At 42.2% G+C, this 57,465-nt stretch carries 56 protein-coding genes (2 of these 56 running past the window's edge); 36 read left to right on the top strand and 20 right to left on the bottom strand.

The annotated features are described in order from the left end of the window. The 5 genes from hppD to uvrC all read right to left on the bottom strand — a co-directional run. Positions 1–389 carry the start of a 4-hydroxyphenylpyruvate dioxygenase gene (gene hppD, locus ACX0HA_RS04815; protein ID WP_458844134.1) on the bottom strand. The gene continues 769 nt to the left of window position 1, outside the view, so the window shows 389 of its 1,158 coding nt (coding positions 1–389); it begins with the start codon at positions 387–389; its stop codon lies off the left edge, out of view. A gap of 148 nt (positions 390–537) precedes the next feature. Beyond that, positions 538–1,695 carry a homogentisate 1,2-dioxygenase gene (locus ACX0HA_RS04810; RefSeq protein ID WP_458844133.1) on the bottom strand — a complete coding sequence of 386 codons (1,158 nt, stop codon included), beginning with the start codon at positions 1,693–1,695 and terminating at the stop codon, positions 538–540. Positions 1,696–2,138: 443 nt separating this feature from the next. Continuing rightward, complete coding sequence (locus ACX0HA_RS04805; protein WP_458844132.1) at positions 2,139–3,614, bottom strand: APC family permease; 1,476 nt, start codon at positions 3,612–3,614, stop codon at positions 2,139–2,141. A 191-nt stretch (positions 3,615–3,805) separates the two neighbouring features. Next, on the bottom strand, positions 3,806–5,998 hold the full coding sequence (locus ACX0HA_RS04800) for a patatin-like phospholipase family protein (RefSeq protein WP_458844131.1): 2,193 nt from the start codon (positions 5,996–5,998) through the stop codon (positions 3,806–3,808). Positions 5,999–6,001: 3 nt separating this feature from the next. Further along, entirely contained in the window at positions 6,002–7,798 is a 1,797-nt protein-coding gene (uvrC, locus tag ACX0HA_RS04795; protein WP_458844130.1) for an excinuclease ABC subunit UvrC, read from the bottom strand. 492 nt (positions 7,799–8,290) lie between these two features. Between uvrC and ACX0HA_RS04790 the strand changes: the two genes are divergently transcribed. After that, entirely contained in the window at positions 8,291–9,259 is a 969-nt protein-coding gene (locus ACX0HA_RS04790) for a succinylglutamate desuccinylase/aspartoacylase family protein (protein WP_458844129.1), read from the top strand. 61 nt (positions 9,260–9,320) lie between these two features. Here the strand turns inward: ACX0HA_RS04790 and ACX0HA_RS04785 are convergent, their stop codons facing one another. From ACX0HA_RS04785 to ACX0HA_RS04775, 3 genes are all read right to left on the bottom strand, one after another. After that, positions 9,321–10,664, bottom strand: coding sequence for a Fic family protein (locus ACX0HA_RS04785; RefSeq protein ID WP_458844128.1), 1,344 nt, complete (start codon positions 10,662–10,664; stop codon positions 9,321–9,323). 142 nt (positions 10,665–10,806) lie between these two features. Then, positions 10,807–12,399: a PAS domain S-box protein gene (locus ACX0HA_RS04780; RefSeq protein ID WP_458844127.1), complete on the bottom strand. Its 1,593-nt coding sequence runs from the start codon at positions 12,397–12,399 to the stop codon at positions 10,807–10,809. An 85-nt stretch (positions 12,400–12,484) separates the two neighbouring features. After that, positions 12,485–12,901, bottom strand: coding sequence for a response regulator (locus ACX0HA_RS04775; protein WP_458844126.1), 417 nt, complete (start codon positions 12,899–12,901; stop codon positions 12,485–12,487). Positions 12,902–13,081: 180 nt separating this feature from the next. Between ACX0HA_RS04775 and ACX0HA_RS04770 the strand changes: the two genes are divergently transcribed. After that, on the top strand, positions 13,082–13,606 hold the full coding sequence (locus ACX0HA_RS04770) for a hypothetical protein (RefSeq protein WP_458844125.1): 525 nt from the start codon (positions 13,082–13,084) through the stop codon (positions 13,604–13,606). Positions 13,607–13,747: 141 nt separating this feature from the next. After that, on the top strand, positions 13,748–16,303 hold the full coding sequence (locus tag ACX0HA_RS04765; protein ID WP_458844124.1) for a hypothetical protein: 2,556 nt from the start codon (positions 13,748–13,750) through the stop codon (positions 16,301–16,303). Between the two features lie 78 nt (positions 16,304–16,381). Here ACX0HA_RS04765 and ACX0HA_RS04760 read toward each other — a convergent pair whose 3' ends face one another. Beyond that, entirely contained in the window at positions 16,382–17,524 is a 1,143-nt protein-coding gene (locus ACX0HA_RS04760) for a hypothetical protein (protein WP_458844123.1), read from the bottom strand. A gap of 116 nt (positions 17,525–17,640) precedes the next feature. Here ACX0HA_RS04760 and ACX0HA_RS04755 point away from each other — a divergent pair, with 116 nt between their 5' ends. Then, positions 17,641–18,177: a hypothetical protein gene (locus ACX0HA_RS04755; protein WP_458844122.1), complete on the top strand. Its 537-nt coding sequence runs from the start codon at positions 17,641–17,643 to the stop codon at positions 18,175–18,177. A 122-nt stretch (positions 18,178–18,299) separates the two neighbouring features. Here the strand turns inward: ACX0HA_RS04755 and ACX0HA_RS04750 are convergent, their stop codons facing one another. Then, positions 18,300–18,785: a GNAT family N-acetyltransferase gene (locus ACX0HA_RS04750; protein ID WP_458844121.1), complete on the bottom strand. Its 486-nt coding sequence runs from the start codon at positions 18,783–18,785 to the stop codon at positions 18,300–18,302. Positions 18,786–19,159: 374 nt separating this feature from the next. Continuing rightward, positions 19,160–20,680: a T9SS type A sorting domain-containing protein gene (locus ACX0HA_RS04745; protein WP_458844120.1), complete on the bottom strand. Its 1,521-nt coding sequence runs from the start codon at positions 20,678–20,680 to the stop codon at positions 19,160–19,162. 256 nt (positions 20,681–20,936) lie between these two features. Between ACX0HA_RS04745 and ileS the strand changes: the two genes are divergently transcribed. Together ileS and ACX0HA_RS04735 are read left to right on the top strand one after the other, a co-directional pair. Beyond that, entirely contained in the window at positions 20,937–24,419 is a 3,483-nt protein-coding gene (ileS, locus tag ACX0HA_RS04740; RefSeq protein ID WP_458844119.1) for an isoleucine--tRNA ligase, read from the top strand. Positions 24,420–24,426: 7 nt separating this feature from the next. After that, positions 24,427–24,807: a TraR/DksA family transcriptional regulator gene (locus ACX0HA_RS04735; RefSeq protein ID WP_252810358.1), complete on the top strand. Its 381-nt coding sequence runs from the start codon at positions 24,427–24,429 to the stop codon at positions 24,805–24,807. Between the two features lie 248 nt (positions 24,808–25,055). Here the strand turns inward: ACX0HA_RS04735 and ACX0HA_RS04730 are convergent, their stop codons facing one another. Then, positions 25,056–25,496 (bottom strand): response regulator, encoded by a 441-nt coding sequence (locus ACX0HA_RS04730; protein WP_458844118.1) that lies wholly within the window; start codon positions 25,494–25,496, stop codon positions 25,056–25,058. Between the two features lie 265 nt (positions 25,497–25,761). Between ACX0HA_RS04730 and ACX0HA_RS04725 the strand changes: the two genes are divergently transcribed. The 3 genes from ACX0HA_RS04725 (at position 25,762) to ACX0HA_RS04715 (ending at position 27,511) form a co-directional block, all read left to right on the top strand. After that, entirely contained in the window at positions 25,762–26,364 is a 603-nt protein-coding gene (locus ACX0HA_RS04725) for a hypothetical protein (protein WP_458844117.1), read from the top strand. A 63-nt stretch (positions 26,365–26,427) separates the two neighbouring features. Beyond that, positions 26,428–26,826: a hypothetical protein gene (locus ACX0HA_RS04720; protein WP_458844116.1), complete on the top strand. Its 399-nt coding sequence runs from the start codon at positions 26,428–26,430 to the stop codon at positions 26,824–26,826. Positions 26,827–26,917: 91 nt separating this feature from the next. Further along, on the top strand, positions 26,918–27,511 hold the full coding sequence (locus tag ACX0HA_RS04715) for a lipoprotein signal peptidase (RefSeq protein WP_458844115.1): 594 nt from the start codon (positions 26,918–26,920) through the stop codon (positions 27,509–27,511). Positions 27,512–27,798: 287 nt separating this feature from the next. Here the strand turns inward: ACX0HA_RS04715 and ACX0HA_RS04710 are convergent, their stop codons facing one another. Beyond that, a complete protein-coding gene (locus tag ACX0HA_RS04710) occupies positions 27,799–28,362 on the bottom strand; it encodes a 5-formyltetrahydrofolate cyclo-ligase (RefSeq protein WP_458844114.1) in 564 nt (187 codons plus the stop codon). A gap of 294 nt (positions 28,363–28,656) precedes the next feature. Here ACX0HA_RS04710 and ACX0HA_RS04705 point away from each other — a divergent pair, with 294 nt between their 5' ends. Together ACX0HA_RS04705 and ACX0HA_RS04700 are read left to right on the top strand one after the other, a co-directional pair. Next, a complete protein-coding gene (locus ACX0HA_RS04705) occupies positions 28,657–28,980 on the top strand; it encodes a hypothetical protein (RefSeq protein ID WP_458844113.1) in 324 nt (107 codons plus the stop codon). A gap of 193 nt (positions 28,981–29,173) precedes the next feature. Further along, positions 29,174–30,043, top strand: a complete 870-nt coding sequence (locus tag ACX0HA_RS04700; RefSeq protein ID WP_458844112.1) for a hypothetical protein — start codon at positions 29,174–29,176, stop codon at positions 30,041–30,043. Positions 30,044–30,144: 101 nt separating this feature from the next. Here ACX0HA_RS04700 and ACX0HA_RS04695 read toward each other — a convergent pair whose 3' ends face one another. Next, entirely contained in the window at positions 30,145–30,513 is a 369-nt protein-coding gene (locus tag ACX0HA_RS04695; RefSeq protein WP_458844111.1) for a lipocalin family protein, read from the bottom strand. A gap of 303 nt (positions 30,514–30,816) precedes the next feature. Between ACX0HA_RS04695 and ACX0HA_RS04690 the strand changes: the two genes are divergently transcribed. Next, positions 30,817–31,452, top strand: a complete 636-nt coding sequence (locus ACX0HA_RS04690) for a DsbA family oxidoreductase (RefSeq protein ID WP_458844110.1) — start codon at positions 30,817–30,819, stop codon at positions 31,450–31,452. Between the two features lie 223 nt (positions 31,453–31,675). Here the strand turns inward: ACX0HA_RS04690 and ACX0HA_RS04685 are convergent, their stop codons facing one another. From ACX0HA_RS04685 to ACX0HA_RS04675, 3 genes are all read right to left on the bottom strand, one after another. Beyond that, the gene (locus tag ACX0HA_RS04685) at positions 31,676–32,725 is read right to left on the bottom strand and encodes a hypothetical protein (protein WP_458844109.1); all 1,050 of its coding nucleotides are present in this window, start codon (positions 32,723–32,725) and stop codon (positions 31,676–31,678) included. A 28-nt stretch (positions 32,726–32,753) separates the two neighbouring features. Continuing rightward, positions 32,754–33,788, bottom strand: coding sequence for a hypothetical protein (locus tag ACX0HA_RS04680; RefSeq protein ID WP_458844108.1), 1,035 nt, complete (start codon positions 33,786–33,788; stop codon positions 32,754–32,756). Between the two features lie 605 nt (positions 33,789–34,393). After that, complete coding sequence (locus ACX0HA_RS04675) at positions 34,394–35,128, bottom strand: helix-turn-helix domain-containing protein (RefSeq protein ID WP_458844107.1); 735 nt, start codon at positions 35,126–35,128, stop codon at positions 34,394–34,396. Between the two features lie 127 nt (positions 35,129–35,255). Between ACX0HA_RS04675 and ACX0HA_RS04670 the strand changes: the two genes are divergently transcribed. From ACX0HA_RS04670 to ACX0HA_RS04600, 15 genes are all read left to right on the top strand, one after another. Continuing rightward, positions 35,256–35,579 carry a hypothetical protein gene (locus tag ACX0HA_RS04670; protein ID WP_458844106.1) on the top strand — a complete coding sequence of 108 codons (324 nt, stop codon included), beginning with the start codon at positions 35,256–35,258 and terminating at the stop codon, positions 35,577–35,579. Positions 35,580–35,768: 189 nt separating this feature from the next. Next, a complete protein-coding gene (locus ACX0HA_RS04665) occupies positions 35,769–35,996 on the top strand; it encodes a hypothetical protein (protein WP_458844105.1) in 228 nt (75 codons plus the stop codon). Positions 35,997–36,122: 126 nt separating this feature from the next. Next, positions 36,123–36,371 carry a hypothetical protein gene (locus ACX0HA_RS04660; RefSeq protein WP_458844104.1) on the top strand — a complete coding sequence of 83 codons (249 nt, stop codon included), beginning with the start codon at positions 36,123–36,125 and terminating at the stop codon, positions 36,369–36,371. Positions 36,372–36,405: 34 nt separating this feature from the next. Further along, the gene (locus ACX0HA_RS04655) at positions 36,406–36,840 is read left to right on the top strand and encodes a hypothetical protein (protein ID WP_458844103.1); all 435 of its coding nucleotides are present in this window, start codon (positions 36,406–36,408) and stop codon (positions 36,838–36,840) included. Between the two features lie 218 nt (positions 36,841–37,058). Next, positions 37,059–37,304 carry a hypothetical protein gene (locus tag ACX0HA_RS04650; protein WP_458844102.1) on the top strand — a complete coding sequence of 82 codons (246 nt, stop codon included), beginning with the start codon at positions 37,059–37,061 and terminating at the stop codon, positions 37,302–37,304. Next, complete coding sequence (locus ACX0HA_RS04645; protein WP_458844101.1) at positions 37,304–37,438, top strand: hypothetical protein; 135 nt, start codon at positions 37,304–37,306, stop codon at positions 37,436–37,438. The genes ACX0HA_RS04650 and ACX0HA_RS04645 overlap by 1 nt, the downstream gene beginning before the upstream one ends. After that, positions 37,438–38,307: a DUF1376 domain-containing protein gene (locus ACX0HA_RS04640; protein WP_458844100.1), complete on the top strand. Its 870-nt coding sequence runs from the start codon at positions 37,438–37,440 to the stop codon at positions 38,305–38,307. The genes ACX0HA_RS04645 and ACX0HA_RS04640 overlap by 1 nt, the downstream gene beginning before the upstream one ends. A gap of 4 nt (positions 38,308–38,311) precedes the next feature. Further along, positions 38,312–38,767: a hypothetical protein gene (locus tag ACX0HA_RS04635; RefSeq protein ID WP_458844099.1), complete on the top strand. Its 456-nt coding sequence runs from the start codon at positions 38,312–38,314 to the stop codon at positions 38,765–38,767. Positions 38,768–39,225: 458 nt separating this feature from the next. Next, complete coding sequence (locus tag ACX0HA_RS04630) at positions 39,226–39,528, top strand: hypothetical protein (protein ID WP_458844098.1); 303 nt, start codon at positions 39,226–39,228, stop codon at positions 39,526–39,528. Positions 39,529–39,540: 12 nt separating this feature from the next. Beyond that, positions 39,541–40,794: a hypothetical protein gene (locus ACX0HA_RS04625; protein WP_458844097.1), complete on the top strand. Its 1,254-nt coding sequence runs from the start codon at positions 39,541–39,543 to the stop codon at positions 40,792–40,794. Positions 40,795–41,161: 367 nt separating this feature from the next. After that, on the top strand, positions 41,162–41,959 hold the full coding sequence (locus ACX0HA_RS04620) for a HipA family kinase (protein WP_458844214.1): 798 nt from the start codon (positions 41,162–41,164) through the stop codon (positions 41,957–41,959). After that, complete coding sequence (locus tag ACX0HA_RS04615; RefSeq protein ID WP_458844096.1) at positions 41,956–42,828, top strand: DUF3037 domain-containing protein; 873 nt, start codon at positions 41,956–41,958, stop codon at positions 42,826–42,828. The genes ACX0HA_RS04620 and ACX0HA_RS04615 overlap by 4 nt, the downstream gene beginning before the upstream one ends. 58 nt (positions 42,829–42,886) lie before the next feature. Next, positions 42,887–43,420 carry a hypothetical protein gene (locus ACX0HA_RS04610; protein ID WP_458844095.1) on the top strand — a complete coding sequence of 178 codons (534 nt, stop codon included), beginning with the start codon at positions 42,887–42,889 and terminating at the stop codon, positions 43,418–43,420. Further along, complete coding sequence (locus tag ACX0HA_RS04605; RefSeq protein ID WP_458844094.1) at positions 43,404–44,729, top strand: phage terminase large subunit; 1,326 nt, start codon at positions 43,404–43,406, stop codon at positions 44,727–44,729. Before ACX0HA_RS04610 ends, ACX0HA_RS04605 begins: the two co-directional genes overlap by 17 nt. A 301-nt stretch (positions 44,730–45,030) precedes the next feature. After that, positions 45,031–45,570 carry a hypothetical protein gene (locus tag ACX0HA_RS04600; RefSeq protein ID WP_458844093.1) on the top strand — a complete coding sequence of 180 codons (540 nt, stop codon included), beginning with the start codon at positions 45,031–45,033 and terminating at the stop codon, positions 45,568–45,570. A 103-nt stretch (positions 45,571–45,673) separates the two neighbouring features. Here the strand turns inward: ACX0HA_RS04600 and ACX0HA_RS04595 are convergent, their stop codons facing one another. Together ACX0HA_RS04595 and ACX0HA_RS04590 are read right to left on the bottom strand one after the other, a co-directional pair. Beyond that, entirely contained in the window at positions 45,674–46,105 is a 432-nt protein-coding gene (locus ACX0HA_RS04595) for a hypothetical protein (protein WP_458844092.1), read from the bottom strand. Positions 46,106–46,334: 229 nt separating this feature from the next. Further along, positions 46,335–47,414: a hypothetical protein gene (locus ACX0HA_RS04590; RefSeq protein WP_458844091.1), complete on the bottom strand. Its 1,080-nt coding sequence runs from the start codon at positions 47,412–47,414 to the stop codon at positions 46,335–46,337. Between the two features lie 174 nt (positions 47,415–47,588). Here ACX0HA_RS04590 and ACX0HA_RS04585 point away from each other — a divergent pair, with 174 nt between their 5' ends. The 8 genes from ACX0HA_RS04585 (at position 47,589) to ACX0HA_RS04550 (ending at position 56,034) form a co-directional block, all read left to right on the top strand. Next, positions 47,589–48,038 carry a hypothetical protein gene (locus ACX0HA_RS04585; RefSeq protein WP_458844090.1) on the top strand — a complete coding sequence of 150 codons (450 nt, stop codon included), beginning with the start codon at positions 47,589–47,591 and terminating at the stop codon, positions 48,036–48,038. Next, on the top strand, positions 48,031–48,501 hold the full coding sequence (locus ACX0HA_RS04580; RefSeq protein WP_458844089.1) for a hypothetical protein: 471 nt from the start codon (positions 48,031–48,033) through the stop codon (positions 48,499–48,501). Before ACX0HA_RS04585 ends, ACX0HA_RS04580 begins: the two co-directional genes overlap by 8 nt. Beyond that, positions 48,498–49,682, top strand: a complete 1,185-nt coding sequence (locus tag ACX0HA_RS04575) for a hypothetical protein (protein WP_458844088.1) — start codon at positions 48,498–48,500, stop codon at positions 49,680–49,682. The genes ACX0HA_RS04580 and ACX0HA_RS04575 overlap by 4 nt, the downstream gene beginning before the upstream one ends. A 131-nt stretch (positions 49,683–49,813) precedes the next feature. Then, on the top strand, positions 49,814–50,260 hold the full coding sequence (locus ACX0HA_RS04570; protein ID WP_458844087.1) for a Panacea domain-containing protein: 447 nt from the start codon (positions 49,814–49,816) through the stop codon (positions 50,258–50,260). Beyond that, on the top strand, positions 50,260–50,664 hold the full coding sequence (locus ACX0HA_RS04565; protein ID WP_458844086.1) for a hypothetical protein: 405 nt from the start codon (positions 50,260–50,262) through the stop codon (positions 50,662–50,664). Before ACX0HA_RS04570 ends, ACX0HA_RS04565 begins: the two co-directional genes overlap by 1 nt. Positions 50,665–51,041: 377 nt before the next feature. Beyond that, a complete protein-coding gene (locus tag ACX0HA_RS04560; RefSeq protein ID WP_458844085.1) occupies positions 51,042–53,273 on the top strand; it encodes a hypothetical protein in 2,232 nt (743 codons plus the stop codon). Further along, a complete protein-coding gene (locus ACX0HA_RS04555) occupies positions 53,270–53,557 on the top strand; it encodes a hypothetical protein (RefSeq protein ID WP_458844084.1) in 288 nt (95 codons plus the stop codon). The genes ACX0HA_RS04560 and ACX0HA_RS04555 overlap by 4 nt, the downstream gene beginning before the upstream one ends. Next, positions 53,557–56,034 carry a hypothetical protein gene (locus tag ACX0HA_RS04550; protein WP_458844083.1) on the top strand — a complete coding sequence of 826 codons (2,478 nt, stop codon included), beginning with the start codon at positions 53,557–53,559 and terminating at the stop codon, positions 56,032–56,034. Before ACX0HA_RS04555 ends, ACX0HA_RS04550 begins: the two co-directional genes overlap by 1 nt. Positions 56,035–56,072: 38 nt before the next feature. Here ACX0HA_RS04550 and ACX0HA_RS04545 read toward each other — a convergent pair whose 3' ends face one another. Continuing rightward, a complete protein-coding gene (locus ACX0HA_RS04545) occupies positions 56,073–57,344 on the bottom strand; it encodes a hypothetical protein (protein ID WP_458844082.1) in 1,272 nt (423 codons plus the stop codon). A 99-nt stretch (positions 57,345–57,443) separates the two neighbouring features. Here ACX0HA_RS04545 and ACX0HA_RS04540 point away from each other — a divergent pair, with 99 nt between their 5' ends. After that, positions 57,444–57,465 carry the 5' portion of a hypothetical protein gene (locus tag ACX0HA_RS04540; RefSeq protein ID WP_458844081.1) on the top strand. Its footprint extends 239 nt past the window's final position, so only the first 22 of its 261 coding nucleotides appear in the window; it begins with the start codon at positions 57,444–57,446; its stop codon lies beyond the right edge, outside the window.

The raw sequence follows: 57,465 nt of genomic DNA, 5'->3' as shown, positions 1-57,465 counted from the left end.
ACTGTTGGCTCCATAAATGGCTTAGCACCACGCTTTGTCGTTTCCTCAAAAGATTTACGGGCATCTTCTACCCAAAGAGCAGCTACCCTTACGCCGTCACCATGTGTTGCCAGGTGATCGTTAAGAGGAGATTCTGCCGTAAGCGGAGAAGTTAACACAAGACGAATCTTATCCTGAACAAGAACGTAAGACGTTCTGTCTCTTAACCCCGTTTCAAGTCCGGCATACGCCAAAGACTGGAAACCGAAAGCTGTTTTATAAAAATGAGCCGCCTGTTTAGCGTTACCCACTATAAGCTCTACATAGTCAGTACCCAATAGCGGAAGAAAATCCTGTGCTCCTTCAAATATTTTTTCCAGTCCGTATTCTACGTTTTTTATTTCACTCATGATATTCTGTATTTTGATTCTGCGGTAAGGCAGAATGATATTAGTTTTTGTTTTTATTTTTTTTCACTCATGTTTTCAGCAGAGTGAAGCTGTTCCCTCTCCTTTGGAGAGTCCCGATAGCTATCGGGAGGGGGTGAGGTCTCTCGGTTTACTCAACCCACGATTTATAGTACTTGCCATCATCAAGACCCATAGCTATCTCGGTAACCATAAGCGGACGGAAGGTGTCTACCATTACCGCAAGTTCCTGAGTTTCTTTGTGGCCTATGCTTCGCTCCATAGCACCGGGTGCAGGCCCGTGAGGAATTCCTTTAGGGTGCAGCGTGATATGTCCCTGCTCTATGTTGTTACGGCTCATAAAGTCACCGTCTACATAATACAATACCTCATCACTGTCAATGTTGCTGTGGTTGTATGGTGCAGGAATAGCTTTCGGGTGGTAATCGTACAGCCTTGGACAGAAAGAGCATACTACGAATGTAGAAGTCTCAAACGTCTGGTGTATCGGCGGCGGAAGGTGAACCCTTCCGGTGATAGGCTCAAAGTTATGGATGCTGAATGCATAAGGGAAGTTATAGCCATCCCACCCAATTACGTCAAACGGATGCGTAGCATATACCATCTCATGGATCATGTTCTCTTTTTTGACCTTGATAAGGAAGTCACCTTTCTCATCATAGGTCTCTATCGTTTCAGGAAGTTTAAAATCCCTCTCGCAGAATGGCGAATGCTCCAGATGCTGTCCGCTTTCGTTCTTGTAACGTTTTGGCGTATAGAATGGTGCATGCGACTCTACATAGAAAAGACGATTATCTTCTGTTTCGAAATCGATCTGATAGATCATGCCACGAGGAATGATAAGGTAATCGCCATATTCAAACGGGATGTTACCCATAAAAGTGCGAAGCGTTCCTTTTCCTCTGTGGATGAAGATCATCTCATCGGCATCAGCATTTTTGTAAAAGTACTCACGAAGCGATTTGCGTGGTGCAGCAAGACCGATAACACAGTCACTGTTTACCAGCATTGGCTTACGGCTGTCAAGAAAATCATCTTCCGGCTTCAGTTCAAAACCTTTGAACAAAAGCGATTTGATATTCTTGTCTATTGCGATCTTTGGCGCTACAGAGTATGATTTTATGATCTCTTTTACCTGCGTAGGCCTGTGTACATGATACAGTAATGAAGAGTGCCCGTGGAAACCCTCTGTACCAAACAGCTGCTCATAATAAAAGCCGCCATTCGGTTTCTCGTACTGCGTATGTCTTTTTTGAGGAAAGTCCCCCAATTTATGATATATAGGCATAATAGTTAATGTTTTATTTATGAATGATTTTACTCCAATGCATAACGCCTCATTCAGGATTTCTCTTGATGAGGAACTTCAGATAACTTAGCAATCCCTGCCACTGTACATTCATAGCAACAAATATCGGAAAAATTTAATTTTACGGGTGAGTTTTTGCGAAAAAATGAATTATTGAGAAGAAGTGTTCAGTATTCAGTCGCAGTTTGCTGTTAATGAATCGTAAATCTTAACCGCAACGATAGATTTCCCCTCCTTTGGAGGGGTGGCTGAAAGCCGGGGTGGTTTTAAAATTATACTTTTTAACTTATTAACCACCCCGCCCTACGGGCACCCCTCCAAAGGAGGGGAAACCACTCAAACCCAACTCACGGTTTTACCAAAAAAAATCCCCGCACCGAAGTACAGGGATCTTAAGAAATGTATTTGTGTTTGTTTGGTCTCTATTGTTCAGTATTGGCAGCTGTACCGTTAAGTTTACTGTTACGCTTGCCATAAAAGAAATATACTAATATTCCCAAAGCCAGCCATCCTAAAGAAAGCCTTTGTGCATCCCAGCTAAGGTTAATCATAAGATAAGTATTGATAGCAATACCGCATACAGCAATTACAGGCAGCGCAGGCACTTTGAATGTACGTTCTAAATGAGGCTGTTTTACCCTAAGTATCCATACTGCGATACAAACCATTGTAAAGGCAAACAGGGTTCCGAAACTTGTCATATCGGCCAGTTTACTAATTGGCGTAAACGCAGCAACGATAGAGATAAAGCCCCCAAGGATCATAAGGTTCCTTTTTGGAGTACCTGAAATTGGATTAATTTTTGAGAATACTGGTGGGATAAGCCCGTCTTTAGACATTCCAAGGAAAATCCTTGACTGCCCCATGATCATTACCATCAATACAGAGATAAGACCTACTGTAGCAGCAATTGTAATAATATATCCAGCCCATGCCTGTCCTGCGATATCAAACGCATAAGCCACAGGAGCCTTGATAGCATCAGGATATTGTCCAAGCGGATTAAAATCTTTATAGTTCATCATACCTGTTAGCACCAGTGACACTAATATATATAGAACTGTACACACTAATAGGGACGCGATGATCGCAAAAGGAACATCTTTTTTAGGATTGATAGCCTCACCCGCCTGGGTAGAAACCGCATCGAAACCTACATAAGCAAAGAAGATTGCCGCTGCTCCCGAAACGATACCCGCAAAACCGTAAGCTTCATGTGTATGCTCTTTTTCAATGATCTGCACTGCATCCGGAATAAAAGGAGACCAGTTAGCTGTATTAATAAAGAATAAACCTGCAACAATTACGAAAATAACCGCAGATACTTTTAATACTACGATAAAGTTGTTTGCTTTAGCAGCACCCGATGTCCCTCTTACAAGGATTGAGATTACAAAAAGTACGATCAGCATTGCCGGCAGGTTCATAGAGAAGCCTTCTCCGGTGTAGCTTGCAGGATCTGTAGTAAGATATTCGGGCAATTGTATATGAAACATCTTGAGGAGCTTATTAAAATACCCCGACCAGGATACCGCCACCGTCATAGATCCCATGGCATACTCAAGAATTAATCCCCAACCTATGATCCAGGCAAAAATTTCGCCAATGGTTCCATAAGCATAAGCATAAGCAGAGCCTTCTACAGGAAGGATAGATGAGAACTCAGAATAACACAGCGCTGCAAATACGCAGGCAATACCGGCTATGATGAAGGAAACTGCCAATGCAGGCCCTGCGTGGTAATATGCTCCTGTTCCCGTAAGTACAAAGATTCCACCACCAATAATAGCTCCGATACCTATAGCTGTTAAGCTCCATTTACCTAAAACTCGTTTTAGCTCACTTTTTTTCATATCTGCCTCAAAAGCAGACACGGGTTTAACTCTCCAGATTGACATAGGCTTGTTTTATTTTTTACAAGGCCAAATATACTCTTTTTATAAAAATTATGAACTTTTTAACGAAAAATGTCTTTTTAATGTGGATTTGGGCATGTGTTGATATGTTTATTTGTGGGAAGTATCCGTAAAACCTAATGTTATTTTTCGCTACAAATCAACAAATAACCGAATCAACAAATAAAAAATATTTAAAACCAGAATCCCACGCTCACCCAGGTATAGTGATCGGTGGTTTCCGGGCTCCAGCTGTGTTTAATCTCAATTGGGCCAATAATGGTTTCCATACCAACACCCACAGCATAGCCACTGTATTTAGGGAGCGAGAACATATCTCCTTCATCGAGCAGGTTTTGGCCTACATTAGCAAAATTGGCTGTAGTGTTTAAGTGATACCTTTTATAGAATTCCCAGTCAAGGGTAACTGCTCCCTTAATATAGCTATTGCCCGAAATGCTCAGGAAATCGTAACCATAAAAATGACGGAAGTTATTGGTCATGGCATACCCGTATCCTCCAAGCAGAAAGTTAAAAGTAGGAACGCTTTCGTCTCCAAGGGCAAAACCCATCTCACTCTGCAATACTACAGTAAGCCCCCTGTAAAGCTTTTGTGCAGTAGAAAGCTCTCCTTTTATAATGCTATAACGGTTAAAACCTCCTGTATAATCCGAAGACACCAGATATGATTTTCCTTCCCCCGAAAAGTAGTACCCTTCAGTAGGGAAATATTTGTCATCGTAGGAGTCAAATTTAATGTAACCAAAGGCCGACAGATAATCACTGTTGTCAAAAACCGGCTCGATATCTGTAGTTTCCGATTTAACCTTAATATGCTTGTACTCAAGTCCGCCTCCTATCAGGAACCGGTGTGCAAATATGGTTTGCAGGTAGGCTTGGTTGGACCAGTCGGTAAAATCTATATTTATAGCCTCTGCACCGGGTAATATAAAACCTCCTTCACCCACCTGACTGATGTTTCGGTTAAAGGTGCTCAGGTAAGAATGAAGTCCATAACTCAAATGGAAACCATTATCTATATAATAATCAAAATTATACCTGAAGTTATCTCCCAGTATTGCATCTACCGATACAACATCGTTTCGCACTAAAAGGCTTTTATGCGTGTAATTAATCAATACTGCACTTTTATACAGCCCATCATAATGCAGTCCAAATTTTATATAGCTGCTCACGGGGTTTTCTGTAACCGAAAGTCTGAACGATTCGCCATCTTCGCCTTCCTGGAAATTATAAGAAATAGAAGTAAAGTTCTGGGTAGCATTAAGGCTGGTAATGCCTTTATTCAGGTCTTTATAGCTTATGCGGCTTTCAGGCTTAAAATTAAGCTTACCCAACACATAAGAACGGGTATACTTATGCAGTCCGCTGATTTTGATCTGGTCTATGCATACCGAGTCTTTTGCTTCGGGTGCTTTTCGTTCTATCGGGTGTCCCACACCAAGCACCTTTAGCGTATCTATTATTTTTCGTGCGGCCTCTTCTCCTTTTGCAATGATCCCGCGTCCCTCATCAAAAGAGATTACCGTAAAGCCTGAAATGTCGGGTTTTATATAAATATCGGTTTCCTTACTTTTGGTTTCCATCTTCTGGATCATCTGGTAGTTGTTTATCTGCAGCAACACACCAGTAGCCCCATTTATTTTGTCACGGGTCTTTAATGGGTCCTGCACATCTACCCCAATAATTATATCGGCACCCATGGCCTTAACCTCTTCTATAGGATAATTATTGGTCACACCTCCGTCTATAAGCAGCCTGTCGCCTATCTCAACCGGGGTGTATAGCGACGGAAAAGCCGCGCTGGCCAGCATGGCATCGGGCAGTACACCATTGCGCAGCACTACTTCCTTACCGGTTTCTATATCGGTAGCAATACATACAAAAGGAATCGGGAGATTATTGAAATCGCGTATATGCCTCACATTATCGGTTAGGCGGTTTATGGTATTATAGTTATAAAGCCCTTTAGAAAACGCTTTAGGAAAACCTATCTTAAATTTATTAAAAGGCAGCGTGAGCGCATAGATCTCATCGTTGCGCTTTTCAAAAAAGTTCTTGGAACCCCTTGGCGTAAAATCGCCTAGCATGGCATCGGCATCAAGGGTAGTAAAAATAGAATCAAGCTGTTTTGCCGAATAGCCCGCTGCATAAAGTCCTCCAACTATCGCACCCATACTGGTACCCCCAATATAAGATACCTCAATACCGGCTTCTTCAAGCACCTTAAGCACCCCAATATGCGCAAGGCCTTTTGCCCCGCCGCCACTAAGCACTACACCTACTTTAGGCTTATGCTTTTTCTCCTGTGCCAAAGCAGTACCGAAGACCGATAGCGATAATAACAGGAGAGCCAGTTTTTTCATGGGTTATTTATTCTTTTCTTTATAAAATTCAGTGATCTTTTTGGCCTTTGCCGGACCCACTACTTTAGCGATCTCTTCTTCGGGAGCGGCGGTCATCCGCTTAACCGATTTAAAATGCTTTATCAGTGTTACCATTGTCTTCTCGCCAATGCCCGGTATGGTTTCCACCGATGTTTGCAGCGCGCTCTTACTGCGCTTATCACGGTGAAACGTAATACCAAAACGGTGAGCCTCATTTCGCAATTGCTGGATGATCTTCAGCGTTTCCGATTTTTTATCCAGATACAGCGGCACCGAGTCGCCCGGATAGAAAATTTCTTCCAGCCTTTTTGCAATGCCCAATATAGTAATTTTACCCCGTAACCCCAAGGCATCCAGACTTTTTAATGCTGATGACAGCTGCCCCTTACCCCCATCAATAATGATGAGCTGCGGCAACGGTTCGTTTTCGTCAAGAAGCCTGCGATAACGTCGGAAAACAACTTCCTCCATCGAAGCAAAATCATCGGGCCCTACTACTGTTCTTATATTGAAATGGCGGTAGTCTTTTTTGCTTGCCTTACCATCCTTAAACACCACACAGGCCGAGACCGGATTGGTTCCCTGAATGTTCGAGTTATCAAAACACTCAATATGGCGCGGCTCTACAGGTAGTCGAAGGTCTTTCTGCATCTGTGCCATGATGCGGTTGGTATGGCGGTCAGGGTCAACAATTTTTATTTGCTTCAGCTGGTCCATCCTAAAGAAACGCGCGTTGCGTTCGCTCAAATCCAGTATTTGCTTTTTGTCACCCAGCTTAGGCACGGTAACCGTAATGTTCTCACCCATGCTGATGGGGAACGGCACCAGTATTTCTTTCGACATCAGGCGGAAACGCTCGCGCAACTCTACCACGGCAAGTTCCAGTATCTCTTCATCGGGTTCATCAAGCTTTTTCTTGATCTCCATAGTATGGCTGCGGATGATGGCACCATGCGACACCTGAATAAAGTTCACATAGGCCATACTCTCGTCAGAAATTATGGTAAACACGTCGAGGTTGGATATCTTCGGATTGAAAACCGTACTGCGTGCCTGGTAATTTTCCAGCACCTCTATCTTTTCTTTTATCTTTTGGGCTTCTTCAAAGCGCATGTCCATTGCCAGCTCCTGCATCAGCTTGCGGAAATCCTTTAGCGACTCCTTGAAGTTGCCTTTTAGTATCTGCCGGATGGCATCTACATGTTCCTGGTAAACATCCAGCGGTTCATGGCCTTCGCATGGCCCTTTACAGTTGCCAAGGTGGTATTCAAGACACACTTTGTATTTCCCGGAACGGATATTGGCTTCGCTAAGGTCGTAATTGCAGGTGCGCAGCGGGTACAGCTCCTTGATAAGATCAAGCAGTGTATGCACCGTCTTAAAGCTGGTGTATGGTCCGAAATATTCTGAGCCATCCTTTATTACCTTCCGGGTAGAAAAAACACGGGCAAAAGGTTCGCGTTTAATGCATATCCATGGATAGGTCTTATCGTCTTTAAGCAGAATGTTGTAGCGTGGCTGCAGCTTCTTGATAAGGTTATTCTCCAACAGCAGCGCCTCGCTTTCGGTAGGCACAACGATGTGCTTAACCGACACAATCTTTTTCACCATCACGTTGGTACGTCCGGTGTCGTGTACTTTATTAAAGTAAGACATTACCCTCTTTTTGAGGTTTTTGGCCTTGCCCACATAAAGCAGCTTGTCGTCTTTGTCAAAATACTGGTATACCCCCGGATTGTCGGGAAGGGTTTGTATCTGAAGTTCAAGAGGCGTGCGCATACTGCAAAGTTAACAACAAATGAGTGATTTTTAACGTAGGAATTGAATGAGGAAAATGTTAATTATTGAAAGCTGAAGGCCGGATGTCCTAGGTCGGATGTAAGCCTGACCCCTCTGCACACGAGCGATAGCGAACTGGCGAAGGAAAGGAGAGAGGAAATAGTTTCACTCGGGCAGGAGTGAGCGCATTTGAGTGAAGCTAAGGCCTTAAACTTTGTGGCGTAAAGCAAATTAGCCGAAGCAGCGTTAAAAAAGATTTCGTGTTTGAGCGAAGCGAGTTTAAATCTTTTAGCTGATGAGGGTAATTTGTAGCCTAAGAAGTTCAGCCTTGAATTTTTGGTTCTTTTGTTTCAAGACAAAAGAACAGAAAAACCACCCCACCCTACGGGCACCCCTCCAAAGGAGGGGAAACCACTGTGTTCTTTTCACTCAGATGAGAAAGCTGAAAACTGAAAACTAATTTTCCCTACTTTTATACTTTCCAAAATACCTATGGCAATAAATAAGACAATCACGATACTGGGCGAAGAAGTGCTGCCCGGCGAAAGCAGAACCATAACCATGGAAATTGCCCGCCTGCATACCATGACTAAACTCAAAATTCCCATAATCGTAGAGCGTTCTAAAATTCCGGGGCCTACGGTACTTTTCAGTGCCGGACTTCATGGCGACGAGATAAACGGTATCGAGATCGTACGCCAGATCATTGTCAGGAAGATCAACAAGCCCAAACGCGGCACCATCATCTGCATACCGGTCATCAATATATTCGGATTTGTGAACCAAAGCCGCGAATTCCCCGACGGGCGCGACCTCAACAGGGTATTCCCCGGAAGCAAAAAAGGTTCGCTTGCCAGCCGATTTGCTTATTACCTGCTTAAAGAGGTGATCCCGAATGTGGATTACTGCATCGATTTTCATGCAGGTGGCGCAAGACGTTTCAATGCGGCACAGATACGCATTGTACCTAACAATCCTGAACTTAAAGAGCTATCCGATGTTTTTAACGCTCCGTTTACGCTTTATTCCAAAAACATACCGGGTTCTTTCCGTAATGCCTGCGACAAAATGGGCGTAAAAATGCTTTTGTTTGAAGGAGGAAAATCACTCGACATTAACCATACCATCACCCATGAGGGCATACAGGGCGCTAAACGTTTCCTTCAGCACTTCGACATGCTTAATCCTTCCAAAAAAGGGCCTGTAGTGAATAACGAAACTATTTACATCGAAAAATCAGGATGGATACGTGCCCGCCATTCGGGGCTTTTCCAGCATAAAGCCCTCGCAGGCGACTTTGTGCATAAAGGCGATGTAATCGCTGTAATAACCGACCCGTTTGGCAAATTTGAGCAAAAAGTAAAAGCCCCTAACGGTGGCTACATTATAAATGCTAATGATGCTGCGATAGTGTACCAGGGTGATGCGATCTTCCACATCTCGCAGAGCTATCAGTTTTAATCAGGCGGTGATTTGGTGATTTGTTATTGGCATGAGTGTCATTCTGACGAAGGAAGAATCTCTATTTACCGCTCTCTTTTTCGATTATTTTTTGTTCGATAAAGTCTTTGTGAAATTTTACTTCCGTAATAATAATTTTATCTATTTCAGAGTCAGTTAATCCAATCCCATATGGTTTTTCATAGATTTTCTGTTTAGTGTTATAAACAGAATACCCTATATCTGAAAATACAAAATTTATACCACTGTAATATTTAAACTCTCCAAATCCTATACTGTTGAAATTGATAAACTCTGTGCTAATACTTATTTCTAAAAGATCATATATAATATCAATCTTAACCGCTGTAAAATCGGAATACCTATTTGTCTCCCTAACTTTGTTATAATTTCCTAAATAATCTTCTTCCATTGCATCTTTAGCGGTGAAAAAAGTAAAATCTACATCAATATAGAATCTTTCAAATTTTAACGATTCCTCAATAAATTTGGCAGAAAGTCTAAAAAAACTATCATTGTAAAATTCGAGTAATGATTCTTCTGATTTACCTTTTTTTGATTTCTCTCCCAACCCTATCAGCCTCTTCTCAAGCAGCGCAATCTCTTTATCAATATCATCCGGTTCCTCAATGCTTTCACCTTGTGCCCCGGCAATCATAATTTCAAGCGAACGGTTCAGATTTTTGGCAATGTATTCTATAAATGCAGTAATATTCCCGGCATCGGCTAATCGCAATGCTGCAAAATAGTTGACTTTATCTTCGGTCTTTATAACAACAGGCGGATAACCAAATTTCATCAATATGAAATTCATCAGAATACGGGCTGTACGCCCATTCCCGTCTTCAAATGGGTGAATGATAATAAACTTATGATGAAACTCTGCTGCGAGAAGAATAGGGTTTACATTCTCCTCTTCAATCTTTTCATTGTACCATGTCATCAGATCCCCCATTTTAGCCGGGGTTTCCTCAGGTGTAGCAAAATAGAAGGTTTCTCCGGTTTCTGTAATTACATGGTTTGATGTGGTTTTATAAGCTTCTAATTTTATGCCTTTTTTTAACTTCTCATCATAAAGGTCATTCAGTAATAGCCTGTGAAGTTCACGTATAAAGCTTTCTGTAAGCGGCCTGTTTCCTTTTACAACTTCAATTACCCAATCAATAGCCTCATTGTGGCCTTTTATCTCAGAATGGTCTTTTAAAGGTTTCCCCTGAGCGGTAATACCAAACATAAGTAATGCTTTGGTCTCGCCATAGGTTAATGAGTTACCTTCAAGGTTATTGGAGTGGTAATTCCAGTCCAAACGGAATTTTTGCATTATCCTGGCTTCCTGCTCTTTGTCAATAGGGCGAAGGCTGTCCAGTAAATTTTTAAGTTCTAATGCTTTTGCTATTTCTTCCATTTGGCTCTATTGAATTGAAATGTAAATATACAAAAATGGTTGTTGTAGAGAAACACACCCCTAACCCCTAACCCCTTCCGCGGCGGCGAAGGGAAACCAGCTTCACTCAACCCGCAGCCCAATAACACGACAACCGTGCAACCTAAATCAGCGGCAGGAAAATATTGAATTCGCTGCCTTCGCCCGGCTGGCTTTTAGCGTTGATGCCTCCGTTATGGTTCTCGACTATCTTTTTGCAAAGCGCGAGGCCTATTCCCGTTCCCGGTGTATTGTCAAGGCGCTTAAACATTTTGAATACCATATCGGCATATTCCTGTTCAAAGCCCTGCCCGTTATCTTTAAAGATTATTTTTATATACGGCACTCCGCTTTTAAAATAGACGGTGTCCAGCACATCGTTTATAGAAACCGGTTCGGCAGTAATACTGATCTCAGGGTTTTTACTTCCAAATTTTATAGCATTGCTAAGAAGATTAGAAAACAATTGGTGCAGCTGAATGGGTATTCCTTTTAGTACAGGCAGCGTTCCTATGGTAAGTTTGATTTTTTTCTGCTCAATAAGCAAATCAAAATCTTCGAGTACATTTTCGAGTATGGCATTTAGGTTAACTACTTCAAACAGTTCATCGGTACTGGAGAGCTGAGAGTACTTGAGAACATCTTTTATCAGGGTTGTCATCCGGCCTGCACTGGCAGTGATCTTATCTATATAGCGCGTTACGGCCTCTTTATCGTCAATGCTGTCCATGAGCATTTCGCTGAAAACCTGTATCTTCCTTAGCGGCTCCTGAAGGTCGTGCGATGCTATATAAGCATATTCTTCGAGCTGCTTATTGCGAAACTCGATGTCGCGGGCATTGTTGCGCAGGCGGTCTTCGGCAAATTTGCGTTCGGTAAGATCGCGGGTTACTTTAGAAAAGCCTATAACATTATAGTTATCATCGTGAAGCGCTGTAATAATAACAGAGCTCCAAAATTTTGTCCCGTCTTTTCTAAGCCTCCAGCCTTCATGTTCGGCCCGTCCGTTAGAGCGGGCATTCTTCAACAGGGCATCCGGCAGATTTTTTTCGCGGTCTTCAAGCAGATAGAATATCCTGAAGTTCTGCCCCAGTACTTCCTCTTCCGTATATCCTTTTATTTTTTGCGCGCCCTTGTTCCAGTTGAGTATGTTACCTTCGGCATCCAGCATAATGATGGCATAATCCTGCACCTCATCAATCATTTTATGATAGCGCTCTTCACTTTGCTTAAGGGTCGCGCTGTTCTCTTCAATCTTTTTGGCAAGGCTAAGCTGAAGGGCCGTTTCTTTTTTCCGCTTTTCGGTAATATCTACCAGCATATTTGCAGCTCCGGCTATTGCTCCGTTGGCATCATAGATCAACGATAAATGAGGCATAACGTGTACAGTAGAACCATCGGGTCGTTCAATAATCAATTCTTCAGCCTCAGGGGCCTTGCCTTCGGCAATCATCGTTGCGAGAGGATGATAGTCCTTTGACAATATATCCCCACTTGCCGAGTATAGTTTCATGGCACCCGTCCATTTTTCAATACCCACATCAGGTTCGCGACCCCAAAGTTCGGCAGCAGCAAGATTGTAAAAAGTAATAGTACCGTCTATGCCACAAGTATACATAGCCACGGGCATGTTTTCGAGTACGGTTCTGTCAAAACCTATACGGCAATAATTGTTTTGGGAAAAAGTGCCTGCACCTGAAGAAAAGGAGTCCTGCATGCTGTCTATGATGTAGTGATAATTTTGGTAAGATAAAGGTAATCAAATTCCTAAAACCCTAAACAAACTAAGGAAAATTTAGCATTTAACTATTTACATCAATAAAAAAAGGCAGCGAACTTTTAGATAATATACTTTCAAGAACAGTAACCAGCCCCGAAAAGCTTGTAGGCTTTACAAGATAATGCGTAGCACCAAGATGCTGAATTTCGTTTACATCTTTAGTAAGCGACGAAGTAGTATATACAATAATAGGAACATCTTTAAGGCGCCTTATTTTTTTAAAGGCTTCCACACATTCCCGCCCCGAAATAAGCGGCATGTTCAGGTCTACGAAAATATAGGACGGCACTACATCGCAGCTATGAACCGCCTCAATAGCTTCACGTCCATTTTTGGCAAAATCGCATACGTAGCCCGCATTGGCTTTTTTTAGAGCCATCGCAAAAATTTCGCGGTCATCCTGGTCATCGTCGATAAGAAAACAAGAGCGGTCGCTCATAGTTGGGGGTTTCGGGGGTTATTGTTGTTGGTTACACGTGACTATAAATTTAAATGAAACAATTGCAACGACCACCTAATCCGTTAAAAAGTTGTTTTTTATCGATAAAATACAGTCTTTCATAGTTGAAAGCTTATGTAAATCGCTTTAATTTGTAAGAATAACCAAACGAAATCAATTATGCTTAACCAATTCTTATTTATAGTCGTCTTATTTTTCATTACAACCATAGGCTACAGTCAAAAGAAAAAAGACACGGTACCTTACACTGTAAGATATACTAAACTCAAGGATTTATACATCAAGGAATTAGATTCTAAAACCCATAGAACTGCCGACAGCCTTTTCCAGGTATTTGCCTATAAGATGACGCCTTATATGTCGATAAATGAGATAGATGAAGAAAACGACTCTTACCCTGACTGGGCAAAAGCAAATATTTATAAAACCGAATTTAAAAATGCAACCGAAGTCCAAAAATTATGGGACGAATATGACGCAGCCAATAATGCAGCCGTTGAAGAAAACAAAGAATACTTTGATTGCCTGCTTGAAACCATACAGTTAGAAGGAGGTGTAGATATGCACATGGCTATTATAAATGAAGTGAGGGAAAAATATCCCCTAAAATATAAGCGTATAAAATTACCTGACCGCAAAAAAAAGGATTTCAATCCTCCACTCCCGTCTTTTCCTAAAAATTAGTCCTTAAGCTTTAAGAGCCTTATAATTAATACATAATTCTTGATGCATTTTACAATTTGCAACGCATTTGCTACTTGTAAATTATAAAATAAAAAACCATTGCCTGTACTTTGTAAGATACAACCACCTAATAGTATCATTATGAAAAACAGCAAATTACTTGCTCTTATTTTATGCGCCACAATCCTGTTTTCGTGTAAAAAAGATAAAGATGAAAACGACACAAAACAAGAACTTGCCGATGTCCTGACAGACCAGGGGTGGCCACGTATTGTTGAAAAAGAAGGGGCAAAACTAGTGTATTACCAACCACAAATAGACGAATGGAAAGATTTTACCCTGTTGAAAGGCCAGCTGGCTTTCTCGATTACCAAAGGTAAGAGAGAAGTACTCGGCATCATGTCGGTCGAGGCCAACACCCTCGTGGATAAAGACAAGCGCCAGGTATATCTTAAGGACAGGAACATTACCGATCTAAGGTTTCCTAGCCTTGCTGCCGACTCAGTTGCCTACTACAGCTCCCTTGTAAAAGATTTATTCCCAAAAAACGGAAACCCAATATCAGTAGACAGACTACTGGCCGAAGTTCAAAAAAACAATCCCGGCACTGCTACCGTAAATGTAAAGAACGACCCTCCGGTAATATTCTTCAGTACATCGCCGGCTGTAATGCTCCTGGTTCCGGGGCAGCCCGCCCTTGCACCCGTAGAAGGTACAAAAATGCAATATGTTGTAAACTCTAACTGGGACCTGTTTCTTGATACTGCCAAAAAAGACTATTACCTGCTGGCAGGAGATATGTGGCTTACAACAAAAAACCTTTCCGGCAGCTGGACGCCTACTTCTTCTTTACCTGCCGACATGAAAAAACTACCTACAGGACAGGGTTTTGATGATGTGCTAAAAGCCGTGCCTGCCCCGGCCATAAAACACGCTGCCCCAAAAGTATTTTACAGCAATAAACCTGCCGAGCTTTTGCTGACGCAGGGCACTCCTAAATATAAATCCATAGCCGGAACGGGATTATCGTATATTGAAAATACCGAAAATGATGTTTTTAAAGAAGATGCTACCAATATAAACTACATACTGCTGTCCGGTCGATGGTTTGAAGCCAAAACGCTTGATGGGCCATGGGCCTATGCCGGAAACAGCCTACCCGAAGGATTTGCAAAAATCCCCGAAAAATCGGCGATGGGACATGTATTGTCTTCGGTACCGGGAACACAACAGGCTACCGATGCTGTTTTACTTGCCCAGGTGCCTACTACCGCAATCGTAAAAAAAGCCGAAGTAGAAAAAAAAGTAAAAGTGCATTATGACGGCGATCCTCAATTTAAGCCTATTGAAAAAACCAACCTTCAATATGCTACTAATACACAGGAAAAAGTAATAAAAGTGGGCGATTTATACTACCTGTGCTTTCAGGGAGTATGGTTTATGTCTACCAAAGCCGATGGCCCCTGGAAAACCGCAACATCTGTTCCTAACGAGATCTATAACATACCCCCAAGTTCACCGGTGTATAACGTAACCTATGTTACCCAAACCGTTGTAGATGAAGACACCGTAGAGAGTAATGCCGCGGCAGGCTATTTCGGGATGTTTGTTGTTGGGGCAACCATGGGTGCAATGCTTTGTTATGGCACCGGCTTTTATTATCCTCCTTATATGTATTGGGGGCCAATGTATCCCTACCCGGTGTACAGGCCGTGGCCCATGACCTATGGTGCCGGCGCTATCTATAACCCTTACACGGGCGGTTTTGCCGCAGGACGCAGGGTATATGGCCCTTATGGTGCAGCGGGAACATCGGCGTGGTACAATCCTTCGACAGGCAGGTATGGCCGTTCGGCAAGCGTCCAGGGCTGGTATGGCGGCAGGACATCGGCAAGTGCCTATAACCCATGGACAGGCGGCTATGCACATACCAATCAGGGGCATAATGCCTACTCCCAATGGGGCAGCTCAGTAGCATCAAGAGGAAATGACTGGGTAAAGACCGGGCATATAGCTACCGGTAACGGAGGCGCATTTGCTTACCAGACTTCAGGCGGAAAAGAAGGGGTAATAACACGGGGGCCGGGCGGAAACACAAGAATTCATACCAACAACGGTGTATATGCAGGCCATGACGGCAATGTTTATAAGAAAGACAATTCCGGCCAATGGAGCAAATACAACAATGGCAGTTGGGATAATGTCGCCCACAACAAACCGTCGGCAACGCCACACAAAGACAACCTGAGCGGAGCAACCCGAAATAACGGTGTTGCCAACAGGCAGGCATCAGGCGCAGCAGCAAACAGGCCATCGGCAGCGATAAAGCAAAACCCGGCACATGCAGGAGAAACACGCCAATTGCCCGAAAGAGCAGCAGGACAAAACCTGGGAGGAGAGACACGTAAACTACCGGATCGTGACCTGGGCAATGCTTCACGCCAAATGCCGGACAGGAATTTGGGTGGCGCTACAAACAACATGGGCGACAGGACCATGCCCGATAGAAACCAAACGAACCATAGCGACGTAATGAACAACCTTGAACGATCTGATGCGGCAAGGCAAAGGGGCGAACAGCAAACCCAGCGCTTTGACAATTTTGAGCATAACAGAGGCAGCAACAGCGGTTTCGGCGGTGGCATGCACGGTGGTGGTGGTTTCCGCGGCGGCGGTGGCTTCAGGGGCAGGCATTAAATATTCTTCAATAACCTATACTAAAAAAGGCCTCTGCTAGTAAGCAGAGGCCTTTTGTTCTTCATAGTAATTATAGTGTTAATCCATACTGCAGTTAGTGCCATTGGCAATAGCTGCTGCCGAAGGATTGTGTAGATTGTTTGAAATGACAACATCACTCCAAAAAGTTCCGTTAGCCATTACAGGCTGAATGGCGCAGAGATTTGAAAGTGCAACATTATCTTTAATTAATACCTCTCCCTTAAACGAAATGATATTCTCAAGCCCGGCAAGAGATTTCAAAGCATCATTCTTAATAATAGCGAGATTATATATAGGCATCGAATAAGCCTCATCATCAATAATCTGTGTAATACCACTTAGGTGCTGTAAGGTCGTAAGTGCAGGATTATCGTTTATAGTAATACTTTTTACCGAAGTCAGATTTTGCAATCCGTTAAGTGATGGTAATAATGGATTGCCAAGTATCGTAAGACCATTTAGTTTTGTTACTCCTTCAAGCCCATGCAAAGATGTAAGGCCAAGGTTATACATAGAAGAAAAACCGGAAAGCTCATTAACATTGCTCAGTGCCTGTATATCTGTAAGTGCAAAATTGCCCGAAACATCTATTCCGCCCGCTTTGGTAAGATTGTTTAAGCCCTCAAGTGAAACCAGATTGTAATTATATTCAATATCAATACTTCCTGCAGATGTAAGGTTCTCAAGCCCCTTCAGATTAAGAAGGCCGTCATTTCTAAATATTTCAAAGGCTTTTACATAAACAAGGCTTTGAAGGCCGGACATATCTTTCAGCCCATGGCAGTAGCTTATACGCAAAGCCCCGTTTATATCCTTCAGCCCTGAAATACCTTGAAGACTTGTAAGCTGTTGATTTTCATACAGCTCTACATCTCCCCCTACCGTTTTTATATTCTCAAGCCCGTGCAGACTTGTTAATCCAACATTGTCACGAATTCGCAAAAAACTCGCGACCTCGGTAATAGTAGAGAGTCCCGAAAGATTTGTTATATCCTTACCGTCTATAATGCTAAGAGAAGCAGCAAGTTTTTTATAACCTAAAGCAGCAAAAGAATCTACCTCGGCCTGATTGTGTAGAAACACAACATCAGGGCAGGTGTCAGCATCAAATTGCTGGCCATTGTAATTGTTGTTTGAATCATCATCGCTGCAGGCAAAAGACAAAGCACCACAGCAAATAAGGAGTAGTAATTTTTTCATTGGTTTTAGATTGTTGGTTTTTATAAAGATACACAATCTTTATGCCAAAAAACAGAAAAGATTTACATTCGTTTTTTCAAAAACAGTACATTTATCAATTCACAAACCAAACTAAAATGACTAAAACATTACTACTGCTACTGGCATTACTGGCTTTCTCAATCAATGGTTTTAGCCAGGGCGGGGAGAAAAAAGAAAAGCCTAAAGGCCGTGTACCAAGTGAAGAGCGTTACAAAAAAATGAAAGCACTCTACATACAACAGTTGGATTCTGAGACTCACAAGGCAGCCGACAGCCTGTTTCAGCTATTTGCATATAAAACAACTCCGGAAGTTAAGCTAAAGGACATTACTACTAATGGAACGGATTACCTCACGTGGATAAAAGAAAACCTGTCTAAAACAGAGTTTAAAGATTTTGACGAAGCCAAAAAGCTTTGGGACAATTATACACTGGCACAGTTTCGGGATATAGAGGCAAACAAAGAATATGATAACTATCGCAAAGAACTATTGAGGTCAGACGTGGGAGTCGATATCTACATCAAAGCTCTGGATGATGTAAGAGACGAACATCCCGAAAAGTTTAAACAGTTAAAGCTTCCCAAACGCAAGAAAAAGAGCGATTTTTATCCTAAACTGCCCGGTCAATAAAGTACGCTTTGTTATCCTGACAAGAATCTAAAATTGTATCAACATCAGATTCTTCACTCCGCTGCGCTGCGTTCAGAATGACACGTAGCACTTTGTCATCCTGAGGAACGAAGGATCTAAACTTACACTGATTTCTTAAACAATAGGGCATCGCCACGTTTGGCGGTTTCCCTAAAGCCAAGTTCTTTATAAAAATTTTGCAAAGCAGTATCGGCAGGCTTCACCTCAGCCCAAATACTGTCATGCTTGCGTTGTGCCGCAATCTCAAGGGCGCGGTTAAGCAGTTTTTGGTTCCCTTCTTCGTTGGCCGATGGTATGGTACGTTCGATATACAAAGGTTTTCCGCCTTCAGCTTCTACCGGGATATTAGCCGAAACCAAAACTATCAGTGCCAAATGTTCTTCTACCCTGTCCTCATCTTCACCCGTTACGTCAAAGCTCATCAGCCACTCGCGGGTAAACGAGTTGGCTTTGTTCAAAAATGCCGAAACGGTATTCTCCTTATCGGTATCCTGTTGTTTTGAGATGGTATAGTAGGCGTTGGCCATTTCGGCTACTTTGTAAGCGTTCTCTTCGTTGGCAACTATGAATTTGGCTATGATGGGCATATGTTTGGTAATGAGATGTTAGATATTAGTAGTGAGATCGCAGATAGAAGTTCTTTCGTCTCAATTCTCAATAACAAAAGTAGCAAATTATTATGGCTTATGGTTGTACTATAGTCCCATTTACCTGTACATATCACGCATTTTGGCATATTAAAAAAGCCCACCGGCACTACCGGTAGGCTTATTGTAATTAACTTAGCACAAAATCATTTTTTGATTATTATTGCACGATTTCTCCCCAAAGAAATACCTGCGATAGTATATTAATCAGTAATGTAAAAGTTCTAATTCTTGGCAAAGATACATAATATGTAAGAATTAATCTATACGCTGTTTATGTAAAATGAAGAAAACGCTTCATGTACCCAATCTATTTACTCTTTTATAAACTTTAAATTCTGGATTCCCTCTTTAGACGAAACCGTTAAAAAATACATACCCTGCGGTAGTTTCTCTACATTAAGCTGCGCGTTATTATCCTTTTGCAAAAGCACTACTTTGCCTGTCATATCAGTAACCGTAAGGCTTTCTATATTTAGGTTCTCGGCATTCGCCAAATTCAGCGTGCTTGATGTCGGGTTAGGGTAAAGTGATATTTGAGTAAGGGTGTTGTTGTTGAGGCTTGCGGTAGTATTGCTGCCTAAATAGCGTAACAGTAAAAAATTATATTCTTCGCTCGTAGGTAGCAGTACCATACCGGCAACAATAATTTTACCATCGGGCTGTACAGTAACATCATTAACCTGATGATAATAGCTTCCTAAAGAGGTCTTTGCAACTCCGTTAACGCCAAAACTCATATCCTGCATACCAGTACTGTTAAACCGTACTACATTAAAATTATTACTGCTGTTGTCCTGCCCTGCACCTACTATCATACCATCAGAATGTACAGTGATTTTGAATATCTCTTCTCCCCCTGGGTTAAACGGAATTACTGTTCCGCTTAATCCAAAAGTAAGATCGGGAGTGCCATCATAGTTTAACCGGGTTATTGCAAATTCTGCCCCTGTTGTCTCTGAAGTTGACGACCCTCCGCCGGCTACAATTTTTCCATCGGCCTGGAGCACCATGTCACGAATGGCATAATCCAATTCGCCGTTTGTCAATTGTACAATTCCGCCCTGACCAAAGGTAGGATCTAACACCCCTGTCTCGTCAAATCGCTTTAATGTCGTAAATGTGCCTATGAACGAAGTAGCGGTAGTAAATATAGCAAACACCGTTTTACCGTCAGGATAACAAACAGACGATGACGGATATTGACTTGCAGCTTCGCCAACATAACCCTCGTATCCATAGGTGGTATCTACTATGCCATCAGCATTGAATTTTACCGCAAATATTCCCCAAGTGTTTTCGGCACCCGCAATAAGCCCAGTAACTATAATTTTTCCATCGGTCAATACCGTTGCGCAGTGTGGAATAAGAGGTATTGTACCCGAAGCTGCACCCGGATAAAAATAAACGGCTCCATTGGTCCCAAAGTCGACATCTATTGTACCGTTTGCAGTAAAACGTGCTAAAAATACATTTTTTGCGTTGGTATGTCCGCATACCAGTATTTTGCCATCGGGCTGTATCGTGATATTTGTTGGGTTATGATGAGGATATCCAATAGCGTTAGAAACTTCTCCCTGACCCCCAAATGTAGCATCCAATGTACCGTCACTATTATAGCGCTTTACACACGCCCTGCCCAACCTTTCTCCGGCAGCGAGTATTTTTCCGTTGTCCAGGACGGTTACGGCTCTGGCAACTTCCCCTATTCCCGAGGTGCCGGGAACATTTGAGATGCCATTTGCTCCAAAGGAAGCATCAAGTGTACCTGCCTGAGCAAATAATCCATTTGTATGGCAACACAACAGTAGTACTAAAAGTAGAAGTTTTTTCATAATATCGTTTTACTATTTAAACAGTAAAATTAAATACACGCACGATCAGGAAGGCTAGGTATAAAGTGGTAATTGAAGATTATAACCCTATAGGGTTATAACTACTTATAAAGAATTCAAACATTACTTTAAAAATTTATCAAAAATCCCCTTACAAAATTCACAATCCCGCTATTCTATTAGGTTATTCATCTCTTTTGTCGGTCGCATAAAAAAAATCGTTACTTTCGCAAATCGATTTTTTAGACGTATTGTAATGAGTAAGAAGTTTACTGAATATAAGGGACTTGACCTGCCAACAGTAGCGGGAGAGGTACTTAATTTCTGGAAGGAAGAGAAGATTTTTGATAAGAGCGTAACGACCCGTGAGGGCAAACCGCAATATGTATTTTTTGAAGGGCCTCCTTCGGCAAATGGCCTTCCGGGCATTCACCACGTGATGGCACGTGCCATTAAGGATATTTTTTGCCGTTACCAAACCCAAAAAGGCTACCAGGTAAAACGTAAAGCAGGATGGGATACCCACGGCCTTCCGGTAGAGCTTGGAACCGAAAAAGAATTGGGGATTACTAAAGAAGACATCGGTACTAAAATTACCGTAGAAGAATATAACGAAGCCTGTAAGCGCACTGTAATGCGCTACACCGACGTATGGAATGACCTTACCGAAAAAATGGGGTACTGGGTAGACATGAACGATCCTTATGTTACCTACAAGCCAAAATACATGGAATCGGTTTGGTGGTTATTAAAGCAGATTTACGACAAAGGCCTTCTATACAAAGGCTACACCATACAGCCGTATTCGCCTAAAGCGGGTACAGGACTGAGCTCGCACGAAGTAAACCAGCCCGGCGCTTACCGCGACGTGACCGATACTACCATCGTGGCGCAGTTCAAGGTTAAAAAGGAAAGCCTTACTAATTTATATTCTGTATTTAAGGGGCAGATTCTTAAAACAATTGCTTCAAATTATGGAATTGAGTCATTAAAAGATGTCCATTTTTTAGCATGGACGACTACTCCGTGGACACTTCCATCGAATACAGCATTGACTGTAGGGCCAAACATCGACTATGTTTTGGTGAAGACCTTTAACCAGTACACATTTGAACCTATCAATGTGGTATTGGCTAAAAACCTTGTAGGCAAGCAGTTTGGCAAAGCCTATGTAGAGACTTCAAACGATGAAGATTTCGCTAACTATAAAGGCGGCGACAAAACCATACCATATACCATTTTGGCAGAAGCCAAAGGGAAAGACCTTGTAGGTATCCGTTACGAGCAGCTATTACCATTCGTACTGCCTGACCAAAATCCTGAGAATGCCTTCCGCGTTATATCGGGTGACTTCGTTACTACCGAAGACGGTACAGGTATCGTGCACACTGCTCCTACTTTTGGTGCTGATGATGCCAAGGTAGCCAAAGAAGCTAAACCTGAAGTACCGCCAATGTTGGTACAGGATGCTAACGGAACCCTTGTTCCGCTGGTTGACCTTCAGGGTAAATTTACTGCTCATGTTGATACGTTGGAGAATCCTAACGGAGCTCCGCTGAAACTGGCAGGCAAATATGTGAAAAACGAATACTATGATGCCGGAACTGCTCCTGAGCGTTCGGCTGACGTTGAAATATCCATCTACCTGAAAGAAAACAACAAGGCTTTCAAGGTAGAAAAATATGTACACAGCTATCCGCACTCATGGAGAACAGATGAGCCCTTGCTATACTACCCGCTTGACAGCTGGTTCATTAAAGTGACCGATGTTAAAGACCGTATGTTCGACCTTAACGACACCATCAACTGGAAGCCAAAGTCTACCGGAGAGGGCCGTTTTGGCAACTGGCTGAAAAACGCTAACGACTGGAATCTTTCACGTTCGCGTTACTGGGGTATTCCGCTTCCTATCTGGAGAACGGAAGACAAAACCGAAGAAATGATCATTGGCTCTGCCGAAGAGCTATACAACGAGATCGAAAAAGCTATTGCAGCAGGCGTTCAGTCAGAGAACCCGTTTACAGGCTTTAAGCCGGGCGATATGAGCGAGTCTAACTACGACCTTATCGACCTGCACAAAAATGTGGTAGATGCTATCACACTGCTTTCGCCGTCAGGCAAGCCTATGAAGCGCGAAAGCGACCTTATAGACGTGTGGTTTGACAGTGGCGCGATGCCGTATGCACAGTGGCACTACCCGTTTGAGAACAAAGAGCTTATCGACAATAACGAATCTTTCCCTGCCGACTTTATCGCAGAGGGTGTAGACCAGACACGCGGATGGTTCTATACGCTGCATGCAATCGGTACATTGGTATTCGACCAGGTAGCTTATAAAAATGTGGTTTCTAACGGACTTGTTCTTGACAAGAACGGACAGAAAATGTCGAAACGCCTTGGCAATGCTGTAGACCCGTTCACTACCCTTGCTGAGTATGGCCCTGATGCTACGCGCTGGTACATGATCGCAAACGCTAACCCATGGGACAACCTTAAATTTGACATTGAAGGTGTTGCCGAAGTAAGACGTAAGTTCTTCGGCACACTATATAACACCTACTCATTCTTTGCGCTTTACGCGAACATTGACGGCTTCTCATACAGTGAGCCAGAAGTACCGCTTAACGAAAGGCCTGAGATTGACCGTTGGATATTATCAGAACTGAATACACTTATAAAAGACGTAGACAGCTTCTATGCCGACTATGAGCCTACACGTGCTGCAAGGGCAATATCCGATTTCGTTCAGGAAAACCTGAGTAACTGGTACGTGCGTTTATGCCGCCGCCGTTTCTGGAAAGGCGAATATGCACAGGATAAAATTGCCGCTTACCAAACCCTATATACCTGTCTTGTAGCTATTTCCAAGCTGGGTGCGCCAATAGCGCCATTCTTCATGGACAGGCTTTATAAAGATTTAACACAAGCTTCACAGCAAGAGGGCTTTGAAAGTGTACATTTGGCCGATTTTCCAACGTATGCTGATAACTTTGTTGATAAATCGCTGGAAAGCAGGATGCAGAAGGCTCAGACTATTTCGTCACTTGTACTTTCACTAAGGAAGAAAGAGATGATAAAAGTACGCCAGCCATTGCAAAAGGTAATGATACCAGTGCTTGACGCGAATCAGAAGGCAGAGATTGAGGCAGTTGCAGAGCTTATAAAAGCCGAAGTAAACGTGAAAGAAGTAGTACTGATGGATGATGCATCGGGCGTGCTTGTGAAGCAGATCAAGCCTAATTTTAAGGCACTTGGACCACGCTTCGGTAAAGATATGGGATTGATTTCCAAAGAGATACAAAGCTTCTCTCAGGAACAGATCAATCAGATTGACAAGAACGGGACTATCGCTGTTGAAGTATCAGGAAAAAGTGTAAATTTAACTCTTGAGGATGTAGAGATAACATCGCAGGATATCCCGGGATGGCTGGTAGCAAATGCAGGCGGTATTACCGTAGCATTAGACATCACACTGACGGAAGAACTTAAGAAAGAAGGTATTGCTAGAGAGTTGGTTAACAGGATCCAGAACATCCGAAAAGACAGTGGCTTCGAAGTTACCGACAGAATTAAAGTTACCATTAAAGACAATAAAATCCTACAGGATGCCGTTATAGCGAATGAGGATTACATTAAGAGTGAAACACTTACCGACGAGATCACATTTGCTGATGATGTGGCTAACGGTACGGAAATAGAATTTGACGAAATAAAAACCTTATTATTAATTTCAAAATAAGTTGACAATGGTAGATGAGCAAATACGATACTCTGATGCTGACCTTGCAGAGTTTAGGGAATTAATTACCAAAAAAATTGAGAAAGCTAAAGCCGACTTAGATTTGATACGTAGTGCCTATATGAACGACCTTAACAATGGTACCGACGATACGTCGCCTACATTTAAGGCTTTCGAGGAAGGCAGCGAGACCATGTCTAAAGAAGCAAACTCGCAGTTGGCCATCCGCCAGGAGAAGTTCATCCGCGACCTTAAAAATGCCCTTATCCGTATTGAGAACAAAACGTATGGCATTTGTAAAGTAACAGGAAAGCTTATCAATAAAGAGCGATTAAAACTTGTTCCCCATGCTACAATGAGCATCGAGGCAAAAAATATGCAGCGATAATATACTAACCGCCCCCTGAGGGCGGTTTTTTATTTTATAAGCATTGTGGATTTGGTAATGTAGTTACCTGCCTGTCGGCAGGTTCGTTGATTTGTTACGCGCCGTCATTGCGAGCGCAATGCAATGGAGCGTGGCAATCTATTGTCATAAAAAGGGATTCTTCATTCGTCAGAATGACAAATCGCATGAAAAAATGCGTTGCGTGTCATTCTGAATACAGCGCAGCGGAATGACAAAATGTATTAACATTACCCCCTCACTACAAATTCTCTCTCTAATAAGCTTTCTGCAGTTTCCCAATCTGTAGCAAGTATCCTTTCGATAATTTTCTCAAGGTCTTTCAGGTTCGATGGTTTTACCACATAAGAGACAGCCCCATATTTAATTGCCCTGCTTACATCGTCTTCAATACCGCTTGTAGAATAAACGATAACAGGCACCGAAGCCATCGCAGAAATCCCCTTAATGATTCTCAGGGCTTCAAGTCCATTCATAAAAGGCATATTAATATCCAGAAATATAAAATCAGGGATTTCAGTCGTAGCATGGAGCGCGTCAACAAGCTCTTGTCCGTTAGAAAAAACAGTCAGGTTGCAGCCGGGGCGTACACTTTCTAATACATACTGAAAAAAATCAACATCGTCGCGGTCATCGTCCGCAAGGAATACTTTGGTTATGGGAGGTTTCATAAGCTATTCTGTTTAGGTCACACTAAAAGATAGTTTCTAAAAGAATAGCTGTGTCAGAGATAGACTGATAAAAAGTAAGTTTTGGCATCAATTGCTTGTAGTAAATGTACGAAATATTGTGACACAAGCTCAGCTCAACGCTAAATTGATGGCTCTTAGCAATATGCAGCAATCTATTTGTCAGAAAAAAGATTAAAAAATTCAATTTAATTTGTAAGATTAATTCTTTTATGTATCATTGCATCACTAACCACCAATTTAAACAATGAAAAAATTATTACTCTTAGTACTGCTGTGCCCTTTTATGGCGATGGCCAAATTTCATCCGGGAACAATTACTTTTAATGATGGAACAACAAAAACAGGCCTAACCGATTTTGGGAGCTATGACTCTGGAAAAGTAAAGTTTAAATCTGACAAAAAAGCTAAGCAGGTTACATTCTCAATTGACGAAGTACAAGAACTGAAAATTGAATTTGAAGAAAATGTTGTGTCAACATATATTCCTATAAGGCTTGCTAAGCAAAAATTTTTGAAGAAAGGTTTTAATATGGATGAAGAAAAATCCTGGGCAAGAATTGAACGCGAGGGAGAAGTTAATCTTTATACCATATTTGCCGTAGGAGGTGGAATGAGGGGTTATGTTTATTTTATAAATAAAGAAGGTGACGATCATTGCAAGGAACTGGGAGCCATTTATGAGCAAGGTATAAATGTTTTCAACGCTTTGAAGACAGTAGCTGTCTATATATTTGAGGATTGCCCGGGCTATAAGGACGCTTTACAAAAAGAAGATTTCAAACAAAGAGGAATGTTCATTTTCGCAGAAAAATATGAAGAACTTTGTGGCAAGGATAAAAAAATTTAAACAAAACGGCTCCTAGGAGCCGTTTGTTATTTTATGTATATTGCTTTATATTAAAGCATTACCATGAGACATAAACAAAGCAGCATAAACCTGATTTTTAGCATCGTTACACTACTATTAACTGCTGCAAGCTGTAAAACTATAAATACTGTAAGACCCGATAGAGTTGAAATCGAATTTAATGATATAACGCTACAGTTAAATGACTCTTTAGTAAATGATTTTATGAACGATTTTAATCAGGGGAAGAAAAAAGAAGTCCCTGCAAACATGAAGATAGTACACACATTCGATTTAAGGATTTATTATAAGAACAGGACTGATCATTACATGTCAGACGGAGTATATTTTATCAATGACAGTACTTTGGTAAGATCCAAAACAGACCTCTTTTTAAAATACTGGGATCTGGACGAAGAAAGAATCAGAGCAACGGGCAAACTGATTGAAGTCAGCAATTGATTACTCTTTGCCCATAATTTTCTCCCAAAACACGCATCATATACCCTCCATATCAATAATTCGACTATTTTTGCGGGTAAAATTTCAAATAATGTCCTTAAAGAAAGCCTATCTTATTGTAATTCTGGTTCTGATCATAGACCAACTTTCAAAAATATACATCAAGACCAACTTCATGCTTAATGAGGAAGTCCTTGTTTTTGACTGGTTCAGGATACGTTTTATAGAAAATGAAGGCATGGCTTGGGGTGCCAAAATTCCCGGTACTTACGGAAAGATATTCCTGACGCTGTTCAGGATCGTGGCCGTAGGCGGTATAGGCTGGTGGCTTGCTGATTCGGTTAAAAAAAGGCAGTCGCCTTACCTTATCGTATCGATAGCACTTATACTTGCAGGAGCATTTGGAAACATCATCGATTCTGTATTTTATGGAGTGATCTTTGACCATAGCGTAGGACAGACAGCAACTTTGTTCTCTGACCATCCTTATGGCACTGTACTGCACGGAAAAGTGGTAGACATGCTGTATTTCCCATTATTTGACGGCACCTTCCCCGACTGGTTCCCTATCTGGGGCGGAGAATATTTCAGCTTCTTCAATGCCATCTTTAACATTGCCGATGCCGCTATCTCGGTAGGCGTGGGTATACTTATAGTCTTTAACAAAAAAGCATTTGCTAAGTAGAGTTTACAGTGTTCAGTCTCAGTAAGCAGTAGAGGTACGCGGACTTGACTGTAGGTCGGTATACAGATATCAGGCAGATTTTCAGAAATTTATTATCAGTGTAAGCTATCCGAGTGAAGCTACGGCCTTAAACTCTGTGGCGTTAAGCAAATCGGGACTTGAGGCGTTAAAAAAGATTTTCTGTCTGAGCGAAGCGAGTTTAAATCTTTTAGCCGAAAGATGCGATTTGTAGCCTAAGGAGTTCAGCCGTGCCTTTTTGTTTCTTTTGTGGCAAGACAAAAGAAAAACTAAAACTTATACACTCTATCAGGCGTAACACAATATTTTAGTGGGACATCGGTATCAAAAGCTTCAATAAGCTCGTTTTCTGCTTCAAAAAAGGATAAACCTATCGTTATCACATCTTCTTTGCATTCGTTCAGGAAACGGTCGTAAAAACCCTTTCCGTAGCCTACACGCTGGCCGTTCTCGTCGAACGCCAATAACGGCACGAATACCACATCTATTTTTTGCGAAGGCACCTCGATACCATCAACCGGTTCAGGGATGCCAAACTTATTCTTTACCAGCTTTGTATTATCCGTAAGCAGGAAATGGATCATTTTGTGCGTCTCAAAATCAGACCTTGAAACTATGATTTCTTTGTCTTTGCCGGCAAGCAGATGCAGGATAAAATCGGTATGCACCTCGCGTTGCTCTTCCATTGTCAGGAACAGGTGAAAATAGTTCTTATCCCAAATATCAAGAGACAGCAGCTGGTTAGCTATAGCAAGGCTTTTGTCTTCGATCTCTTCGGTCGACAATGCCTGGCGCAGGTTTTTATAATGAAGGCGTAGTGCTTGTTTATCCATAAGAGCAAATATAGAGAGTTTACAGCTAACGGTTGGCTCTTCGCTTAAAACACACCCCTAACCCCTCTCAAGAGGGGAACAAGCTTCACTCAAGTCAAAATGATGTATACCATACCTGAGTAAGATATCTGAGTGAAGCTTCAAACAAACAAATAACCAAATCCCCGAATAAACACTGCTACTCCCAATGTTAAGTTTTCACCATTTATGAAATCCTTAACATTGAAACCGTCTTTTTTAAGTTTTCCTGTGTTAATTTTGTGTTACATTAATGTAAATTATAACCCCAAGATTATGAACAGGACAGATTTAAGATTGGTTCAGTATGCAGTAACCAGAAAAGTAAAAAGCAAAAAGAGCAAGAAATCGACTTCAAAGAAAGTAAAATCAATAGGTTACTTCCATATTTGGGGCGCCAATGCCGATAAAAAAGGTAGCGAGAAATTCTATGCCCTTGTAGAGGATGCTAATACAGGAGCCCTTGTAGAGGTAGCACACAAAGACGTTCGTTTCCTTACAGAAGACGAGATAGAGATGATCTACAACCAGGCTGAAGAAGCAATCATTACCGAAGAGGAAATAACAGAAGGCCCTGCTGAAGAAGCTAAAGCTGAATAACGACTGCTTTTGTCCTGAAAAAATATAAAACACACGAAAACAAGAAACCGCCTCAAAAAGGCGGTTTTTTGTTTTTAATAGGTCCGATGTCGGAAGTCCGATGCAGCCATACCATGCTTTTTTACTGCCTGCCTACTTAAGGAGGTTGTCGTTTTAGATAAAATCTTATATTAGTGCAACCAAAACCAACCACATGAAAAACATTTTCGGGGCACTGCTATTGCTCTGTACTACTATTGCGGCAGCCCAAACCGACAAACATGGCAATCCGGTATTCAACTCGGTAACCATAAGCAATGAAACCCTGAAGAATGGCCTGGAGATAAGCGCCAATTATTACACCCTTAAAAACAACATCGAGACTAATGGCTCGTCGGCATTCGTAGCCGAAAACCCTACCAAAGAGCAGGTGATCAATGCAGCCCAAAAATACCCTTCCGACTTTTTTATACTTACAAAGAACGGCACGGCAACTTCGCTAATGATGTTCTCTACCGACCCATCCAAACAAATCATCCTGATTGATCCCGATACGGGCGATATAAAAGAATTCCCCATAGAAATTAAAGGTGATATTACCGAAAACAGGGCCAACGAGATCATCAAAGAAAAATATGATCCTTCGGCTACGCTGAAAAACGGAAAACTTACTTTTGACGGTAAGACCTATACCGTGATAAGCTCCAAAGACATTAAAAAGGACATCAACAAAATCATTGAAATTGAAAAGCTATCTGAGAAAAAGACGGCAGAAAACGGTGTGAAACTGCTTTCTTCTGCCGAGATAAAAGAAATTATGCTTACAGAAACCGCACCTGGGGGAGAATTTGATTTTTTCACCGCCATAAAAGGCAAAGAGATGAACGGTGTCCAGATCAAACCAGGGGTTTTTGATACCGAAATAGGCGTTGCCCTGTACCGCTGGGGCCATGCCGCATTTGAGCTTGGCGTAAACACCCCTGCCGATGCGCTTTCCATCTTTGCAGAATTCAGGGGACGACCTGTAAACAAACGCGAAGAAGAATATATAAAAATGGGCTTTAATAAGGAGCTAGAGAAATAACCAAAAAAACCGCCCTATGAGGCGGTTTTTTTGAAAGTCGGAAGTCCGATGCCATGGTATCGATAAGCCGCATAACTTCGGACATCGGACATTCGACATATTTACTCCACCTTCTCATATTCCAGCGTGCCGAGCATGGCAAGCGAGATTACTCTTTTTTTAGCATCAAAATAATCGATCTTGAAGGTTTCGCTTACAATAACACCTACCGTTATGGTAAGTTTTTTATTGTCTTTGCTTAACTCCCAGTTGCCTTCGTGGGTCTTGTCTCCATTAATACTCGTAAAATGTCCATTGGCAGCAAATACCTGATACACTTCAGTAGTTTTGAATTTTTTCTGAATATCCTGTTCCTTACCGCTTTTGGTCCACTTCACCAGTTTCCATTTTCCAACAAGTTGTTCGGCAGTCTGGGCGTTTACCGAGGTCATAACAAACAAAAGGGCAAATAATGCAAATACTTTTTTCATGATGATTGATTTATAGATGTTTAACCAAATATAAAAAACTATCCGTTTATGGAAAAGGCGTTAACGAAAAATTAAGGAGTGTTTAACTACAAATCTACTCAAAATGCTGCTGATTAAGCAGGATTGTGAAACACACCCCTAGCCCCTCTCAAGAGGGGAACTCCAGTCATGCCGACCACTGTTGATCCGGTTTGAGTGAAGCTGTTCCCCTCTTGAGAGGGGCTAGGGGTGTGTAAATCTTTTCCAAAGTGATACACTTTTCTACAAATCTTTACGACCTTTGTGTTTCAAATAAGCACCCTCATGAAAATAGAAATATGGAGCGATATCATGTGCCCCTTCTGCTACATCGGCAAGAGGCGCTTTGATGCTGCCTTAGCGCAGTTTGCCCACAAAGACGAGGTAACGGTAGAATGGAAGAGCTTTATGCTCTCTCCCGAACTGCAAACCGACCCAACAAAGAACATCAACCAGTTCCTTGCCGAGCACAAAGGAATATCGGTTGAAGAGGCCGCCGGAATGAACGCACAGGTAGCCAATATGGCCGCCCAGGCAGGCCTTACCTATCATTTTGACACCGCTGTAGTTGCCAATAGCTTCAACGCGCACCGCTTTCTGCATTTTGCCAAGCAGTATGGCAAGCAGACCGAAGCCGAAGAGATGCTGTTTGCCGCCTACTTTACCGAAGGGAAAAACATAGACGACGCACAGACGCTTATTGGCATCTCTGCCGCACTGGGACTTGACGTAGCCAAATTTACCAATGTTATGGGCAGCGGGGCATACGCCAAAGATGTCCTGGCTGATATTGATGAGGCGCAGGAGCTGGGCATTCGTGGAGTTCCGTTTTTTGTGGTGAACAGAAAATATGCCATCAGCGGAGCACAGGAAACAGCCGTGTTTCTTGATACGCTTGAAAAGGCCTTTGCGGAACGCTAGTAATCAGTATTCAGTCGCAGTTAAGAGTTTGTCGACGTTCCTGTCATTCTGAACGCGACGCAGTGGAGTGAAGAATCTCATTAAATTCCAACAGAGATCCTTCGTGCCTCAGAAACCTAACGGAGTGGTTCGGCAAAGCCAATGACAAAACAATCCCATAAAAAAAACCGCCTCTTATTCAGGGGCGGTTTTTTCACATTTTAAGGTTTTGGCAAAAGCCAATTTACTGGCTGCAGTTGCCTGATGTTATATCCTGTCCCGTAGGATTATAAGTATTGTCATCTGCATTAAAGGAAATAAGTGAATCATTATTAATAAGAAGACTTTTCAGAGCACAATAATCTGACAATGCGGTATTTCCATAAAAGTTCATAATCCCCTTAAATTCTTTAAGAGACTCTAATCCATCTAGAGACTGTAAATTACTATTTCTGCCAATATCCAGATAATTAAAATCATTGCTTGTCTCAAATCGCTCTATGCCTTGCAGACCCTGCAATGACATCAAATTTTCATTATTGTAAATAGATAGATTATTCCCAATAGTCTTAACATATTGCAACCCGTTTAGAGAAGCTAATGTATGGTTACCGCTAATACTCAAACGGTCAAGATAAATAAGATGCGTAAAATTGGCTAGCGAAGCAATATTGTAATTTTCCCTGACTTCCAGACTCTCCATTTCCTTTATACCGCTTAAAGGTTCTAAAGACAGTAGGAACGTATTGAAATAGACAATTATGTTTTTAGCAGAAGACACCTTATTCAGTCCTTCAAGAGACTCCAGGTTTAAATTGGTTTCTATGGTTATATCACCAACTGACTCAAGATTATCCAAGCCTTCAAAGTTTGTAATATTAGCATATACCACCCTTAAAGAGCCAACCTTTTTTAATGCTTCAAGGCCTTCAAAACTCCTTAATTCCGGGTTATAAGAGATATCTAATGTTCCTTTCACCTCTATTAAATTATTTAATCCTTTAAGGCTGGTAAGTTTTTGATTAAAACCGATACCCAGATGACCCGAAATTCCCTTTATGCTTTCAAGGCCTTCAAGACTTTCAATATCTGAACCGTATGCCTCTCTAATATCTAAATCCCCATCTATAGCGCAGTATCCATATGCTGCAAATTCATCTATCTCTTCCTGCGATCTTAACGATACACTGCCAATAAATATATTATCGCATTGAAATAGCGCATCGTTAGATTTATCATCACTACTGCAGGCAAACAGCGTCATCGCCATAAAGGCAAAAAGTAATTTTTTCATTGGTTGGGTTTATTGGTTGTTGTTTGGTTTACGGCTGGCTGCATTGGGTGCCCTCTATCTGCCATATCGAAGGGTTGTAGGCATTATCATAAATAGAATAATCCTCTAAGTAGTTTGCATGCAAGAGCATATTTTTTATCGCACAAAAATCCGTCAGGTTATCGTTACCTATTACAAAAAACAGATACCCTCCATAAGAAGCGACATTTTCGAGTCCGTGCAAAGACGTTAAATTATCATTATCATTTATGCTAAAGTTGCTTTCATCCGGTTGTCCAATATAGGGTAGTGCCGTGATTGAAGTTATACCACTTAAATGCTCTATGCTTGTTAGTAAAGGATTAGAAGTGATGGCAAGGCTTCCAACCTTTGTAATGTTTTCAAGCCCTTTAAGTGAAACCAGATTTGGATTACTTTTTACATATACTACTTCTGCTTCTGTCAGGCCTTCTAATCCTTCGAGGCTGGTTGCACTCGTTTGGGATATAAATAGCCATTTTATTTTTTGACAGGTATCTCCCACAGCAAGGCTGGAAAGACTTTTATTCCAATCCAGATTCAATGTTAATAAACTATTTCCAAGCATTAACCCCTGTAAACCTGTCAATAAAACATTAGAATTTATATACACAGAACCTCCATCAACAATAGAAGGACTCCCTTGCACACTTGTTAGCAAAGAATTGTATAGAACATCTATCCTTTGTAAATTTTTAATATTTTGTAATCCGTTAAGCGATGTCAGGCTGGTATTGAGAACCAGAATCTTCTCACTAACACTCACAAGGCCCGACAGAGCTGAAATATCTGTAATATTTGCCGGTGGTTGTCCGTCAACTGACACCCCAATAGAAAGTACGCCATCAATCTTACAATAGCCATTACTGGCAAAGGCGTCTACCTCAGCCTGAGTTTTCAGCCATACATTTCCTGTATACACATTAGTACACTCTACGGGATTCGGATTTTCAGGATTTCCATTATCAGGATTAACAGGCGCGCTATCATCACTGCTGCAAGCAAACAGCGTCATTGCCATAAAGGCAAAAAGTAATTTTTTCATTGGTTTGGTTTGTTATTATTTGGCATGCAAATATATACTTTATGGCCAAAAGCCAAAAGTCATAAAATCGAAAGATTCGTACGTTTTTTGACTTTATGATTTAATAAAAAAAAAGACGCAGCAATGCTGCGTCTCTACTATCAATAGAAATTGATTTGTGGATTTGTTCTATGACGCTTGTCATTATGAGCGGGCCTGCCTGCCGGTAGGCAGAGTGAAATGCAGTCGAAGAATCTCACAATATTTACTGAAATAATAATGAGATTGCCACGTAGTACCTCCTCGCAATGACAGAACGGTGTGCGAAAAGGAGTCAGCCACCCGAGTGAAGCTACGGCCTTAAACTCCGTGGCGTTAAGCAAATCGAAGCTTGAGGCGTTAAAAAAGATTTTCTGTCTGAGCGAAGCGAGTTTAAATCTTTTAGCCGAAAGATTCAATTTGTAGCCTAAGGAGTTCAGCCGTGCCTTTTTGCTTCTTTTGTGGCAAGACAAAAGAAGAGGTGATCCAACCAACGAAAAAGACGCAGCAATGCTGTGCCTCTACACTATCATGGGTGACATCGGACTAAATCTAAAATCTCAATACTAAAATCTATAATCTCATCCCTAATAAAAACTCTTCTTGCTCACGGTCCTGTTCACGTCTATAACGTAGAACAGCGCCTGAATATCATTCATGTGCAGGGTGAAGTCGGTAAACTCCGGGCTGTCGTTCAGGGAGTGGCAGGTAATGGTACCGTCTTCCACATTATGGTCAATGATCTCTTTTAATAAAGGCATTTTGCTTTGGGTGGTATAGATAACCCAGTACGGAAAGTCGCGGTAGCGCAGCTTGCCGTTCCAGTGGTGGCGCTGCAGCTCTCGGGTAGAGACAATGCTGTTTCGGGTAATGGCGCTGCTCGAGGCGTCGTCCATGCTGTCGCCATTCACGCGGAAAGCCACATAACGCCCCTGTACCGGCTTGTCAACCAATATACCGTGTTGACTTAAGTCCATTAAAAAATCAGCATCCTGGTAAGCACTGAGAAAGCCTGCCTGAATATTGAACTCCGCCAAAGGCATCAGCATATAATACTGTCCGTTGGGCAGCTCAATAAACTTGTTGCCATTCTTATTCTCAAAATCGTCGGTCATCTTCACCAACTCTTCCTGCTTCACGGTTTTGAAGTTGGCCACATCCTGATTAAGGACTTTGTCTAATATTTCACTTTTCGATTTTGGGATGGGCTTACCCTTTTCATAGTTGATGATGGTCTCACGGCTTGCACCAATAAGGTCGGCCAGTTCTTTTTGCGTCAGCCCAAGTTCCTCACGTTTTTTTTTAATCTCTAATCCATCCATACTCAAAGCTTTAGGGGTAATGTTGATAAAATCGTACACCAAAAGTGTAAAATTTAACTTCAATATGTTTTACAAAGTTGAATATTACACTTAACTTTGCATTGTATTCAACAAAGGTATACTAAAAATGCGAAACTTAGACATTATAATAAAAGAAATTGTGGAACTAAGTGAAATAAAATCAGCATACAACCACTACCTGAGTTCATACAGAAGTTTAACAGAAGTGGAAAACACCACTCAGCTGCAGCACAATATCCGAATAATTGCACAATCGATAAACATGCTCTATACCGACTTACAAAGGCAAAAGGCATTAGAAATGAGACAGGTAATACCAGAAAAAAGGCAAAAAGCAGAAGTGAAACCAAAAAACGTTACTTATAGCAATGAAGAAAAAAATGCAATAATCCACTTTAACCGCGACAGGAGGTTTACAATTACAGAGTAGTTTAAGTAAGCAGTATTCAGTGGCAGTCAGCAGTTTACACACCCCCAACCCCTCTCGAGAGGGGAGCAAGCTTCACTCAAATTAAAAGCAACAGTGGCTGCATAAGAGTAAGAGTTCCCCCTCTTGAGAGGGGCTAGGGGTGTGTTACAAATCAAGATTTCACATCCGACTTCGGACATCGGACTAAAAATGAACCAAAAAAAACTAAAACGACGCATCCGCAAATGCGAACAACAAATTGACAACCTGAAAACACTGCCCTACTACACCGTCTTTAAACTGTACGGCCAACAGCAAAAAGACATCGCTAAAGTAGAGAGGAAGCTGCACAGTTTACAGTCGCAGTTGGCAGCCTGCCTGCCGCTACGCACGTCGCGATTAGCAACGTTCTGTCATTCTGAGCGGAACGCAGTGTAGTGAAGAATCTCTTTTGGAATTCGAAGAGATCCTTCCTTCGTCAGGATGACAGACCCCATAAAGACTTCGAACATCGGACAGAACAAAAACAAAACACCAATCTTTCAATTAAAAAATAAAAACAAAATGACAATCAAAGGAACCATCGAACACATTGAGTACCGCACAACAGCAGGTTACGAGAAAAAAGTAGTAACCCTTATGCCCGATCACAGGCAGCGTGCCTATGTAGAATTCCGCGGCAGGCGAATGGACGACCTGCACGGCTATAAAGAAAATGACGAGATACAGGTAAATGTACTACTGGAAGGCAAAACATCTAAAAACAGTGGCATACAGTACAACAACCTTGTAGTGACAGAAGTCGTGCAGTAGGCCAGTAGACACAAGTTCTGTCATTTCGACCGGAATGCAATGGAGTGGAGAAATCTCAGAACAATTAGTGGAATACAATGAGATTCCTCAATTCTGCTACGCTGCATTCGGAATGACAAACGACACTCATAAAGACTTCAGACCTCCGACACCGGACTCAAAAATCAACATCATGGAAAACGACAAATCAAAACAACAGGAATATACCAAGAAGATCTTAGACCAATTACAGCAGCTGTTTAACGACGACAACGAAAACCGCATAGACATAACCGAACTCGAAGACAACGCTAATGCCTCCGACTTCTTCCATGCGCTGGCCAACCTAGCGCCTACCGTAGTCTACACCAAACTGACACAAAAGGAAATAGGAACACTCGACTTTAACCACATCGCCAACAGGCTGTGTTTTCAGAATTGTTTTGTAAAAGACAGTTCTCAATCGCAGTTGGCAGCAACAACCGAGTAAGCCGGCTGAGTAGGTTTCCCCTCCTCCGGAGGGGTGGCTGAAAGCCGGGGTGGTTAAATAAATCTGGTCTTTCCTTAATTTTAAGAAAAACCACCCCACCCTACGGGCACCCCTCCAGAGGAAGGGAAACCACTCTTACACTAAAAACGCCGTAAAGTGAGGTCAGGGGTGAGGACAAATCAACGCATCAACAAATAACCAAATCAACTTTTAAAACCATGTACAAAATAAAAGGCATCATCACCGCCATAGGTGACATAAAAACGACCAAACTGGGCACTGCGGTTCAGCAGCTGCACTTTGAACAGGAGACCGGCAGGATGTTCTACCCTTCTGCCCTGGGCATCAAAATAGAACTGTTGCAGGACATGCTGCCAGGCGACGTAGCCGAACTGGAATTCCACATCTCGGGCTCAAAAGGAACCTATAATAATGTAATAATTGACAGTTTAGTGAGAGTGTAATGAAAGAAACTTACGAAAGAAAGATGCCTCGCCTTCAGGCAACTCCTAAAGAAAGGGAAGAAGAACAGATAAAACTTGCTATCTATCTGCTTAAGCACAATGGTTATAAGATTTACAAAGTCACGGAAGTGTAATGAAAGACCCGGCTTTTTTGTTTTACGGCAAAGATTTTTACGAGGGTACACGTACAATGCTTCCTGAAGAAAGAGCCTGCCTTATCGATTTGCTCGTGTACCAACATCAGCATGGAGGCCTTATCCCAAACAACATAAAAAGGCTGCAAATGTATTGTTCAGGAATAGATGAAGCTACCCTTAAGGCTACCCTTGAAGCTAAGTTTGTGCTTAGTGATAAGGGTTGGCATAATGGAAAAATGCAGGTACTTACTGAAGAAAGGAATGCTTTTAAAGAAACACAGTCAATAAATGGCAAAGTTGGACAGTTTTATAAGAAAGCCTATAAGGTTTTAAGCAAGATTGAGCAGAAAAAACTCAAGGCTAGAATTGACAAACTATCCTTAAACAACGAGGCTTTATATAACAATTGGATAACTAAGCATCAAGACCCTAAAGCCATGCTTCAAGCTATGCTTGAACATATAGTAATTGAAGATGGAGATGTAATTGTAAATGAAGATATAAATGATAATACAGTTGATAATGGAAAAGAGGGTATGGGAGAAAAACCAAATCTGGTTTATCCTTTCGATACTGAAACATTCAGGGAGCAATGGACGATATGGAAAGGCTACAGAGCCAATGAGGACGGTTTTAAGTACAAAACGCTAACCAGCGAGCAAGCCGCCCTCTCCAAACTCGGCACCCTCTCGAAATATGACGAAGCCGCCGCCATAGCAATAATGCACGAAAGTATGGCCAACGGCTGGAAAGGTTTCTTTGAAGAGAAACAAAATGGAAGCACAAAACAACCTTCCGGAAAAGGCGAAAGCAACTATAGCGACGCTTTCAAACGAAAGATTGTTGGTCGTGTACAGTCCGGTTAACTGTATGCGCCACGCCGGGAAGCTCGCCACCATAGAAGATGCCATGAACAGCCCCGCGCCTACCCTTGGCACCCTGCACCGCGAGAAGAGCCGCGACTTTACGATTGGATTGGTTATGGGTTGGCTGGTATACCTCAACGATCTGCTTGCCTTGCGAAAGTCTATGACCGAAGACCAGATCGAGATGTGCGCCATTGAGATCACCGAAACGTTCTACTCCCTCAAGATGAGCGACCTCGCCTACCTGTTCCGAAGGATAATTTCAGGGCAGTATGGCGAGTTTTATGAGAGCCTTACCATCTCCAAGGTGCTTACGTTCTTCAGGGAATATTTTGATGAACGCTGCAAACATGCCGCCCAGCAGTCGATGCGCGAACACGCCGATTTCTCAAGCCAGGACACCTTCAATTATTCGCAGAATTTAAGGAGGGTCTGGAATAGGGAAAGCGAGAAGAGTTGACAGTGATCAGTTTTTAGTTTTCAGTCGCAGTCACAGTTTGCAACAACGTCCTGTCATTTCGACCGAAGTGAAACGGAGTGGAGAAATCTCAGAACGATTATTGGAATATGAAGAGATTCTTCGACTACGCTGCGCTGCGCTCAGAATGACAAAACGGTGCAGACAGCATGAGTAAGCCAATTGAGTAAAGCTAACGGCCTTAAACTCCGTGCCTTTTTGGTGCTGCCTGTGGCAAGACAAAAGAAAAAGTTCTTTGACATATTGTAAAAATCAACTATTCCCGCATGGGAAAATTAAAACCTCTACGGTTCCTCAATATCCGCTTTTGCGGTACATTCATCGAATTTAATACTACTGTAATCTAATTCTGTAGGCTGATCACTTAAAAATAAATAGCTTTACATCTAATTATCAGAATACCAAACCAATATTTCGACTCAAACCTAAATCCAACCAGTATGGCATTACTATCAAGAACCCAGATTCAAAAAGTTGTCTTTAAGAGCCTTACGGCCATAGCCGACCTGCCAAATGATCCCGAAAAAGCAGACTTTACCGCTTTTACCAACGACCAGAAACACATTTTCCTTTCTACCCTGAAAGGACAGATAAACTCACTGCCTTACTATATGAATGATGGCAGCACCAGTTACCTGGCCTATTATAACATTAACCTTGCACCCGATTCTACCGACGACTGGCCTACTGTAGGCGACTGCATTGACTGGATAAAAGAGAACCAAAAAGTTGTTTACCTTTAAAAACCTGCTGCCATGAAACACCTTTTCCTCATCCTTCTTGCCTTTATTACTCCAGCAACATTGTTAGCGCAAACCGATGTTGTAACGCCAACAAAAGTTCAGCTTCTGAAAAGCACACTGGACAAAGGCATACTGTCTATTGACGTTGAGCTTGATATCGCCAAAGACGACAGCTTTGACTATGACCACTGGATCAAACATCCCGAAGACAAACCCAAAGTATCGATACAGTATGGCGACCAGAAATCAGATTGCCCGCTGAAGGTTCAGCCCTATGCATCGGCAAAAAAATCGATCGGGTTTGAAGTAAGCGGCTTTACAGTAGCTACACTGGAGCGGTTTTTAAACCGTGACCACGACAACCAGATCAAACTGCTTATAGAAAACGATGTGAGGGTACATATTTTTCCCGACACCACAGGCTCCCGCTTTGTAGTTATAACAGCCGACGTATTAAACAAAATGATAAACGACCAGCTGACCATTACCGAAGATGACCGCAGCGGATTCCTGACCTCACTCAACAACTTTTATTACTATCAGAATAAGGTCGACTTTGGGGTGCAGCCCTCTCAGGATACGGTAAACACAAGCTATATCCTTTCACTGAAACTGCAAAACGCATACAACAGGAAAAACTTCCTGAAATGCGACGAGTCAGAAAAAAGACGCCCGGTTTACTGGAGTTTGGACACACGACTTAGCACCGACTTTAAAGACTCGCTGAACTACATTAAATTTTATCCCGTGAACTTTTTATGGGAGAATTATACCGGAAAGCTTCCGCACCAGTACAGCGTGAAGCTTGGGCATGAATCGAGTCAGGATTTCGTAAGCAAAAGAGCGACCATAGACGCATCGTTTATCATGATTGCTCCCAACCTGATAAACCTTACCACGGCACAGTCTGACAGGCTGCGACTGAAACCGGTAATCACCGCGGGTATCAAAGGCTATTATGACTACTCGAACGACATGGATGCTTTTGCCTCAGGCCAGCCCCACGTAGACGGTTACTATTATGTCCCCGTGTTTAATAATTATGCCATCATCTTCGAAGGAACTGCCTTTTATGACATGAGCACCGAGCGCAACCCCGACAACAAAGTACAGGGCAATTATTCCATTACGCTGGGCGCAGAAATCCCAAAAACAGGCTTCAAGGCCATGTTTAAGTACGTAGACGGCAAAAGCGACATCAACCTCAAAGAAGGCTCCATTATCTCGATAGGCCTTTTAATGGATTTTTTCCAGGAGAAGAAGTAAGCGCCTTGCGGTTTTAGGGTTTAAAGTTTAGGGTTGTCACGGATGCTGCCAATGGTTCTGTCATTCTGAACGGAATGCAATGAAGTGAAGAATCTCAGTTAATTGAACGCGGATAACTCGGATTTATGCGGATAACCGCGGATTTTCTCCACCGTGATGTCATTGCGAGGAGGAACGACGTGGCAATCTTACAGCTTTATTTGTCATTCTGACGAAGGAAGAATTTCATAAGTTTACTCCAATACTAATATCGCAGAAAATGACGTTAAACTGTTATTAATCAATTTCAAATTCTAAAATGTTATTAGTACATTTGTCATTGATTAAAATAAATTTCCTACATTTCACTAATTTTTAAAATGTGGAGATGCAGGTATTAAAATTAATTAGCATACAAGGATTTGCTGAAGGAGGGAGCTCACGGCCATTATTAATAACTGCAAAAACAGAAGACGGAAAAGCTAAGCAATATGTGATGAAGCTTTTTAAATCAGACTACATAGAGCAAAACTATAGTGTAGCTAAAGAAATCTTCATAAGTGAATTAGCAAAAGAATTTTCACTAATTGCACCTGATTACGCTCTGATAAAAGTTGAAGAGGAGGAATTATTACCTTATTTTTCACCTGATGAAATCAAAGCTTTTGATAAAGGGTATAAGTTTTGCAGTGAGTTTATGGAACAATATACACCTGTAGTTAATTCATTAGTTTCATTACAATTTATTAAGCAATATGATATAGAAAATTTATTTTGTTTTGATAATTTGATTTTTAATCTAGACCGAGGAGGATTTAGAAATAAACCAAATTTATTATTAAATGATGAGGATATAGTATTAATCGACCATGAACAGACTTTGCCTTTTATAAGTAACCTATATATTCGTGAAGACATAAACTTTTTTACATACACTAAAAATTATCAACATCAGCTTCATATAGCTTCTCATCATTTAAAGTCACTCAGACATAAAAGCAATTTATTCACTGAATTTTTTGAATCATTAAGATTTTTGAATATTGAAAAATTTAATGCTTTGTTTGATGAACTTGACGAATTTGGCATTATATATGGAAAAAGAGAAAAAATATTTGCTTATTTAAATTGGGCAAAAACAAATGGAAGCTTTTTAAATACACATTTATTTAGCATTATAAAATGAAAACAAATTTTTATAAATACAGCATATTAAAATACTCTCATTCACCATTTTTGGATGAGAGTATCAATATTGGTTTGCTTATATATTTCAATAACAATTCTAAATTTTCATTTTATTACTCAAAAAATCTTAGCAGAATTAAATGTATATATAATAATGTCCCTGAGAAAGTTGTTAAAGAATATTTAAAACATATTGATAAAAGATTAAAATCTTTTGATATAAGAAATGATATTTTTCAATCAATTGAAATTGACAATTTAAATGATTTTTTAACAAAATACATCTTACCTAAAGACGGGTATTTGCTTCGATTTAGTGAATGCAAAACGAATTCACAATATGATTTTGAAAATGATTTTATCGAAGAAACATTACTAAAAAATCATTTTATAGATGATCTTAAACTAAATTCAAATCTTCCGAAAGAACCTGAATTAGCAGAAAAATTTTTTAAAAACATTAAAAGTTTAGATTTAAATGAAATTAATAGATCTCAAAAAAGATTCTATAAAGATTTCATCCTAAAGAATGACACTGGCAATGAATTTAAATTTGATTATGCTTGGCAAAATGGAACTCTTAATCTGGTAAAACCTATTAGTTTTGATTTGAAAGAATCAAAAAGCATTGCAGATAAGGCCTATAGAAATCTTGGACAATTCATTGACTTAGAAAATGAAGCGGAGAAAAAAAATTTACGATATGATCTGATTCTCGGCAAGCCTTCTTCTAAATCTCTCTTTAAAGAATATGACCATGCGGTTCATCTTTTAGAAAAAATCAAGCATGCATCATTAATAGAAGAAGATAAAATTCAACAATATTCATTAAAAGCGATTAAAGCTATTACTGAAGATATAGAATGAAAAGCCTCACTAACCTGAGGCTTTTTCTTTCCCTAATATTTCCCATCACCCCATCAAAATGAACGAAGCACTCCCCAAGAAAGCTTTGCATTTAAAAAAACCCACCCGCAAAGGCGTTAAGCCCCAGTACCGCGACGACTATCCCGCACAGGCGCATAAGCTATGCCTGTTGGGTGTGCAGGACCGTGATTTGGCGGCTTTCTTTGGCGTATGCCGCAAGACCATCCTCAACTGGAAAACCACTTACCCCGACTTTGCCGATGCCATTACCCGTGGCAAAAAATCGGCGGATATGGAGGTGGCGGCGAGCTTGTATCAGGCAACGCTGGACAGGGTGATCACAACAAAACAGGCCATAAAATGCAAGGAGATCTATTATGACGATAACGGCAAACGCGTAGAGAAGGAACGCGTGGAGATCGTGGAAGTGGAAAAACACATTCCGGCCGACTTCCGCAGCCAGCAGTTCTGGCTCAAGAACCGCAACCCCAAGCTGTGGAGCGACAAATATTCCGAGGATGACGACGAAGGCCCTAAAGCCGTCACCCTGAACCTGGGCTCCGGCCTCGACCCTTATGAAACTGCTGATTAAGCAGGAACACGCCATCCATTTCCTGAAAGACAACGTAACCGAAGAGGTGCTTTACGGCGGTGCTGCTGGTGGCGGCAAGAGTGCTTTGGGCTGCCTTTGGCTTATGGAAATGTGCCAGAAATACCCCGGTACGCGCTGGCTTATGGGCAGAAGCAAGCTGAAAACCCTAAAGGAAACCACGCTCAACACCTTCTTTGAGTTGGCAACCCTTCTGAAACTGGGCGGACAGTTCAATTATAAGTCGGCGGAGCATATCATTTACTGGAAAAATGGTAGCGAGATCATATTGAAAGACCTGTTCCTCTACCCTTCTGACCCGAATTTTGACAGTCTTGGATCACTGGAAATCACCGGGGCTTTCATCGACGAATGCAGCCAGGTGGCCTATCCCGCATGGCAGATCGTGAAATCGAGGATACGCTATAAACTCAACGAGTACAACCTCATCCCCAAGATGCTGGGCAGCTGCAACCCCGCTAAGAACTGGACGTACAAGGAATTCTATAAAACTACCAGAGAGGGTCGGTTACTACCTTACCGTAAGTTTATCCAATCCTTGCCAACGGACAATCCGCACCTCCACCCGAGTTATCTGCAATCGTTACTACGGCTCGACAAGAACAGCCGTGAGCGTTTGTACTTCGGCAACTGGGAGTACGACGACGATCCCGCCACGCTCATAGACCACGACAGCATCGCCGACTATTTCTCGCCAGCCCACCTTTCGCCGCATGGCGTAAAATACATGACCATAGACGTTGCCCGAAAGGGTAAGGACAAAACGGTATTCCGTATCTGGCATGGGTGGGTATGCATAAAACGGGAGGCTATCGCGAAGAGCGGACTAGATGTGGTCGTAGGCCGTGCGCGGATTTTACAGGCCAAACACGGCATTGCACTCTCCAACATCATTGCCGACGAGGACGGTGTGGGTGGCGGTGTGGTCGACTTCCTGAAATGCAAGGGATTCGTAAACAACGCGTCGCCCCTCGAAATGCGAGAGGGCTCGAACTACGTGAAACCCAACTTCGACAATCTGAAAAGCCAGTGTTCCATAAAAATGGCCGAAATGATTACCAACCGACTCACAGGCGAACTCTGCGATGACGACCTCGTGCGCCAGACCACCACCGAAGAAATGGAACAGGTAAAGCTCAAAGACATTGACAAGGACGGCCGCAAGGGCATCATCGCCAAAGACCGCATCAAGGAACTCATCAGCCGCTCCCCCGACGAATGGGACAGCATCATGATGCGGTATTGGTTTGCACTGAGGAAGGATTATAGTGCGAGGGTGAGGGTGGGGTAGTTTACAGTCGCAGTTTTCAGTATTGGAACGCACGCCCGAGTGAAGCTAACGGCATTAAACTCCGTGGCGTTAAGCAAATCGGAGCTTGAGGCGTTAAGAAGCATCCGCTGTCTGAGCGAAGCGAGTTCGGATGGTTTAGCGGAAAGATTCGATTTGTAGCCTAAGGAGTTCAGCCGTGCCTTTTTGTTTCTTTTGTGGCAAGACAAAAGAAAAGGAATTAGAGATTTCTCCACTCCGCTACGCTACGGTCGAAATGACAGACGACGCAGAACAAATAACCGCATCAACAAATCAACTTTTCATGAAAAACATCACCCTAAAACACTACACCCGCCTGCGGGATACACTACAATACGACCTCATCCTGGAACACCTAAAACCCGTTAATACCTTTGGCGGAAAGCAAATGAACAGCCATACCATGCCTTATGCCAATGTAAAATACTGCATCAGGCTGCTGCCAAAGATATCCGACTGGAATGGCGTGCAGCAACTCTTCGAAATATGCTTTGATGTCGACGAAAAAGCTTTTTGGAAAGCCCCTGTTACCGAGTTCTTCGCGGCACGTAAGTTTGTTGTAGCAGAATTTGGGCGCATTATCGCAACCGAAAACAAGCTACTTGCCACGATGAGTACTGATAGCCACCTCTGGCAGATGGCAGGTGCCGATAAGCTCAAGCCTTACAGCGACACGCTTCCGCTATTGCAGTTGGGAAAGCTATTTGGGCACTACCCTTTCGACCTTGGCCGTAAACCTTATGGCGAAATCTTCAGCCTATTGGCACAAACCAAAGCACAGAATGATGTGGAGGAGGAATATCGTAAAATTAGTAGGCAGTAGCAATGGTCAGTTTTCAGTATTGGGACGTTACTGTCATTTCGACCGCAGCGTAGCGAAGTGGAGAAATCTCATCTAATTATAATAAATCAATAGAGTGCGGATTTTACCCTCCCAAACAATGCCCCGGCCCTTTCTTAAGTTTTGGATAGGTCTTGTCGATGTTGTAAAGCATTAAATGAGAAGTCTCCTTTACCATACGAATGGTATCACCCTCTATGGAGAGAACTTTAAATTTGCGCTTGTTTACCATTAGTACTTTTTCGTCAGGATCGTAACTCCACAGGAATGGTTCCTTGCTTTCAGAGCCATCATCATTTATAAGCGGCATTTCTGAACCGGTTATATGAAAATTCATATAAGAACCATCCTCATAAAACCTTAAATAAACACTAGGCCATTTATCAATTTCATCTGTTAATGCATCGCCTTCATGATCGACCCACTTCCCTTCAATAAGTTTCTTCTCAAAGTCAGATTGCCTGTTGCAGGAAAACAGGACAATGGCGAGCAGTAAAAGCAGGAAGTGTCTTTTCATAGCGATGGGTTGGAAAAAGTAAATCTACAAATTTTTCTGACATACCTACCCAATTGAACGCGGATGACGCGGATTGGGCGGATAACCGCGGATTTTCTCAGTTTCTATCATTGCGAGGAGGAACGACGTGGCACCCGAGGCTGAAAGCCGAACAGACGAAGTAATCTTTTATTCGGCATGAGTGAAGCTGTTCCCCTCTTGAGAGTAAGATGTGCTACAAACATTCGTTTTACTCCACCACAACAACCTCTTTGCCGTTATACACCTGTATCCCGTTATTAGAGGTAAGGAAAATCAATCGGTTATCAGAAGTAAATTCCATTTTTATGACAGCCATTTGTGCGCCAATGGCAAGGTTTTCACGGCTGTAAAACAGTTCAGGAGAAAAGACCTTTTCCAGTTCGGTTATCTTGCTTTCGTGAGAAACAGCAGCACGATAAATGCCATTTTGTGTAGCGAAGTAGAGTTTTTGTTCTTTTGTACTGAAAGCGCCAGGGCCTATGAAAAGATTGCCTTTTTCTTCTTTTTCGTTATAATCACCTGTGTTGAAAATAGAGACCGCCTTGCCGTTTACTATCTTATAAATTTCTCCAAAATTCATAAAATGCTGTAGACCGGATGTTATAAAAACATTCTTTTTGTCGTCTTCAAAAACCGATTGTAAATAAAGTGACCCATAGCTTTCAAAAAGATCCGGTTCAAGCTCTTTTTCTTTTTTGGCATCAAAAACGTTGAGCATCGTTCCGAATTCACCAAAGCTATTTCCCATCCATATCCTGTCATTGCTATCTGTAAAAGCAATGCGCGGAAGCATAAAATTGTACTTAGCCGGTCTTAAATAAGTAAAAAATAAAAACTTTTTAATCGTAGAAACAGTCATCCCGGTAGGGATAATCTTGAATTCATTCCAAAATTTATCCTTTACCGGATCATAAACCGCATAAGGAACAGCCAGAAACATCTTGTTTTGTGAATTAAAAAAGATGTTATGCACCTGTAACTTCTTCTTTAGCTGCAAATAACAGTCTAATGAAAAGTCGTTATTGAGTTTTGCAATTCTGCCATCTTTTGTACCGATGTGAATAACGTTGTTCCTGTCTTTTGCAATAGCAGAATACATAGTATCCTGAGCTTCATGGAGTTTTTTAAGCGAATGGATGTCCCAAACGGAAATTTTGCCCTTATCGGCAATTGCATAAACACGGTCATTGGCAATGACCATATCGTTATACTGAGTTTTAATGGTATCTGCCTGTGAGTATCCGGAAGCAGATAGCAGCATAAGCAACAGTAGAGAAAAATATTTCATAGCGATGGGTTGGGATAAAGTAAATCTACAAATTTTTCTGAAATCCAATTTAGTATGGAACGCGAATGACGCGGATCTCGGCGTATAAACGCAGATTTTCCAAACATCATGAGTAAGCCATACGAGTGAAGCTCCAAATAAACAAATCCACGAATTAAACAAATCAACAACAAAATGAAAGACATAGTACGCATACTCGAGGCGATAGCCCTCGACAACAACCTGATTTATCACTACGGCAAGAAAGCCGCGCTGAACCTCCTTGACGGGTCGGCGGAAGCAGAGACGACGTATCTGCTGCACGAATTTACCAACCGCAAAAGCGAATACAACGACAGCGGTACGCTTATTATCGCTGCCAATTATGAGGGCAAGTTCTTCCTCGTCAAGCAGAGCGATTTTGGAGAAAATTACTTTGCCGAAGCAGGCGATGTAGAAACCTCCAAATATACCCGCCATATCGAACCGCTGCTTTCGGTATTCAAAAGTATTGGCAACAGCCTTGCATGCACCGGCATTGAAGTGAACCAGTGGGACAACATCGACGTTACTGATGCGCTCGATGCCAACATGGACGGCCTATTGTGCACCTATAAACTTCGCATACCGGCCAATTATGAGTAACACAACCCAAATACTGTCTGCCGAATTTGAAGCGCTTAAAAACGAGCTTATCGGCAGGTATGATGAAATCGGCATGCGGGCATCGGGGCAATGGGCAGAGAGCTTGTCGGTTGAGCTGGGTGAAAACAGTGCCGGAATCCTTCAGGAAAGCTATGGTGACCAGCTGGAATTTGGGCGAAAGCCCGGCAAGCAACCCCCCAGTGAAGTGATTGAGCAATGGCTTATCGCCAAAGGCATCGCGGCACGATTGGAAAAAGACATTTCCGTAAGCAGCCTGGCGTTCCTCATTGCCCGCAAGATAGGCCGTGAAGGCTGGAACCGCAGCGAACATGGTGGCACGCAGCTCATCAGCAGTGTGGTTACGCCACAGCGCATCCAGGCCATCATCGACAAAATCGGCGAAAGCCAGCTAAACGAATTCACCACCAAGATTTCTGATTACCTCAACACCCTGTCCGCATGATAAAATTTGTAACCGATATAGACAAGGATAAGCTGCGCATGGCCTACAACAACGACATACTTCGCTTTTACAGCGATGCGCCTACCCCTGCACAGTATGCCGACATTACCCTTAGCGAGGAAGGCTCCATATTACCCGATACCCTTGAGCCCCGGGAATACTTTAGCTTGAGGCTGTACCCCAATCCCCAGGGGCAGTTTTATGTGAATCTCCAACCCTATATAGCCGCAACGCTAAACACTACTAATTTTGAAGATAAGCTGCAGCCCTCTCCCGAAGCCGGAAGCCCCGATTCTTTTACTTACGATTATAGCAGCGGCACAGTACTCCCAGGCAAGCTGGATGTAAAGATCACGCACGTTGGCGGGTCGGTAACCACAAACACTTCGGCACTCACATGGCTGGCCGGTGCACAGCAATATGGCGAATACAGCCGCTATGCCAAAAACACCCCCCTGCTGCTTTCGCCTTCGCGAAAGGACAACGCCTCCGAATGGCCTTTAAAGTACTGGCAGGGCTACCCTTTCGATTTTTCATTTTACCTGCCCTACAGCAGGTTTGCCCTACTCAGGACTATATCCATTAAAAACGAGACCAACGGAATCAGTCAAACCTTTAGCCAGAAGGGAAGCATTAACCGTTTAGTATTTTCTGACGGGCGTACCGATGAGACCCTCGAAACCGTATTGCCATTAGCCGAAGGCATGAACAAACTGAAGTTCGGTTTTACCCAGCCTAAATGGGCTTATGTAGAGAAAGTACCCTACAAATGCGGAGTATACCTGAAATGGCTCAACGCACTGGGCGGATACAGCTACTGGCTGTTTGAAGACACCTATGCCATAGACCGCAGCACTAAATCACTCGGTGAGATGGACAGCGACAATAACAATATCGAGAACGGTTTTGGACGCAGTATTTCGCTCGGCAAGCAGAGTCAGGACACCCTAAAGATCATTGCCGAACTGCTCTCTGAAGACGACCGCCGTATTGTGGAAGGCATCCTCGACAGCCCGAAGATCTACCTGTTTACAGGGCAGCCTTTTGCCCGCAACAGTATGCGGGACTGGATTGAAGTAACCCTCAAAACATCTAATGCCCGCCTTCGAAATCCGAAACAACCGCTCATCAACTTCGCATTTGAGATTGAGCTGCCGGAGAGGTATACGGTGAGGTTGTAGGGTTGCGGGTTGCAAAATAATTTATATCCTAATCACTTACAAAGGGCTATAACATATCATCTTTTCCATTATTTTACTAAATCTGTAAAAAAAAATGTACTTTTGTACTATATTTCAAAATAATACATTTTATGGCATACTCAGTAATTGATATATCAAATAAAATTATTGCGAATACGGAAGCTGAACAAGGAGAATTAATATCTAATTTAAAACTTCAAAAGTTACTCTATTATTTGAATGGTTTTTTTATGGCAGCTTTTGATAAAAAGCTGTTTGGAAACCCTATCGAAGCTTGGCAATATGGCCCAGTTGTCAGAGAAGCATATTTTCATTTTAAAGATTTTGGTTCAGGTGCAATTTCTACTCCAGAAAAGGTTGAGATAATTACAATGTCTAAAGAAGACGAGGCTTTATTTTCGGAAGTAATGGAAGAATATGGTCAATTTTCTGCTATCAAGCTAATGAATATGACACATGAGGAACTACCATGGCAGAAGACATTTAATGAAAATCCACAAGGGGAAATTCCCGATGCTTTGATATTAGAATACTTTAAAACTCAAATCATTGAGTAATGCCCAGCAAAAAAGTAAAAAAGAAAAACGCTGAAAAAAATAAAATTCAAGTTCCGAACCCAAATTCAGCGGAAACAGATTATCCCGTTTTCTGCTTTAAGCATCTCTCTTCAAAGCCTGACAAAGATTACAAATTTTATGCGGATTTTATTGAACGATTGAAAATGTTGTGCAGTGCTTCCTGGAAAACTATTGAAATTGCAGATAGACATGGCATTGGAACAGAAAAAATGCCTATTGAAAAAATAAAGGTAGCGTTGCCTCCATTTATAACTCCAGACGTGAAGCATTTAAGTGTTTTTCGTGCTAATGGAGATAACCGTCCATTTCTTGGCATTAGAAACAGAAATTTGTTTCATGTAATATTTTTAGAAGAAAAATTTGGCGATATATACGACCACTAAAAGTAATAGTTCATACCTGCCTCTGTTGCTTTTTCAGCAAGAGTGAAGCTAACGACCTTAAACTCCGTGGCGTGAAGCAAATCGGAACTTGAGGCGTTAAAAAAGATTTTCTGTTTGAGCGATAGCGAGTTTAAATCTTTTAGCCGAAAGATTCGATTTGTAGCCTAAGGAGTTCAGCCGTGCCTTTTTGTTTCTTTTGTGGCAAGACAAAAGAAAAGAAGAACCACCCATTCGCCGCGGCACAACACCCCTCCACACGAGCAGAGCGAATTGGCGAAGCAAAGAAGGGGAAACCTACTCAAGCCTTAAACTTTGCAACTCTGTCCCTTTGAAGCTTTGCAACTTAGACTCTAAATATTTCAGCAAATCTAAAATGAATGCTCCTCTATATCAATAAACAGCTTGTTGACCTTGACAGCAACCAGGCCATTGCCCAGACCAAGCAGGTAAACGACCTGAACAGCCTTGAGAACCGGCAGACGAATTATACCAATAAGTTTAAACTCCCAAAAACAGCCAATAACCTCCGTATTATGGGGTTTCTGACCCTTGCGGGAAACAATTCGGATATTCCGTACCAAAAGAATGAATGCAGCCTGTACAGCGACAATGGTGAATGCTTTGTATACAACGGCTGGGCAGTGATTACCGATGGTGGCGACAGTTTTGATGCTGTAATTTATGACGGCATCATAGACCTCTACAAAGCTATTGAGAATAAAAGCCTCTCTTCACTGATACTAAAAGAAATAGAACACATAAAAGACCTTGATGGTGTAGCCAATACCTGGAACAGGACTCATGAATCTTACGGCAAATGCCGCTATATACTGGCCGATTATAACGGCAAGACGGGCTACGCGCCTTCCTTATTAGGCATCCCGAAAAGGATAGGCATTGATTACCTGGTACCGTCGGTTAATGTGGCGTGGCTTTGGGACAGGATATTCAGCACCTATGGGGTAGAATACAGCGGGTCGGTTTTCCATACGCAACAATTCAAAAACCTGTGGATGACCTATCCCAAAGGACTCATAACCCAGGATGAGGGAACCGAAATAGTGAACCTCACCTCATTTACTGCTGCCAACACCTTTTATGGCGAACCGCCTTTTGATTACTACTGGCGTACCTATCTTTTTAAATTTGCGCCCGAAAACACAGATTATCAGCAGTATTTTGATCTTATAGGCGGTTATTCCTTTAAGGCTAAAGAAGCAGGGCATTACAAGCTGAGTATTAAGTGCAACATGAAGACTAAGGACAGCGTGCGCATCTTTATTAGTAAAAACATATCTACTACCAGCAGCCCTGCCCTCGATACAGTTATTGAGCATAAGGTGATCACATCTGATTTGGCCAAAAGCACCGATTTTGAAGGCGAAGGCATAGTAAAGCTCAACGCCAACGAAAGCATTAGCCTGCTCATGCGTCACCGGGATGGTGTGGTACATGCCATACGATTCAACAATAACGACTCGGACATTGATATTACGCTTACAAAAGTAAATCCTGCCGAAATACAATTTACCGAAGCCTTTGAGGGATTCCCTATAAGGGAATTCCTCTCGGAGGTACTGCACCGTTTTGGGCTCACACTGTTCAGGGATAAATATGCCAACCGTTATGAATTCCTGACCATGCAGGAAATACTTCAGTCGCCCGATGCGGTAGACCTCAGCATAAAATTTGCCGAAAAGGCATCAGAGAATTACATCTATGGCAGCTATGCGCAGAACAACTGGTTCCGATACGCATACAACGACAAAGAAAACACCCATAACGATGGTCACATATCCGTTCGCAATCTTAATCTGCCGGAAGGCAGGGATGTCATAAAATCGAAGATATACAGTCCACAGAAAGAGAAGTCATCCTATCTCGGAAAAACATCAAATGTATACAAGCTTTGGGAAAAAGAAATTGACGATGGCCCTGACGATGCGCCAACCGTTCAGTACAAACCGCTCGACAACCGCTTTTATTTTCTGCGTTCCGAATTTGTAGACGACACCATAAGGCTGCGTTTTCTAGCTACGCAGGAAAGCCGCATGCAAGGATCCTACTGGCAAGAAAACTTCTGGAAACTCTCTTTTGAAGACATTGTTGCCGACTACTACAGCTCCGTAAGCTATCTCCTCAACAAGTCGCAGGTGGTAACTGCCTCACTGCTGTTAACTGACAGGGATATTGCCAATTTTGACTTCAGGAAACTGTATTACATCGAGCAGTTGGGCGGCTATTTTTTAATGAACAAAATAAGCAGCTACGTGCCGGGAAAACCGGTTAAATGTGAGTTGGTTCGCATAAGCGCCTATAGCCCTGACACCATTGCAAGACCAACGATTACCATTACTAAAGTAGTTACCAACAACCATCATGTTGATGTTACTTTTACCACAGAGGGCAGTCCGCAGGCAATGGCACTTAATATTTCCAGAATTAGCGGAGAACCCATGCCAGGACGTGTGACAGACCCATCGTCGACAAGGGTAACCCACGTCATTGCGACAACAGGTTCCTACAACATCTCTCTTACCGCCGATGGCTACACCACGCCTACCGTACAGGTTAATATTCCCAGCTACAGTTCAACAATACTGCCATGATACAGCAAATACACACCGTAACCCCCGAAATTGACTTTGGCTTTGGCCAAACCGTAAAGAGAGAAGGCGCAGGTGTACCGGTTACCATCTGGCTTGCCACCATCTATAACCGCGATGCCTACAGTTTTAGCCTTTCGGCACCGGGCAGCATCACTAAGTTATCTGACTATGAATATACCGTGATCCATACTACTCCCGGCGTATACAGCCCCGTGCTGACGGTGACCCACAAGGCCACCGGATTAAGACTTGTAAGCAATACTTTAAACCTCACCATTAACTAATGCCAAAGAACATTGTAATAGCAAAACTGGACATAGACACGCAGTCGCTCACGGAGAGCATTCAAAAAACCGAAAAAGACATTGAGAAGCTGATTGAAAAGCAGGATAAGCTCTCAAAAAAGGGCAAAGAAAACTCGGATAAGTTCAAAGAGAATGCTGTTGAACTCAACATCCTTTCAGGTCAGCACGAGATGCTATCTAAAACGCTGACAGCCTCAGAGGCAACCTTTAACGACTACAAGCAGCAGATAACCGACTCTTTTCAGCAGATCAACCTTTTTAATGGCGGGCTTAGCGGATTCATAAGCCGTGCGCAGGAAGCAGGTGGTGTAGGCTCATTGATGAAAGACTCCTTTGCAGGAATGACCGACGGCATAAAAGGAATGGGCAAAGCCATGATGTCAAACCCCATAGGCCTGATTGTCGCTGCCGTGCAGGCTGTAATAGGTGTTTTTAAGGACTTTACTCCCATAGTAGAGACCGTAGAGCAGGCCATGGCAGCCGTTAGTGCCATAGTGCAGAGTGTTACCAATGCTTTTATAGGACTGTTTACCGGAGATGCAGGTAGTTTCTTCAGTAGCATCACTACCGGAGCTGCTCAAGCAGCAGGTGCCGCAATAGAGCTTAAAAAAGCACAGCAGGAACTTAATAAGGAAATAGAGCTCCAGGAAATAAAAAATCAGGAGGCCGCCACCAGTATAGATAACCTGATGGAAAAGGTGCATGACCAGACCAAATCAGAAAAAGAGAGAATAACCGAACTGGAAAAGGCAACCGCTATTGAAACGGAGAACTACAACCAACGCAAAAAACAGGCCGAGGACCTGTACAACCAGACAGTACAGCAAATAGCCGTTGGTAAAAACCTTACCCAACAAGAACTTCAAGACCTCTCTGTAAAAGGTGCTGCCTATGCATCCGAGCTCGCAAAACGCAAGAACATAAGTGAAGAAGAACTCAAAACACTCAAAAATGCACAAATAGAGCGCTCAAAAATATACGATGAAGAAAAGGGCATTATCCAAAAGCACAATCAGGAGCTGGAAAAAATCAATCAGGATGCTGAGGCAAAACGCGATGCCGCTGAACAAAAAAGAGTAAAGCAAAGGCAGGATGCCATTGAAGGCCAGCGGATAGAACTTGACATTTATATAGCCCAACACGGTACAAAGCTAAAGACGATGGAGGAAGAGCTGGATTATGTCGAGTATATTGCTTCCGAAAGAAAGAGGATAGCCCAAAACGAATACAATGCCTCTGCTAAAACAGAAACCGACAGGAAAAGGCTAAAACTGAAAACCCTAAACATTGAAAACGAACAGATGGCCGAAACTGCAAAAGCAACTGTTAAAAATGCAGAGGCGGTATTAGAAGCCGAAAGAAAAAAGAACCAGTCGGTTTTAAAGGAGGGTGTTGCTTTGACTGAAGAAGTGGTAACAGGAGAAAAATCCCGACTTGATGCCCTGCTTAAAGCCAATATAGATTATCTGGAGAAAAAAAAGACTGCAGGAGTACTGAGCGAGCAGGAATTTCAGGATCAGGTAAATGACCTACAGACAAAAAACAACGACACCAGATTACAGCTCGACGAACAGCTACGAAACGACCAAAAAGCCGAAATAGCAAAACAAATTGAGGAAAAAGCCACCGCTTATGAAAATGATATGGCTGCTGCCGAAGGAAATTATCAGCAACAGCTGCAAATAGAAAACCAACGCCATATAGATGAAGGCCTGAGGCTAAAAGCCCTACTGGATAATAAACTCATTTCTGAACAGGAATATAATGCACTCTCGGAAGCCGAAAACGCAACAACAGAAAAAAACAAAGCGGACATTAACAAAGCGGCAACCGATGCCAAACTAAACCTCGCTAACCAGACCTTTGGCAACCTGGCTGCTATAATGGGTAAAGAAAGTGCCGCAGGAAAGGCCATGGCTGTGGCTCAGGCAACTATTGATACGTATAAGTCGGCAACAGCGGCCTACAGCGCGATGACAGCTATACCTATTGTGGGTCCGGCACTGGGTGCTGCTGCAGCAGCAGCGGCCGTAGCAGCAGGTGTTGCCAATGTGAAGAAGATAACATCGACCAAACCGCCAAAAGCTGAAAAAGGAGCGTTGTTCAATATAGGCGGGCAACGGCATAGTGCCGGTGGTACGCTATTTACAGGAGCCGACGGCACGCAGTTTGAAGCTGAGCAGGGTGAACTCATTGGCGTAATGAACCGCAATGCGGCAAGGCATTTTATGGCGTTCAATAATGCGTTCCCGTCAGGTGGGGCATCGGCACCCAATTACTTTGCAGGTGGCGGGATCGTGTCAAGAGAGATTGCACAGCAAAACCTTAATACCGATGAGCTTGCCATGAAAATAGCCGAAGCCAACAGAATGCTGCCTCCTCCGGTGGTAGCCGTTCAGGACATCGTTTCTGAAGGTAACAGCTATGTCCGGGTGAGAGATGCCGCTAACTTCTAAAAACAAAACTCCCCGCTGTGGCGGGGAGCTTAATTATTTTATTTATCGATAAGGCAGGTCATTAGTTTTTTAAGTTTTTCCTTTTGTTTTACAAGAGCGGTTTCATCCATTACCGATATTCCTGTCACAGTTCTTTCCTTAAAGAGATTCATTTGGTCTTCTTCTATTATAAACATCGCGAAATACTCATAACTTTTGGGTTTTTGTACACCTTCCATGATTTTTGCAGACGGAGTGTCAATCGACTTTACATTGTCAAACATAATCATTGCAAAAGTTCCGGTTTGTTTAGTTTGGGAAACTATTCGTAAAGTACAAACATAGGTGTCAGATCCGCCACGACTGATTTTTTTCACAGTTATCCCATCTACAACAGGTGTTGAATAATGCATCTCGCCTTCATTCTTACCTTTTTCGGTTACAATTTCCGGACAATTTAAACCTCCTGATTTTACAGCTTTAGCAGTAGATTTTACAGCAGTTGCATCACGCACTTCCATACGGCCAATTAAACATTTAAAATACTCTTGTAATGTAAGTCCATTTTTTACATCACTCCCATATTTATTTAATTTAACCGATACTATTTTGCTTTCTTGCAAAAGCTTAAGGTCAGCGGGTTTGTATATAGAAACAAGTGCAGTTACCGTAAGGTTTCCATAAGGGTTAGCTGCCGATTTTAATTCCTCATCGGGCATAGATATGGTTGAACCATTAGCAAAAGTAATCTCTAGTCCCCTCCTTACAATACCCGATTGAAATTTCTCACCCGTGGGCTGATTTATATTAAGAAAGAAAAAGTCAGCTCTGGCTGATTTAGATATGGTTGGCTGTATCCCTTCTTCCACAGGTGCTTCATACCATCTGTCGGTAGATTCCTTCATTTCTTTTTCGTAAATCTTGTTACAAAAAAAATCTTTAGGGTAGTTAAGTCCGCCTATAACTTCAAAAGGAAAACTATTGCTATACTTTGTGTCGTAATCAAAATAAAGTTTACCTGTTTCGGCATTTTCTACAAGCATTTTGTACTTTGTATAACGACCTCCACAAATATATGACTCATAAGAGACAACTTTAAATTCTTTGCCTACTAATGCTTTGTAAGCTGTAGATGTCCCTTCTTTTTCGTACACCTTTTTAAGATCGGCATCTTTATAAAAATCCCTGTAACCATACTTTTGCAGCGATTCTTCTTTAGGAAGCACTTTAAGGGTTTTGTCTTTAAGAAGTTCTACATTTTCTCCCGGAAAATTTTGCGCGAATGCGCCCAGACTCATGAACAGAGCCAGCAACATAATGATTTTTTTCATGGCTTGTAAATAATTTAAATGGTTTATAATGCTCCAAATTTATACAAAAAATAGTACTAAAAAAACATCCGCTAAAAAATATTTCTTACAAGCTATTGAATGCTTCCCGACATTAAAACTA

The organism is Flavobacterium hauense, from assembly GCF_054457175.1.
Note: the sequence above shows the minus strand (reverse complement) of the source record. Positions and strands in the feature narration are given on the sequence as shown.

Bases quoted from the DNA above. Each gene is read 5' to 3' on its own strand.
- ACX0HA_RS04780 (WP_458844127.1), bottom strand. From the start codon at position 12,399: ATGCAGGACTCCTTTTCTTCAGGTGCAGGCACTTTTTCCCAAAACAAT.
- ACX0HA_RS04695 (WP_458844111.1), bottom strand. From the start codon at position 30,513: ATGAAAAAAGTATTTGCATTATTTGCCCTTTTGTTTGTTATGACCTCG.
- ACX0HA_RS04640 (WP_458844100.1), top strand. From the start codon at position 37,438: ATGAAAGACCCGGCTTTTTTGTTTTACGGCAAAGATTTTTACGAGGGT.
- ACX0HA_RS04670 (WP_458844106.1), top strand. From the start codon at position 35,256: ATGCGAAACTTAGACATTATAATAAAAGAAATTGTGGAACTAAGTGAA.
- ACX0HA_RS04615 (WP_458844096.1), top strand. From the start codon at position 41,956: ATGAAAACAAATTTTTATAAATACAGCATATTAAAATACTCTCATTCA.
- ACX0HA_RS04630 (WP_458844098.1), top strand. From the start codon at position 39,226: ATGGCATTACTATCAAGAACCCAGATTCAAAAAGTTGTCTTTAAGAGC.
- ACX0HA_RS04675 (WP_458844107.1), bottom strand. From the start codon at position 35,128: ATGGATGGATTAGAGATTAAAAAAAAACGTGAGGAACTTGGGCTGACG.
- ACX0HA_RS04700 (WP_458844112.1), top strand. From the start codon at position 29,174: ATGAAAAACATTTTCGGGGCACTGCTATTGCTCTGTACTACTATTGCG.
- ACX0HA_RS04650 (WP_458844102.1), top strand. From the start codon at position 37,059: ATGTACAAAATAAAAGGCATCATCACCGCCATAGGTGACATAAAAACG.
- ACX0HA_RS04665 (WP_458844105.1), top strand. From the start codon at position 35,769: ATGAACCAAAAAAAACTAAAACGACGCATCCGCAAATGCGAACAACAA.
- ACX0HA_RS04600 (WP_458844093.1), top strand. From the start codon at position 45,031: ATGAAAAACATCACCCTAAAACACTACACCCGCCTGCGGGATACACTA.
- ACX0HA_RS04555 (WP_458844084.1), top strand. From the start codon at position 53,270: ATGATACAGCAAATACACACCGTAACCCCCGAAATTGACTTTGGCTTT.
- ACX0HA_RS04755 (WP_458844122.1), top strand. From the start codon at position 17,641: ATGACTAAAACATTACTACTGCTACTGGCATTACTGGCTTTCTCAATC.
- ACX0HA_RS04610 (WP_458844095.1), top strand. From the start codon at position 42,887: ATGAACGAAGCACTCCCCAAGAAAGCTTTGCATTTAAAAAAACCCACC.
- ACX0HA_RS04605 (WP_458844094.1), top strand. From the start codon at position 43,404: ATGAAACTGCTGATTAAGCAGGAACACGCCATCCATTTCCTGAAAGAC.
- ACX0HA_RS04545 (WP_458844082.1), bottom strand. From the start codon at position 57,344: ATGAAAAAAATCATTATGTTGCTGGCTCTGTTCATGAGTCTGGGCGCA.
- ACX0HA_RS04770 (WP_458844125.1), top strand. From the start codon at position 13,082: ATGCTTAACCAATTCTTATTTATAGTCGTCTTATTTTTCATTACAACC.
- ACX0HA_RS04590 (WP_458844091.1), bottom strand. From the start codon at position 47,414: ATGAAATATTTTTCTCTACTGTTGCTTATGCTGCTATCTGCTTCCGGA.
- ACX0HA_RS04735 (WP_252810358.1), top strand. From the start codon at position 24,427: ATGGTAGATGAGCAAATACGATACTCTGATGCTGACCTTGCAGAGTTT.
- ACX0HA_RS04645 (WP_458844101.1), top strand. From the start codon at position 37,304: ATGAAAGAAACTTACGAAAGAAAGATGCCTCGCCTTCAGGCAACTCCT.
- ACX0HA_RS04685 (WP_458844109.1), bottom strand. From the start codon at position 32,725: ATGAAAAAATTACTTTTTGCCTTTATGGCGATGACGCTGTTTGCCTGC.
- ACX0HA_RS04745 (WP_458844120.1), bottom strand. From the start codon at position 20,680: ATGAAAAAACTTCTACTTTTAGTACTACTGTTGTGTTGCCATACAAAT.
- ACX0HA_RS04655 (WP_458844103.1), top strand. From the start codon at position 36,406: ATGCAATGGAGTGGAGAAATCTCAGAACAATTAGTGGAATACAATGAG.
- ACX0HA_RS04690 (WP_458844110.1), top strand. From the start codon at position 30,817: ATGAAAATAGAAATATGGAGCGATATCATGTGCCCCTTCTGCTACATC.
- ACX0HA_RS04580 (WP_458844089.1), top strand. From the start codon at position 48,031: ATGAGTAACACAACCCAAATACTGTCTGCCGAATTTGAAGCGCTTAAA.
- ACX0HA_RS04550 (WP_458844083.1), top strand. From the start codon at position 53,557: ATGCCAAAGAACATTGTAATAGCAAAACTGGACATAGACACGCAGTCG.
- ileS (WP_458844119.1), top strand. From the start codon at position 20,937: ATGAGTAAGAAGTTTACTGAATATAAGGGACTTGACCTGCCAACAGTA.
- ACX0HA_RS04595 (WP_458844092.1), bottom strand. From the start codon at position 46,105: ATGAAAAGACACTTCCTGCTTTTACTGCTCGCCATTGTCCTGTTTTCC.
- ACX0HA_RS04680 (WP_458844108.1), bottom strand. From the start codon at position 33,788: ATGAAAAAATTACTTTTTGCCTTTATGGCAATGACGCTGTTTGCTTGC.
- ACX0HA_RS04560 (WP_458844085.1), top strand. From the start codon at position 51,042: ATGCTCCTCTATATCAATAAACAGCTTGTTGACCTTGACAGCAACCAG.
- ACX0HA_RS04585 (WP_458844090.1), top strand. From the start codon at position 47,589: ATGAAAGACATAGTACGCATACTCGAGGCGATAGCCCTCGACAACAAC.
- ACX0HA_RS04570 (WP_458844087.1), top strand. From the start codon at position 49,814: ATGGCATACTCAGTAATTGATATATCAAATAAAATTATTGCGAATACG.
- ACX0HA_RS04790 (WP_458844129.1), top strand. From the start codon at position 8,291: ATGGCAATAAATAAGACAATCACGATACTGGGCGAAGAAGTGCTGCCC.
- ACX0HA_RS04625 (WP_458844097.1), top strand. From the start codon at position 39,541: ATGAAACACCTTTTCCTCATCCTTCTTGCCTTTATTACTCCAGCAACA.
- ACX0HA_RS04705 (WP_458844113.1), top strand. From the start codon at position 28,657: ATGAACAGGACAGATTTAAGATTGGTTCAGTATGCAGTAACCAGAAAA.
- ACX0HA_RS04810 (WP_458844133.1), bottom strand. From the start codon at position 1,695: ATGCCTATATATCATAAATTGGGGGACTTTCCTCAAAAAAGACATACG.
- ACX0HA_RS04765 (WP_458844124.1), top strand. From the start codon at position 13,748: ATGAAAAACAGCAAATTACTTGCTCTTATTTTATGCGCCACAATCCTG.
- ACX0HA_RS04635 (WP_458844099.1), top strand. From the start codon at position 38,312: ATGCGCCACGCCGGGAAGCTCGCCACCATAGAAGATGCCATGAACAGC.
- ACX0HA_RS04775 (WP_458844126.1), bottom strand. From the start codon at position 12,901: ATGAGCGACCGCTCTTGTTTTCTTATCGACGATGACCAGGATGACCGC.
- ACX0HA_RS04620 (WP_458844214.1), top strand. From the start codon at position 41,162: ATGCAGGTATTAAAATTAATTAGCATACAAGGATTTGCTGAAGGAGGG.
- ACX0HA_RS04750 (WP_458844121.1), bottom strand. From the start codon at position 18,785: ATGCCCATCATAGCCAAATTCATAGTTGCCAACGAAGAGAACGCTTAC.
- ACX0HA_RS04760 (WP_458844123.1), bottom strand. From the start codon at position 17,524: ATGAAAAAATTACTACTCCTTATTTGCTGTGGTGCTTTGTCTTTTGCC.
- ACX0HA_RS04565 (WP_458844086.1), top strand. From the start codon at position 50,260: ATGCCCAGCAAAAAAGTAAAAAAGAAAAACGCTGAAAAAAATAAAATT.
- ACX0HA_RS04575 (WP_458844088.1), top strand. From the start codon at position 48,498: ATGATAAAATTTGTAACCGATATAGACAAGGATAAGCTGCGCATGGCC.
- ACX0HA_RS04715 (WP_458844115.1), top strand. From the start codon at position 26,918: ATGTCCTTAAAGAAAGCCTATCTTATTGTAATTCTGGTTCTGATCATA.
- ACX0HA_RS04725 (WP_458844117.1), top strand. From the start codon at position 25,762: ATGAAAAAATTATTACTCTTAGTACTGCTGTGCCCTTTTATGGCGATG.
- ACX0HA_RS04660 (WP_458844104.1), top strand. From the start codon at position 36,123: ATGACAATCAAAGGAACCATCGAACACATTGAGTACCGCACAACAGCA.
- ACX0HA_RS04785 (WP_458844128.1), bottom strand. From the start codon at position 10,664: ATGGAAGAAATAGCAAAAGCATTAGAACTTAAAAATTTACTGGACAGC.
- ACX0HA_RS04805 (WP_458844132.1), bottom strand. From the start codon at position 3,614: ATGTCAATCTGGAGAGTTAAACCCGTGTCTGCTTTTGAGGCAGATATG.
- ACX0HA_RS04710 (WP_458844114.1), bottom strand. From the start codon at position 28,362: ATGGATAAACAAGCACTACGCCTTCATTATAAAAACCTGCGCCAGGCA.
- ACX0HA_RS04800 (WP_458844131.1), bottom strand. From the start codon at position 5,998: ATGAAAAAACTGGCTCTCCTGTTATTATCGCTATCGGTCTTCGGTACT.
- ACX0HA_RS04730 (WP_458844118.1), bottom strand. From the start codon at position 25,496: ATGAAACCTCCCATAACCAAAGTATTCCTTGCGGACGATGACCGCGAC.
- uvrC (WP_458844130.1), bottom strand. From the start codon at position 7,798: ATGCGCACGCCTCTTGAACTTCAGATACAAACCCTTCCCGACAATCCG.
- ACX0HA_RS04720 (WP_458844116.1), top strand. From the start codon at position 26,428: ATGAGACATAAACAAAGCAGCATAAACCTGATTTTTAGCATCGTTACA.